The 57,671-nt window shown below is 45.6% G+C and carries 48 protein-coding genes and 1 riboswitch (2 of these 49 only partly in view); of the genes, 35 read left to right on the top strand and 13 right to left on the bottom strand.

Annotated features, from left to right (window positions below):
* Nucleotides 1-11, top strand: the end of a protein-coding gene (locus EPL05_RS05270; RefSeq protein WP_128532800.1) for a glycoside hydrolase family 3 protein. 1,714 nt of this gene lie to the left of the window's left edge; only the last 11 of its 1,725 coding nucleotides appear in the window; its start codon lies beyond the left edge, outside the window; the stop codon is at nucleotides 9-11.
* Here the strand turns inward: EPL05_RS05270 and EPL05_RS05265 are convergent.
* A complete protein-coding gene (locus EPL05_RS05265; protein WP_128532798.1) occupies nucleotides 6-1,592 on the bottom strand; it encodes a S41 family peptidase in 1,587 nt (528 codons plus the stop codon). The two genes, EPL05_RS05270 and EPL05_RS05265, sit on opposite strands and share 6 nt — an antisense overlap.
* Nucleotides 1,593-1,817: 225 nt before the next feature.
* On the opposite strand from EPL05_RS05265, the gene murQ reads away from it, so the two are divergent.
* The 5 genes from murQ (at nucleotide 1,818) to metF (ending at nucleotide 9,786) form a co-directional block, all read left to right on the top strand.
* Nucleotides 1,818-2,627: an N-acetylmuramic acid 6-phosphate etherase gene (murQ, locus tag EPL05_RS05260; protein ID WP_128532796.1), complete on the top strand. Its 810-nt coding sequence runs from the start codon at nucleotides 1,818-1,820 to the stop codon at nucleotides 2,625-2,627.
* A 53-nt stretch (nucleotides 2,628-2,680) separates the two neighbouring features.
* Nucleotides 2,681-3,247: a hypothetical protein gene (locus EPL05_RS05255; protein WP_128532794.1), complete on the top strand. Its 567-nt coding sequence runs from the start codon at nucleotides 2,681-2,683 to the stop codon at nucleotides 3,245-3,247.
* 114 nt (nucleotides 3,248-3,361) lie between these two features.
* Nucleotides 3,362-4,096, top strand: a complete 735-nt coding sequence (locus EPL05_RS05250; protein ID WP_128532792.1) for a Bax inhibitor-1/YccA family protein — start codon at nucleotides 3,362-3,364, stop codon at nucleotides 4,094-4,096.
* A 680-nt stretch (nucleotides 4,097-4,776) separates the two neighbouring features.
* Nucleotides 4,777-4,886: riboswitch (SAM riboswitch) on the top strand.
* A 162-nt stretch (nucleotides 4,887-5,048) separates the two neighbouring features.
* Entirely contained in the window at nucleotides 5,049-8,768 is a 3,720-nt protein-coding gene (metH, locus tag EPL05_RS05245) for a methionine synthase (protein ID WP_128532790.1), read from the top strand.
* 61 nt (nucleotides 8,769-8,829) lie between these two features.
* Complete coding sequence (gene metF, locus EPL05_RS05240) at nucleotides 8,830-9,786, top strand: methylenetetrahydrofolate reductase [NAD(P)H] (protein WP_128532788.1); 957 nt, start codon at nucleotides 8,830-8,832, stop codon at nucleotides 9,784-9,786.
* A gap of 54 nt (nucleotides 9,787-9,840) precedes the next feature.
* On the opposite strand, the gene EPL05_RS05235 is transcribed toward metF, so the two are convergent.
* The 3 genes from EPL05_RS05235 to amaB form a co-directional block, all read right to left on the bottom strand.
* Nucleotides 9,841-12,198 carry a hypothetical protein gene (locus tag EPL05_RS05235; RefSeq protein WP_128532786.1) on the bottom strand — a complete coding sequence of 786 codons (2,358 nt, stop codon included), beginning with the start codon at nucleotides 12,196-12,198 and terminating at the stop codon, nucleotides 9,841-9,843.
* Between the two features lie 114 nt (nucleotides 12,199-12,312).
* The gene (locus EPL05_RS05230; RefSeq protein WP_243837230.1) at nucleotides 12,313-13,959 is read right to left on the bottom strand and encodes a S8 family serine peptidase; all 1,647 of its coding nucleotides are present in this window, start codon (nucleotides 13,957-13,959) and stop codon (nucleotides 12,313-12,315) included.
* Between the two features lie 25 nt (nucleotides 13,960-13,984).
* Nucleotides 13,985-15,526 (bottom strand): L-piperidine-6-carboxylate dehydrogenase, encoded by a 1,542-nt coding sequence (gene amaB, locus EPL05_RS05225; RefSeq protein WP_128532782.1) that lies wholly within the window; start codon nucleotides 15,524-15,526, stop codon nucleotides 13,985-13,987.
* 236 nt (nucleotides 15,527-15,762) lie between these two features.
* Here amaB and EPL05_RS05220 point away from each other — a divergent pair, with 236 nt between their 5' ends.
* Nucleotides 15,763-17,166, top strand: a complete 1,404-nt coding sequence (locus EPL05_RS05220; protein WP_128532781.1) for a tetratricopeptide repeat protein — start codon at nucleotides 15,763-15,765, stop codon at nucleotides 17,164-17,166.
* 135 nt (nucleotides 17,167-17,301) lie between these two features.
* On the opposite strand, the gene EPL05_RS05215 is transcribed toward EPL05_RS05220, so the two are convergent.
* Nucleotides 17,302-18,912 (bottom strand): DUF3943 domain-containing protein, encoded by a 1,611-nt coding sequence (locus EPL05_RS05215; RefSeq protein ID WP_128532780.1) that lies wholly within the window; start codon nucleotides 18,910-18,912, stop codon nucleotides 17,302-17,304.
* A gap of 193 nt (nucleotides 18,913-19,105) precedes the next feature.
* On the opposite strand from EPL05_RS05215, the gene EPL05_RS05210 reads away from it, so the two are divergent.
* The 7 genes from EPL05_RS05210 to EPL05_RS05180 all read left to right on the top strand — a co-directional run bounded on the left by EPL05_RS05210 (nucleotide 19,106) and on the right by EPL05_RS05180 (nucleotide 23,451).
* Nucleotides 19,106-19,864, top strand: coding sequence for a phosphosulfolactate synthase (locus EPL05_RS05210; protein ID WP_128532778.1), 759 nt, complete (start codon nucleotides 19,106-19,108; stop codon nucleotides 19,862-19,864).
* 70 nt (nucleotides 19,865-19,934) lie between these two features.
* Nucleotides 19,935-20,783, top strand: coding sequence for a hypothetical protein (locus EPL05_RS05205; protein ID WP_128532776.1), 849 nt, complete (start codon nucleotides 19,935-19,937; stop codon nucleotides 20,781-20,783).
* A gap of 3 nt (nucleotides 20,784-20,786) precedes the next feature.
* Nucleotides 20,787-20,966 carry a hypothetical protein gene (locus EPL05_RS05200; protein ID WP_128532774.1) on the top strand — a complete coding sequence of 60 codons (180 nt, stop codon included), beginning with the start codon at nucleotides 20,787-20,789 and terminating at the stop codon, nucleotides 20,964-20,966.
* Between the two features lie 42 nt (nucleotides 20,967-21,008).
* On the top strand, nucleotides 21,009-21,257 hold the full coding sequence (locus tag EPL05_RS05195; protein ID WP_128532772.1) for a hypothetical protein: 249 nt from the start codon (nucleotides 21,009-21,011) through the stop codon (nucleotides 21,255-21,257).
* 262 nt (nucleotides 21,258-21,519) lie between these two features.
* Entirely contained in the window at nucleotides 21,520-22,182 is a 663-nt protein-coding gene (locus tag EPL05_RS05190) for a sensor histidine kinase (RefSeq protein WP_166727635.1), read from the top strand.
* A 3-nt stretch (nucleotides 22,183-22,185) separates the two neighbouring features.
* Nucleotides 22,186-22,812, top strand: coding sequence for a response regulator (locus EPL05_RS05185; protein WP_128532768.1), 627 nt, complete (start codon nucleotides 22,186-22,188; stop codon nucleotides 22,810-22,812).
* 114 nt (nucleotides 22,813-22,926) lie between these two features.
* On the top strand, nucleotides 22,927-23,451 hold the full coding sequence (locus tag EPL05_RS05180) for a hypothetical protein (RefSeq protein WP_128532766.1): 525 nt from the start codon (nucleotides 22,927-22,929) through the stop codon (nucleotides 23,449-23,451).
* A gap of 58 nt (nucleotides 23,452-23,509) precedes the next feature.
* Here the strand turns inward: EPL05_RS05180 and EPL05_RS05175 are convergent, their stop codons facing one another.
* The 5 genes from EPL05_RS05175 to EPL05_RS05155 all read right to left on the bottom strand — a co-directional run bounded on the left by EPL05_RS05175 (nucleotide 23,510) and on the right by EPL05_RS05155 (nucleotide 30,091).
* Nucleotides 23,510-24,313: a carboxylesterase family protein gene (locus EPL05_RS05175; protein ID WP_243837218.1), complete on the bottom strand. Its 804-nt coding sequence runs from the start codon at nucleotides 24,311-24,313 to the stop codon at nucleotides 23,510-23,512.
* A gap of 222 nt (nucleotides 24,314-24,535) precedes the next feature.
* A complete protein-coding gene (locus EPL05_RS05170; protein WP_128532764.1) occupies nucleotides 24,536-25,420 on the bottom strand; it encodes a glucoamylase family protein in 885 nt (294 codons plus the stop codon).
* 276 nt (nucleotides 25,421-25,696) lie between these two features.
* Nucleotides 25,697-26,299: a hypothetical protein gene (locus tag EPL05_RS05165; protein WP_128532762.1), complete on the bottom strand. Its 603-nt coding sequence runs from the start codon at nucleotides 26,297-26,299 to the stop codon at nucleotides 25,697-25,699.
* A 16-nt stretch (nucleotides 26,300-26,315) separates the two neighbouring features.
* Complete coding sequence (gene trhO, locus EPL05_RS05160) at nucleotides 26,316-27,278, bottom strand: oxygen-dependent tRNA uridine(34) hydroxylase TrhO (protein ID WP_128532760.1); 963 nt, start codon at nucleotides 27,276-27,278, stop codon at nucleotides 26,316-26,318.
* Between the two features lie 332 nt (nucleotides 27,279-27,610).
* Nucleotides 27,611-30,091 carry a DUF5686 family protein gene (locus tag EPL05_RS05155; protein WP_128532759.1) on the bottom strand — a complete coding sequence of 827 codons (2,481 nt, stop codon included), beginning with the start codon at nucleotides 30,089-30,091 and terminating at the stop codon, nucleotides 27,611-27,613.
* 122 nt (nucleotides 30,092-30,213) lie between these two features.
* On the opposite strand from EPL05_RS05155, the gene kbl reads away from it, so the two are divergent.
* The 9 genes from kbl (at nucleotide 30,214) to rlmD (ending at nucleotide 38,659) form a co-directional block, all read left to right on the top strand.
* Nucleotides 30,214-31,404 carry a glycine C-acetyltransferase gene (kbl, locus tag EPL05_RS05150; RefSeq protein WP_128532757.1) on the top strand — a complete coding sequence of 397 codons (1,191 nt, stop codon included), beginning with the start codon at nucleotides 30,214-30,216 and terminating at the stop codon, nucleotides 31,402-31,404.
* Between the two features lie 46 nt (nucleotides 31,405-31,450).
* A complete protein-coding gene (locus EPL05_RS05145) occupies nucleotides 31,451-31,741 on the top strand; it encodes a DUF6364 family protein (protein WP_128532755.1) in 291 nt (96 codons plus the stop codon).
* Nucleotides 31,731-32,150 carry a type II toxin-antitoxin system VapC family toxin gene (locus tag EPL05_RS05140; protein WP_128532753.1) on the top strand — a complete coding sequence of 140 codons (420 nt, stop codon included), beginning with the start codon at nucleotides 31,731-31,733 and terminating at the stop codon, nucleotides 32,148-32,150. Before EPL05_RS05145 ends, EPL05_RS05140 begins: the two co-directional genes overlap by 11 nt.
* Nucleotides 32,150-33,187 (top strand): phenylalanine--tRNA ligase subunit alpha, encoded by a 1,038-nt coding sequence (pheS, locus tag EPL05_RS05135; RefSeq protein ID WP_208394677.1) that lies wholly within the window; start codon nucleotides 32,150-32,152, stop codon nucleotides 33,185-33,187. Before EPL05_RS05140 ends, pheS begins: the two co-directional genes overlap by 1 nt.
* Nucleotides 33,184-33,597: a Rieske (2Fe-2S) protein gene (locus EPL05_RS05130; protein ID WP_128532751.1), complete on the top strand. Its 414-nt coding sequence runs from the start codon at nucleotides 33,184-33,186 to the stop codon at nucleotides 33,595-33,597. The genes pheS and EPL05_RS05130 overlap by 4 nt, the downstream gene beginning before the upstream one ends.
* A 3-nt stretch (nucleotides 33,598-33,600) precedes the next feature.
* Nucleotides 33,601-34,182 (top strand): TetR/AcrR family transcriptional regulator, encoded by a 582-nt coding sequence (locus tag EPL05_RS05125; protein ID WP_128532749.1) that lies wholly within the window; start codon nucleotides 33,601-33,603, stop codon nucleotides 34,180-34,182.
* Between the two features lie 149 nt (nucleotides 34,183-34,331).
* The gene (gene creD, locus EPL05_RS05120) at nucleotides 34,332-35,648 is read left to right on the top strand and encodes a cell envelope integrity protein CreD (RefSeq protein ID WP_128532747.1); all 1,317 of its coding nucleotides are present in this window, start codon (nucleotides 34,332-34,334) and stop codon (nucleotides 35,646-35,648) included.
* A 77-nt stretch (nucleotides 35,649-35,725) separates the two neighbouring features.
* Nucleotides 35,726-36,463 carry a ferritin-like domain-containing protein gene (locus EPL05_RS05115; RefSeq protein ID WP_128532745.1) on the top strand — a complete coding sequence of 246 codons (738 nt, stop codon included), beginning with the start codon at nucleotides 35,726-35,728 and terminating at the stop codon, nucleotides 36,461-36,463.
* Nucleotides 36,464-37,222: 759 nt separating this feature from the next.
* Nucleotides 37,223-38,659 carry a 23S rRNA (uracil(1939)-C(5))-methyltransferase RlmD gene (gene rlmD / locus EPL05_RS05110; RefSeq protein ID WP_128532743.1) on the top strand — a complete coding sequence of 479 codons (1,437 nt, stop codon included), beginning with the start codon at nucleotides 37,223-37,225 and terminating at the stop codon, nucleotides 38,657-38,659.
* Between the two features lie 186 nt (nucleotides 38,660-38,845).
* On the opposite strand, the gene EPL05_RS05105 is transcribed toward rlmD, so the two are convergent.
* The gene (locus EPL05_RS05105) at nucleotides 38,846-39,814 is read right to left on the bottom strand and encodes an NAD-dependent epimerase/dehydratase family protein (protein WP_128532741.1); all 969 of its coding nucleotides are present in this window, start codon (nucleotides 39,812-39,814) and stop codon (nucleotides 38,846-38,848) included.
* A gap of 260 nt (nucleotides 39,815-40,074) precedes the next feature.
* On the opposite strand from EPL05_RS05105, the gene EPL05_RS05100 reads away from it, so the two are divergent.
* From EPL05_RS05100 to EPL05_RS05090, 3 genes are read left to right on the top strand one after another with little or no spacing between them, the layout of a single operon-like run.
* Nucleotides 40,075-41,256: a formimidoylglutamase gene (locus tag EPL05_RS05100; RefSeq protein WP_128532739.1), complete on the top strand. Its 1,182-nt coding sequence runs from the start codon at nucleotides 40,075-40,077 to the stop codon at nucleotides 41,254-41,256.
* A gap of 51 nt (nucleotides 41,257-41,307) precedes the next feature.
* Nucleotides 41,308-42,483: a TlpA disulfide reductase family protein gene (locus EPL05_RS05095; protein WP_128532737.1), complete on the top strand. Its 1,176-nt coding sequence runs from the start codon at nucleotides 41,308-41,310 to the stop codon at nucleotides 42,481-42,483.
* Nucleotides 42,484-42,520: 37 nt separating this feature from the next.
* Entirely contained in the window at nucleotides 42,521-43,648 is a 1,128-nt protein-coding gene (locus tag EPL05_RS05090) for a TlpA disulfide reductase family protein (RefSeq protein ID WP_128532735.1), read from the top strand.
* Nucleotides 43,649-43,764: 116 nt separating this feature from the next.
* Here EPL05_RS05090 and purD read toward each other — a convergent pair whose 3' ends face one another.
* The gene (gene purD, locus EPL05_RS05085; RefSeq protein ID WP_128532733.1) at nucleotides 43,765-45,039 is read right to left on the bottom strand and encodes a phosphoribosylamine--glycine ligase; all 1,275 of its coding nucleotides are present in this window, start codon (nucleotides 45,037-45,039) and stop codon (nucleotides 43,765-43,767) included.
* Between the two features lie 225 nt (nucleotides 45,040-45,264).
* Between purD and secA the strand changes: the two genes are divergently transcribed.
* The 4 genes from secA to EPL05_RS05065 all read left to right on the top strand — a co-directional run bounded on the left by secA (nucleotide 45,265) and on the right by EPL05_RS05065 (nucleotide 51,434).
* Nucleotides 45,265-48,573 (top strand): preprotein translocase subunit SecA, encoded by a 3,309-nt coding sequence (gene secA / locus EPL05_RS05080; RefSeq protein ID WP_128532731.1) that lies wholly within the window; start codon nucleotides 45,265-45,267, stop codon nucleotides 48,571-48,573.
* Between the two features lie 177 nt (nucleotides 48,574-48,750).
* A complete protein-coding gene (locus EPL05_RS05075; protein WP_128532729.1) occupies nucleotides 48,751-49,227 on the top strand; it encodes an SPOR domain-containing protein in 477 nt (158 codons plus the stop codon).
* Entirely contained in the window at nucleotides 49,220-50,404 is a 1,185-nt protein-coding gene (locus EPL05_RS05070; RefSeq protein WP_128532727.1) for a M20 metallopeptidase family protein, read from the top strand. Before EPL05_RS05075 ends, EPL05_RS05070 begins: the two co-directional genes overlap by 8 nt.
* Before the next feature lie 100 nt (nucleotides 50,405-50,504).
* On the top strand, nucleotides 50,505-51,434 hold the full coding sequence (locus tag EPL05_RS05065) for a hypothetical protein (protein WP_128532725.1): 930 nt from the start codon (nucleotides 50,505-50,507) through the stop codon (nucleotides 51,432-51,434).
* A 133-nt stretch (nucleotides 51,435-51,567) separates the two neighbouring features.
* Here EPL05_RS05065 and asnS read toward each other — a convergent pair whose 3' ends face one another.
* Entirely contained in the window at nucleotides 51,568-53,004 is a 1,437-nt protein-coding gene (asnS, locus tag EPL05_RS05060; RefSeq protein WP_128532723.1) for an asparagine--tRNA ligase, read from the bottom strand.
* Between the two features lie 216 nt (nucleotides 53,005-53,220).
* Between asnS and EPL05_RS05055 the strand changes: the two genes are divergently transcribed.
* The 5 genes from EPL05_RS05055 to EPL05_RS05030 form a co-directional block, all read left to right on the top strand.
* A complete protein-coding gene (locus EPL05_RS05055; RefSeq protein ID WP_128532721.1) occupies nucleotides 53,221-54,093 on the top strand; it encodes a DMT family transporter in 873 nt (290 codons plus the stop codon).
* A 24-nt stretch (nucleotides 54,094-54,117) separates the two neighbouring features.
* Complete coding sequence (gene tnpA, locus EPL05_RS05050; RefSeq protein ID WP_128532719.1) at nucleotides 54,118-54,579, top strand: IS200/IS605 family transposase; 462 nt, start codon at nucleotides 54,118-54,120, stop codon at nucleotides 54,577-54,579.
* Between the two features lie 300 nt (nucleotides 54,580-54,879).
* Nucleotides 54,880-56,811 (top strand): DNA primase, encoded by a 1,932-nt coding sequence (dnaG, locus tag EPL05_RS05045; protein WP_128532717.1) that lies wholly within the window; start codon nucleotides 54,880-54,882, stop codon nucleotides 56,809-56,811.
* A gap of 247 nt (nucleotides 56,812-57,058) precedes the next feature.
* The gene (locus EPL05_RS05035) at nucleotides 57,059-57,427 is read left to right on the top strand and encodes a YraN family protein (RefSeq protein WP_128532714.1); all 369 of its coding nucleotides are present in this window, start codon (nucleotides 57,059-57,061) and stop codon (nucleotides 57,425-57,427) included.
* A 1-nt stretch (nucleotide 57,428) separates the two neighbouring features.
* Nucleotides 57,429-57,671: the 5' end (the start) of a glutaminyl-peptide cyclotransferase gene (locus tag EPL05_RS05030; RefSeq protein ID WP_128532712.1), read on the top strand. It continues 828 nt past the right edge of the window; 243 of the gene's 1,071 nt are visible here — the first part of the coding sequence; it begins with the start codon at nucleotides 57,429-57,431; its stop codon lies beyond the right edge, outside the window.

The raw sequence follows: 57,671 nt of genomic DNA, 5'->3' as shown, positions 1-57,671 counted from the left end.
ACCAGTTATAGTTCCACCGCTTTTTTAAAGGTATTGTCGCCCTCGTTTAACACGCGGTAGTAGGCGTTATTGCCCCATTTAAAACGGGCGGTGTTAGCCTTAAGCAAGGTTTTAATGATGTTGGCAGATAGTTGCAATTCCCTTGGGTCTACCTGTTCCAAACTTTTCGCCGAGTATTGGATAAAGGCGTTAAACTCCGTATCAGTAATGTTATATTGCTTTACAAAGTCGTTCTCGGTGTTGAATTTTTTGAACACCGGTTGCAGCTTATCTATCACATAAGCAGTAAATAATTGCTTATCGGTAAGGTCTTCCAATAACTGTGTATTTCGGGTGGTATCGGCAGGTACAAAAACATCGGGCATAATACCGCCAGAGCTAAATACCTTGCGCCCGTTGGATGTATGGTAGGTAGATGCCCCAACAAAAGCACTATCGGCAAGGCTGTTGCCTGCGGATAATAGTTCTCCTTTACGCACGCGGTTGGCCAGGTCGTTATGGTAACTCTGGATGCCGTTCTTATATGATTTTTGTATCGATCTGCCCGATGGGGTATAATACCTGGCTACGGTAAGGTTTATAGCAGTGCCATCCCCAAACGGAAATTGCTGCTGAACCAAACCCTTGCCAAAGGAACGCCTGCCTACAATAGTGGCCCTGTCAAGGTCCTGCAGCGCGCCCGCCAGTATTTCACTCGCGCTGGCCGAGTATTCGTCTATAATAATGTTGAGCTTTCCCTGCTCGTAACTGCCCGAATCGGTAGCAAAGTAATCTGTACGGGGTTCGTGGGCGCCTTTGGTATAAACGATCAGTTTGTCCTTAAGTAAAAATTCATCGGCCATGGCAGTAGCCGTGTTGAGGTAGCCACCACCGTTACCGCGCAGATCCAGCACCAGTTTTTGCATCCCGTCCAGCTTTAAATTGGTAAGGGCTGCTCTGAAATCCTTATCGGTAGTAGATGCAAATTTGCTTATTTTGATGTAACCTGTAGTGCCCGATATAAAGTAAGCATCGAGGCTGCTAAGCGTTACCCGCCCGCGTTTAATGAGATAATCTTTTTTTAGTCCGTTGCTTTTTTCTACACTGAGGGTTATCTGCGAATCCTTCTCGCCCCTGAAAGTTTTGCTGATGCGAGGTTGGGTAAGTTTAGTGCCCGAGAATGCTGCGCCATCTACTAAGAGCACCCTGTCGCCCGTACTTAACCCTGCCTTTGCCGCCGGGCCGCCGGGGTAAACCTGGGTAACAAACAAGGTATCGCGCAGTATCTGATATTCCAGCCCAATGCCGTTAAAGCCGCCGCCCAATCGCTCGTTGATGGATTGCGCCTGTTGTGCCGGCAGGTAAACCGAATGCGGATCGAGGTTTTGCAGCATATCGTTCACGGTTACGCCGGCAATGCTGTCTACGTCTACCGAGTCTACATAGTTTTGATTTACCAGCGCCAGTACTTTGGAGATCTTATCATCGCTGCGCGAAAAACTAAGGCCAAAGTGGCGGCCTGCAAAATTATTGTTGGTAATGATGGTGCCGATGATTATCCCGATGAGGATGAGAATTATGGTCCGGAAAATAACGCCCGCAGTTTGTTTCATGTAGTGATTGCCTTGCAAATTTAATCAATAAGCTTTATAGCCTATAATTTATATCATCTTCTTTAGTAATGCCTTTGTAAGATATTAATACGTATTTATCGCTTTTGCAGACTTCACCAATCGGTACTATTTGAACCGATTGGGAATTATTTTAAACCGTTCGCACCGCTATCTTCTTTGCTTTGATGTTTTTTATTCAATTTTGTTAAAATTATTTTGCCCGAAATGGAAATAACCACCGAAAAGGATTCTAAATACACAGGACTGGAGAAAATGCCGCTGTTGGACATCCTCCAAAATATCAATAACGAAGATAAAACCGTACCCCTGGCTGTTGAAAAAGCGCTGGAGCAAATAGAAGACCTGGCCACCATCGTAACCGAAAAAATGCGCATTGGCGGGCGCCTGTTTTACATTGGCGCAGGCACCAGCGGCAGGCTGGGCGTGGTAGATGCTTCGGAATGCCCGCCAACGTTTGGCGTGCCCTTCGATTGGGTGGTGGGCATTATTGCCGGCGGAGATACCGCTATTCGCCGTGCAGTTGAATTTGCCGAGGACGACCGCCAGCAAGCCTGGAAGGACCTGATGGAGTTTAACGTTAACGAGAACGATGTGGTGGTAGGGATAGCGGCATCGGGCACAACGCCCTATGTTATCGGCGGCCTGCAAAAGGCCAACGACCATAATATTGCCACTGGCTGCATAGTTTGCAATAGCGGCAGCCCTGTAGCGGCCGAAGCACAATACCCGGTAGAAGTAGTGGTAGGCCCCGAGTTTGTTACCGGCAGCACCCGGATGAAAGCAGGCACCGCGCAAAAGCTGGTTTTAAACATGCTGAGCACAAGTGTGATGATCCAGATGGGCCGTGTAAAGGGTAATAAAATGGTGGATATGCAGTTAAGCAATAACAAACTGGTGGATCGCGGTGCCCGGATGGTGATGAGCGAAACCGGCCTTAGCCACACAGCCGCCGCCGCCCTGTTAAAGCAGCACGGCAGCGTAAGAAAAGCTGTATCGGCACATTCTAAAAGTTAAGATTTCGGTTAAATCCGATTTTGAATTTTAACTTTTGACTTTTGAATTGAACTATGCACGAGATAGAACCATATTATAAATGGCGCGATGATTACGTAGCAGCGGAAGACGAGTATTCGCCTTTTTACGCTACTACGTACAACGAGTTTGAGTTTGATAAGCAGATATACAATTACCTGCTGCACCCGCAATGGGATTCGTTTGGGTCTAACACGCTGTATATGAAGGTGCTTTTTGTTGATTACGACCGGGGCTACAGCATCATCGAATTTATTGGCGAGTGGAACGATGCTATCAACAACGATATTATGCTGCTGAAGCGCGAGATACTGGAGTTGATGATAGATCAGGGCGTTAACAAATTTGTACTGATAGGCGAGAACGTGCTCAACTTCCACCATTCCGACGATAGCTATTACGAAGAATGGTTTCAGGATGTGGAGGATGGCTGGATAGCCGGCATCAACTTCCAGGACCATGTGATCAAAGAATTTAAGAATAGCAACATCGATTACTACATCAACTTTGGCGGCCAGCTCGACGAGTTGAACTGGCGGGCGTTAAAACCCGTGCAGCTGTTTAAAAAAGTGGAAGAACAGCTCACCAAAAGATTAAATTGAGATGATGCAGCATTCGTAACATCAGTGTAAAAACAGCGTTTAAACATTACAACATTTAAACTTTGTTACCTTTCAACAATCATTATATTCGTACAAATAATTTCTCTATAAAAAATGGAAACTAAAACTTCAAATTTTGTTTACGATAATGTTAGCCAGGTAGAAAATGCCGAGGCTTCCCGTAAATTTATAGCAAACGTATTCATGTGGATGTTTGTAGCCCTTGGCGTTTCTGCCTTGTGTACTTACGCGTTCGCTTTTGTGCCCGAGCTTAGCGGCATGCTTCGCAATAATATAACAGGCAGAAATAACCTTTTAGGTACTGTAGTAATGTTTGCGCCACTTGCGTTCGTGCTCATCATCTCTTTCGGGTTTAACAAACTGAGTTATTTTGCCGCGGTGCTTTTATTCTTCGCTTTTTCGGCTGTGATGGGTATAAGCCTCAGCTACATATTTTTGATCTACTCAATCGGTACCATATCAGGCGTTTTTGTAACATCATCTATCGTATTTGGTGTAATGGCAGTGGGCGGGTACATTACCCACCAGGACCTTACCAAGTTCGGTTCTATCATGATCATGCTGTTAGTGGGTATTGTAGTAGCCAGCTTCCTTAATTTCTTTATCGGTAGCAGTGGCCTCGATCTTATAATCAGCTACGTAGGTGTAGCCGTTTTTGTTGGTTTAACCGCTTATGACGTACAAAAACTGAAACGCATTGGCGCAGGTTTAGAGTACGGCGAAGCATCAACCAAGAAGATGGCCATTTTAGGCGCACTTACCTTGTACCTTGATTTTGTGAACTTGTTCCTGATGTTGTTACGCGTATTTGGCGGCAACAGGAGGTAAAAGTATTTTCATACTGATTTTTTGAAAAGCCGCGTGACGCGGCTTTTCCTGTTTTTGGCTAACGCCTCATCTGATCCTCTCCAATAGAGAGGGCTTTAACTTGGTGAATTTAGAACGCTCTCCTCTGGGGAGCAATAGCCCATCAAAGACACTGGTTATTAAATTTATTCACGGGTTCATAATAAAAGACTTGGAATTTATGGTGACACTATTTTCTGGAAAAAAATGTTAACCCTCCGTTTTTTAATTTATTGGTTATTAGATAATTGAAAAATATTTTTTGAAATTGTGTTAACTTTTGTTAACCCTAATCAAACCGAGAAAAGGTGGCCAATGCGCAAAAAGAGCCCAAATGGAAGCGTTTTATAATGGGGCTAATAAACGGATAGGTTGGCGATTCATAAAACGTTCCGATGGAACGTGGTGTGACTTGCTCCTTTTCTACCCATAAAACATCCCGATGGGATGAAAAATGCAGTCGTTCCATCGGAACGTCTCATGGGTAGAAAAATAATAGCGATTTTCACGTTCCAGCGCAACGTTTTATGAATTCTGTCTAATGATAGGTTATTACTTTCCAAAGGAGAGGGTAGGGTGAGGCTGCTAATTGCCCTATGGCAACTTCTTTTCGCCGGCGGCTATCCTGTTGCACATTACAACATTAATATTCATATTTGTAATGCTTATGGAGAAAGGCGGAGGGATTAGACCCTGCGATGTCTTGGCAACCTGTGCTTACAAGGTGCTACATTCTACTTAGCCGGGAGAAATCGGTTAGGAAAGATAAGCGAAAGTCAAACGAGTTATACCCTGACTTTTCGAAATAAGTTTTATTCAGTATCAAGTAATTAGTATCAGGTATCAAGACCTTTTTTGTCTTCTGCCCGGTGATAAAACCAAGTGTTGGAAATTTCCATACTTGCTACTTGCTACTAACTACTTGATACCCCAAATGGATATTAGAAAAGAATTAGAAAAACGCATCCTGGTTATTGATGGCGCAATGGGCACCATGATACAACGGTACGAACTCACCGAGGAGGATTTCCGCGGCGAGCGTTTCCGCGATCATGCATCGGACCTTAAGGGCAATAACGACCTGCTGAATATCACCCGCCCGGATGTGATCAAAGCCATCCATGCCGAATATTTGGATGCCGGGGCGGATATTATTGAGACCAATACTTTTAGTACCCAAAAGATCTCCCTGGCCGATTACCACCTCGAAGAACTTGATTACGAACTAAGCTACGAAGGTGCCCGCATAGCCCGCGAAGTAGCCGATGAATATACTGCCAAAAATCCCAACAAGCCCCGCTTCGTGGCAGGCGCCGTTGGTCCAACAAACCGTACGGCCTCCCTTTCACCAGATGTGAACGACCCGGGTTACCGAGCTGTTACCTTTGATGATTTAGCCGAAGCTTATTACGAGCAGGTGCGTGGTTTGGTAGATGGTGGCTCTGATGTATTACTGGTCGAGACCATCTTCGATACACTAAACGCCAAAGCGGCGCTGTTCGCTATCGACAGGTATAAAAAAGAATGTAAAGAGGCTGGCAAAGATTATCTTGCCTTCCGCGATACCGGCGGTGTGATGATCTCCGGTACCATTACCGATGCCTCGGGCCGTACGCTTTCGGGGCAAACGGTGGAGGCTTTCTGGAATTCCATTAGTCATGCTAACCTGCTTTCGGTAGGCTTGAATTGTGCTTTGGGAGCTAAGGAAATGCGCCCGCACTTAGAGGAACTTTCCGAAAAAGCAGGGGTGTACATTTCTGCTTACCCCAACGCTGGTTTGCCAAATGAATTTGGCGCTTACGACGAAACCCCGCACGAAACCGCCCACCAGGTTGATGATTTTATCAAGGCCGGGCTGGTGAATATTGTTGGTGGTTGTTGTGGCACCACGCCGGACCATATCCGGTGCATTGCCGAAAAAGCCGCGAAGCACAGTCCGCGAAGAAAGCCGGAGATAGCGCCGTTTTTGCGCCTGAGCGGGCTTGAATCGGTTACGCTAACGCCCGAAACGAACTTTGTAAATATAGGCGAGCGTACCAATATCACGGGTTCGCCAAAGTTCTCTAAACTCATTTTGGCCGAAGATTACGAGGCCGCCCTAACCGTTGCCCTGCAGCAGGTTGAAGGCGGCGCGCAAGTGATCGATATTAATATGGATGAGGGGATGATAGATTCGGAAGCCGTAATGGTGAAATTCCTGAACCTCGTTGCCTCTGAGCCCGATATTGCCAAACTGCCCATCATGATCGATTCCAGTAAATGGACGGTTATCGAGGCCGGCTTAAAATGTTTACAAGGCAAGGGTATCGTAAACTCAATCTCGCTGAAAGAAGGCGAAGAAAAGTTTATCGAATATGCCCAAAAGATCCTGAGCTATGGTGCTGCTACAGTTGTAATGGCATTTGATGAAACCGGCCAGGCCGATTCCTTAGAACGGCGTAAAGAAATCTGCGAACGTAGCTACCGCATCCTGGTAGATAAGGTTGGCTTCCCACCGCAGGATATCATTTTCGACCCTAACATCCTGACCGTTGCAACCGGTTTGGAAGAACATAACAACTACGCGGTAGACTTTATTGAGGCTACCCGCTGGATAAAAAACAACCTGCCCTACGCTAAAGTAAGCGGCGGGGTGAGTAATATTTCGTTCTCGTTCCGCGGCAATAACGTGGTGCGCGAGGCTATGCACTCGGCATTCCTGTACCATGCCATTGGTGCCGGTTTGGATATGGGCATTGTAAACGCCGGCATGCTGGAAGTTTACGAACAGATCCCGAAGAATCTGCTGGAACTGGTGGAAGACGTACTGCTGAACCGCCGCGATGACGCAACCGAGCGTTTAGTGGTGTTTGCCGATACGATAAAATCGAAAGGTAAGGAGATCGTCCGTGATGAGGAGTGGCGCAAGAACCCGGTGGAGCAACGCTTATCGCATGCCCTTGTAAAAGGGATCATCGAATACCTGGACGAGGATGTGGAAGAAGCACGCCAAAAATTCGCCAAGCCGCTGGAAGTAATTGAAGGCCCTCTGATGGACGGCATGAATGTGGTGGGTGACTTGTTTGGTGCCGGTAAAATGTTCCTGCCACAGGTGGTAAAATCGGCCCGTGTGATGAAGAAGGCCGTAGCTTACCTGCTGCCCTTTATCGAACTGGAAAAACAACGCGTGATAGATGCCGGGGAAGATAGCAGCGGCAGTCGCGCCAATGCCGGTAAGATATTGATGGCCACTGTGAAGGGTGATGTACACGATATAGGTAAGAACATTGTAGGCGTTGTGCTGGCCTGTAACAACTTCGAGGTGATAGACCTTGGCGTGATGGTGCCTGCCCAGCGTATTATAGAAGAAGCAAAAAAACACGATGTGGATATCATTGGCCTTAGCGGTTTGATTACTCCATCGCTGGATGAGATGGTGCATTTTGCCAAAGAGATGGAGCGCCAGGAATTTACCATTCCGTTGATTATTGGCGGGGCGACAACTTCGCGGATCCACGCGGCTGTGAAGGTTGCACCCCATTATTCGGGTGCGGCTATACATGTGCTGGATGCATCGCGCAGCGTAACCGTTTGCAGTAGTTTGATGAACCGCGATAACCGCGATGCGTACATTAATGGCATAAAAGAGGAATACGCAAAAGCCCGTGAGGCACACGCCAATAAAAAGAACGATAAGCGCTTTATCAGCATAGAAGAAGCACGCGCCGGTAAATTTCAGATCAGCCTGGATGGCGATGTTGCGGTTAAACCAACCCTGCTCGGTACCAAAGTTTTTGAAGCTTACCCGCTGGAGGAGCTGGTGCCTTATATTGATTGGACGCCATTCTTTCACACCTGGGAACTGCGCGGCAGCTATCCAAAGATCTTTAATGATAAATACGTGGGCACCGAAGCTAAAAAGCTTTACGATGACGCGCAGGCATTGTTAAAACGCGTGGTTGATAACAAGCTACTCACCGCCAATGGTGTTATCGGTTTTTGGCCGGCAAACAGCGTTGGCGATGATATTGAGATCTATACTGACGACACGCGCACAACCTTGCTTACCCGCATCCATACGCTGCGGCAGCAGGCAGAAAAGGCGAAGAACGAGCCGTACTATGCGTTGTCGGATTTTATTGCCCCTAAGGAAAGCGGGGTGCCCGATTACTGGGGTGGCTTTGCTGTAACAACCGGCATTGGCTGCGATGAACTGGTTGCCGAATTTGAGGCCGACCACGACGATTATAACAGCATTATGGCAAAAGCCATTGCCGATCGCTTTGCGGAAGCATTCGCCGAAAAAATGCACGAGTTGGTGCGTAAAGAATACTGGGGCTATAGTAAAGGCGAGCACCTGGATACCAACGAATTGATCAAGGAAGAATACCAGGGGATCCGCCCGGCACCGGGTTATCCCGCTTGCCCGGACCACACCGAGAAAACCACGTTGTTTGAGATACTGAAAGCGGAAGATAACGCCCACATGCAACTCACCGAAAGCCTGGCCATGATGCCGGCAGCATCGGTAAGCGGGTTTTATTTCGCGCATCCGCAGGCAAGGTATTTCGGGCTGGGTAAAATTAGTAAGGACCAGGTTGAAGATTACGCTCAGCGCAAAAATATGGATATAGAAACCGTAGAACGCTGGCTTGGCCCTAACATAAATTATTGATACGACGCTAATATCGTTACGTCGTTCCTCGCAACGACGTAACGGAAAGATATAACTTGTAATGAAAATAACTGAGCACATTCAGAACGCCGCAGGCAAAACCTTATTCTCTTTTGAACTCATCCCGCCATTAAAGGGGGAGAGTATCCAGGGTATTTATAACGCTATAGACCCGCTGATGGAGTTTAAGCCGCCGTTTATTGATGTAACATCGCTGCGCGAGGATTACATTTATAAACAGCACGAAACAGGCTTGTTAGAAAAGTTGGCTTACCGTAAGCGCCCGGGTACCATTGCCATCTGCGCGGCCATCATGAATAAGTACAAGGTAGATACCGTTCCGCATTTGCTTTGTGGCGGGTTTACGAAAGATGAAACTGAGAACGGGCTCATCGACCTGCAATTCCTTGGTATAGAGAACGTGCTGGTACTTCGTGGCGATGCACGCCGTGGCGACGCTTCTTTTGTGCCAACGCCAAACGGGCATTGCTACGCTACCGATCTGCTGCAGCAGGTGACCAACATGAACAAAGGCATTTACCTGCATGAGAACCACGAAGGCATCCTGAAATCTGATTTTTGCGTCGGCGTGGCCGGTTACCCCGAGAAGCACTTCGAAGCACCAAACCTGAAGACCGACTTTAAATACCTGAAGCAAAAGGTAGATATGGGTGCAGGTTTCATCGTAACCCAAATGTTTTTTGATAACCAAAAGTATTTTGATTTTGTGAATAGCTGCCGTGCAAGCGGTATTAATGTGCCTATCATCCCGGGACTGAAACCGATCACCACATCCAAGCAATTGGTAAACCTTTCCAAAACATTCCATATCGATATACCGGAGGGACTAAGTGACGCCATCCACGATTGCAAGGAGGAAAAGAACGTGAAGGATATTGGGATAGAATGGATGATAAACCAATGTAAGGAGCTGATGAAATTTGGCGCGCCGGTATTGCATTTTTACACCATGGGTAACCCCGGCCCAACAAAACGGATTGCGGAAGCGATATTTTAGCAAAAAACAACCGTAAGATATATACGGTCGTTTTTGTTTTGAAACGAGTGCTGCTTAAAGGGCCTTCTCCAGGTGTATTAACTTCCCGTCGAAGTTTATGCCTTCCAGTACAATTTTAAATTTTCGGGTAACATCATTGTTGTAAAATTTAATGGTGTACTCGTGGTTTTCCTTATCCATTATGATATTAGGGTTCCAGTACAGCGTGGTGCGCAGGTCGGGTTTGGAGACCATGATGCCGCTGGCATAATCGGGCGAAAAGAACTCCTTAACGGTTGTATAACCGGGCAGGATAATCATTTTTTTGTTTGAGCTATCAAAAACGAATCCCTTTCCATGTTTTGTATAAACAGATATCACCGCGCCCGGTGCACGGAAAGTGCCCCCCATAGATGGGTCGTAGATCTTTACATAGTCAAAATCATTCATGGCTGTGCCTGCAATATCGCTCACATCAACCTGGAAACCGTTGAGGAAAAAGTAAACCGCCTCATTTCGCCACATTACCTGCGGGGTAGTTAGGGGATAGGTGATCACCATTCCTGGTATTTTGCCTTGCAGGTATTGAAAAAATGACGAATAATTTAAAAAGCGCGGGTCGTCACCTACTTTGATCGTGGTAGAGATGCCATCCTTAAACACCCCGGAAGTGTACGTTTTCTCCAGTTTTTGCACCTGCGTTACCTTGGTTGATTTTACCTGTACCTCTTTAAGGCTACGCGTATTTTTCAACTGAAAAAGGTAATCCTGCATTCGTGGCGATAGTGCCGGCGGCGTTGTGGCAGCGGCACTATCGGGCGTAAGTGCTGTAAAAGGGTATGGGAAGCTTTTGATCAGCCCGTTATCAACCGAAAGTTTTACGCTGTTGGCGTTCAGTCGCTTATCTACAAATTTAAAAAACAGCTTGGCGTCGCCATAATAAATAAGCCCGTCCCTAAAAAAGTAGCCGCTTTTGTTAACCACCATGGGCAGCATTACCGAGTTGGTGTCGGTTTGCATAGTTACGGTACCGTAAGCCTCTTTATCCAACTCGCCGAGGCCGTTTAACTTACCTTTAATACTGATAAAGCGATATCCTGTAACGGTATCTGCCGGCACCTTTGCGGTATCGGTGCCCCAGTTATATTTTCGCCAGCCGTGGGTAAGCATCACCAGGTCTAAATTTTTGTCGGCGTTTTCCGTCTTGTCGGTAAAGTAATAATAGGGGTTTACAATTTTGCCATGAAGGTCTGCTGTTAACAGCAGATGCGAAACAATGTTATCCGCATTGGCGGATATGGGGTCCTGTTCGGCATCGGTAACAGCTATTGAAAAATTAGAGCGGATGGTATCTTTTATAGCCAGTTTTACCTGGTTAAGCCCTCGTTTGGCTTTGTTAATAGTAAGGCTGGTATCTATTTGAAAATTATGATCGTGGTTGTTTACAAAGGTGACGCGCTCGGCAACGGGTCGCTTGTTTTTGTTAAAGACGGTTAAATACAATATGCCCGTAGGCAGTTCTTTGGTGGGTATGGTGCCTGTAGACATCGCTCTTGCCGATAGATCTATATTAACCTGGTAAAATATATTACCATTAGCATAAACAATAAGGGTTAGCTGCTTATCGGCATCATTGGCGGTTGGCGAACGAAAGACATAAAACTTTTTACCGGCAGTAATATTCTCCACATGCAGGCTTACCCCGGTTAATTTTGCCTTTGGCAAGGGAGTGTTATGCTCCTGCCCGTTATTGTCTTTCCAAACAGCGGTATACGTTTGGTTTGGCTGCGGCGACATAGCAAAAAAGCCCATCCCATCGTGCGTTGTGGCAAAATCTGCCATAACATCGTTGCCGCTTTTGATCACACCGGAAGCATTCACAGGCATCCCATTTGCATCCGTTACTTTAAAAGCTATTAACCCGGGCACATTCTCTACCCAGTCGCCACCCTCCGGTAAAAAGCTGATTCTGGTAGAACCGGCGTTTACGTTCGCCTGGCTTTTTGACATGTTTATAACCGATAACGCTTTCGTATAAATAAAGCTACTGTCGCTTCGCAGCATGGATTCGGTGTAGGCGCGGCAATAAAAAGCGCTGCTTACGCTATCAATAGGTAATACCAGGTTGCCGGACGCCGTTGACTCGAACACAGGCGCGGTAACGCGGCTCATTACTTTGCCTTTATCATTCAGCAGCTCCAGGTAAAAATTCTTACCCGCTGTGGATCTTTTAGAGCCAGAGAATACGTAAGCCTTAAACCTGAGCGTATCGCCGGTTACGTAGCTGTTTTTATCGTAATGGATGTAAATTTTTTCCTGCGGATTCTTTTGTATTTGGTAATTGACCATCTCATCAATAGTTTGCGCAATACAGAGGTTGGCGAATAAAGATGCTATGACGAAGCAAAACAAGCGTGCTGATAACTGGTTCATTGGACAAGGAATAGGGTATCAAAGTAGGCATTTTTTTACTTTTTATCGCAGAGAATTATTACAAAAAAAAACCGGACCCACAAGGGACCGGTTTTTTATAGCGATGGGTGGAGATTATATCCCCGCTCGTTCGCCTTTTAATTTTGACGCAATAACCAATGCCTTGTAAGCATTCACTATACCGCCGGTTTTAGATAGGGTGGTGAAATCAACTTTCTCTTTTTCGCCCGGTTTAAGCACCATGGTGCCTTGCAATGGTGTGGCCGATTCCAGTATTACTTGCTTTACCTGTTTCGCGCTCAGGGTTGGATAGTACTCCAATACCAGCGCGGCAATACCCGCTGTAATTGGCGAAGAAAAGCTGGTGCCATCGGCGGTGTTAAACTCGGCATCTGTATCAACCATGGTAACTTTTACCCCGGGGGCAAATACATCTACGTTCTTTTTACCGTAGTTGCTGAAGGTGCCTGCCATGTTCTCATCCAGTTTTGCAGCTGATGCGCCTACACTGATCAAGTTATCGGCATCTTTAGCCGAGCCATCCTCAAATATGTCATTCGGAAATTCGGGTTTAGCGTCCATATCCAGGTTGTCGTTACCCGATGCCTGTATCAGCAGCACATCTTTAGATGCCGCGTATTTAAAGGCAGCGTCTACCCAGCCTTTATGTGGCGATAATTTTTTGCCGAAGCTCATGTTGATCACCTGCGCGCCGTTATCAACCGCATAACGTATCGCGTTAGCAATGTCTTTATCGTATTCATCACCATTTGGAACGGCTTTAATAGCCATTATCCGCACGTTATCCGCAACGCCATTTATACCGTAACCATTGTTGCGTACCGCCCCTATTAAGCTGGCTACACCCGTACCGTGCGATGCATCGGCAAATTTTACAATGTTGCTGCCGTATGGTTTGCCATCCTGTACATCCGGGTCATCGCCTACTATGCGTTTGCGGGCATCCAGATCCGGGTTAACATCGTTGTTCAATTTGGCAAGGTACTCGCTCAGGTCTGCAATGATCTTAGCATTGGTAGCGCTCCCGCCTTCCTGGTCAAAAACCGATTGCCAAACGTACTTGCTCTGGTTCAGCGTATCGTTGCTGGCTTTTATCCGCGCCAGGTCCTTAACGGTGAAAGAGGCATCTGTTTTTAAATTCAGCGCGCGTTTAATGTAGCCGCTGGTGGCCATTAAGGCGTTCATGGCAGGCTGCAATTGCGCAATTTCTTCTTTAGATTTTTTTACGGTAGTTTCAAAAGTAAGCTTCACCTTTTCCCAGTAAGCAAATTCTTTTTCGCTGCCCTTTGGCGCGCTTACTATAGTACCATATTTGCCTTTCAGCTTGTTATACTCGCGTACTTCTTCGGTAGTTTCGGTAAAATCGCATTTGCCGCCGGAGCCGCCCAGGAAATTCCAGCCATGAATATCATCTACGTAACCGTTATGGTCATCATCTATCCCATTGCCCGGGATCTCCTTGGCGTTGGTCCAAAGGATAGGTTTCAAATCGTTTTGGGCGGTATCAATGCCGCTATCTATAGTGGCCACTACCACTTGTTTGCTTTTTTTGCCAGCGACAAACAGGTAAGCTTGCTTTGCGCTGATGCCGAAAAAGCCATCGGTTTTAAGGTCCATCAAGTGCCAGGCCTTTGGTGGTTCGGGGGTAGCAACGGGTGCTACCTGCGCGAAGCCGCTATAGCTAAATAATACTGCGCTGCACAGAACCGCGCCCGAAAAAATTTTACCAAATTTGTGCATATTCAAAATACGGGGGTTAAAAATGTTAAAGGTCGAATTTGATCCCTTGTGCTAAAGGCAACGTTTTTGAGTAGTTAATAGTATTAGTTTGGCGCCTCATGTAAACTTTCCATGCATCCGAACCCGATTCGCGGCCGCCGCCGGTTTCTTTTTCCCCACCGAACGCGCCGCCAATTTCTGCCCCGGATGTGCCGATGTTTACGTTGGCAATACCGCAATCAGAACCCGCGTAGGATAAAAATGTTTCCGCTTCGCGCAAGTTGTTGGTCATGATGGCGGATGAAAGGCCCTGCGGAACCCCGTTTTGTAGGTCGATGGCTTCTTCGATGGTTTTGTATTTGATGAGGTATAATATCGGCGCAAAGGTTTCGTGCTGCACTATCTGGTAATGGTTCTCTACCTCGGCAATGCAAGGCTTTACGTAGCAGCCCGATGTGTAGGCATCGCCTTCCAGCTTGCCGCCTTCTACCACAAAATTACCGCCCTCGGCTTTGCATTTTTCTATGGAGGATAAATATAAGGCAACCGCATCCCGATCAATCAGCGGGCCCATGTGGTTGTTCTCGTTCAGCGGGTCGCCAATTTTTATTTGCGCGTAGGCGCTTACCAGTTTTTGTTTAAAAGCCTCGTAAACGTTCTCGTGGATAATTAATCTGCGGGTACTGGTACAACGCTGCCCTGCAGTACCCACCGCGCCAAATACTGCGCCGATGAGCGACATATCCAAGTCGGCATTCTCGGTGATGATGATAGCGTTATTACCACCAAGCTCCAGCAGGCTTTTGCCTAAACGTGCGCCAACGGCTGCGCTCACGGCCTTGCCCATACGGGTAGAACCGGTTGCCGATATTAGCGGTACGCGGGTATCATTAGCCATAGCTTCGCCAATCTCGCGGTCGCCTATTACCAGGCAACTTACGCCTTCTTCAATATTATTTGCTTTGAAAACCGTTTGCGCAATGTGCTGGCAGGCAATGGCCGTTAACGGTGTTTTTTCTGATGGCTTCCAGATGCACACATCGCCGCAAACCCAGGCCAGCATAGCATTCCAGCTCCAAACGGCTACCGGGAAGTTAAAGGCCGATATTACGCCTACAATGCCCAGCGGCTGGTACTGCTCGTACATGCGGTGTTCGGGACGTTCGCTGTGCATGGTAAGCCCGTACAGCTGGCGGCTCAGTCCCACCGCAAAATCGCAGATATCTATCATTTCCTGCACCTCACCGTAGCCTTCCTGCAGGCTTTTGCCCATCTCGTAGGATACCAAAGCACCCAACTCTTTTTTGTTCGCCCGCAGTTGCTCGCCTATCTGCCTAACTATTTCTCCACGCTTGGGGGCGGGGAGTGTGCGCCAGGTTTTAAAGGCCTTTGCGGCGGTCTCTACAACGCGGTCATAATCGGCCGTGGTAGCAAATTTTACCGCGGCGATCTTTTTTCCGTCAGTGGGTGAAAAAATGTCTTTTACCTCAGTATCAGGGCTGCTGCCCCAGTTGCTACCGGTGCTAAAGGCCTCGTTTATGTCGTTTATATGTAAATGATTTAGGATATCAGAAATTACTAAGCTCATAATTGTTACTTTTGTCAAAGGTAAAAATCTTTAGGGCAAATTAAATCAACCCGCAGCCCACCCGCTCAAATGCTTCCTATTTATTATCAGGCACTTGTATAAAAGGGCGTTGAGAATGTGTGTATGTTGAAAACTTATTTGTTTTAAAGCTGCTTATTGTTGTAATTTGAACACATGTTTTAAGCCTTGCGGGATTAAAACTTCCCAGGGGATTGTGTTCTGCAAAGTAAACTTGAATGGAAGAAGAATTTGAATTTGGTTTTACCGAAGATCCAAAGTTTTCGGTAGAACGCTACGAGGAAATGATCCGCAATCATGATCAGTACTTCTTTGATGCGCAGGCTTTTGAAAACATCATCGACTACTACATCGAAAAGAACGATCCGGCGAAAGCCTTGCAGGTATCAGAATATGCACGTAACCAACATCCCTTTGCGGCTGTGTTTTTAATAAAACAGGCGCAGCTGCTGGTGGTAACCAACCGGTCAACCGAGGCATTTGCCGCCCTGGATAAAGCTGCTATGCTGGAAGCCAGCGATGCCGATATTTATATTATCCGCGGTAACCTTTACGAGAGTATGGAACGCAACACCGAGGCTTTGGAGAACTACGAAAAAGCGCTTGACCTTGCCGAGGAAACCGACGAAATTTTACTGCATATTGCATACGTTTACCAAAATATGGGCGATTATGATACGGCTATAACTTACTTGAAACTGTGCCTTAAACAAAACATGGAAAACCAGGATGCTTTGTACGAACTGGCATTTTGTTACGATGTTTTGGATAACCAGCAGGAGAGCGTACAGTTTTACCAGCAGTATATTGATAACGAGCCGTACAGCTACGCCGCATGGTATAACCTCGGCAACGCTTATACCAAACTGAGCCTGTTTGAAAAAGCTATCGACGCTTACGATTACGCCATATTGATCAAAGACAGCTTTGCGTCAGCCTATTTTAACAAGGGTAACGCTTTGGTTAACCTGGAGAAATATGCCGAAGCGATAGATGTTTACCGTGAAACCTTTGAGTACGAACAACCCAATGCCGATACCTATTGCGCTATTGGCGAGTGTTACGAAAAGCTGGAGCAGATGGATGAGGCGCGGTCGTTCTACAAAAAATCGGTTAAGATGGATCCTAAACTGGCTGATGCCTGGTTTGGTATTGGTGTAACGCTCGATTTTGAAGAACGCTATTTTGAGGCCCTGCACTTTTACAAAAAAGCGCTGGATTTGGATATTGCCAATGCCGACTACTGGTTTGCCATTGCCGATGCCGAATACAAGTTGGGCCACATGCCCGAAGCAGAAGCCGCCTACGAAAAAGTAGTGGAGCTGAACCCACTTGATGTGGATGCCTGGCTGGATTATTCGTCGATACTTTACGAGCAGCAACGTTTGGTTACCGCTATAGAGATCATTTCGTCGGCTATAAAAAATAACCCCGAAGCAGCAGAGTTGTACTACCGCATGGTAGCCTATCTGTTTGCCAAAGGCGAATATAACGAGGCGCTTAACTTTTTAGAAATGGCGCTAACCTCTGATCCGGAAAAACATTACATCCTGTTTGATTACCTGCCACAACTGCAGGAGAACAAGGTGATAGTAGATATTATTAATAGGTATACGAAGTAGGTGTGCAGATATGCAAATTTCAGATGTGCAGATGAGAAAATCATCTGCACATTTTTCGTTTAACGGTAAACGAGTATTCCAACATCTGAAATCTGCACATCTTTCCACACATCTTTCCGCATCTGCGGAGATGAATTAATTATACCGGCCTTTACGCTGAGGATCCTCCAGGAATAGGGACAGGAATATCTTTTGTTCGGTTCTTGAGGAGTGGATCCCTGGTAGGTTTTGAAGATACCTGTCGTCGAAGTAGATGAAGTGTTCGAAACCGATGCTTAGGTTCTTCACTATCTGCACCGTTAGTCGGGGTTTTAATATGTTGATATTATTGTTGCCCGGTGTGCCCACAAAAGTGTGTAAAAAGTAATAGTAATAGGCGAAGGATGCGCTGACGTATTTACCTAATGTTAGGGTGCTTTCTATTTTGGTCTCAAATCCGTCGTTAAAAGTATAATCTCTTACCTGGCTCGTATCCGGCCCAAAACGATTGCTGTTACCGGCCAGTGGAACCAGCGCTACATGAGCGCTGGTATACAGGTTAATGTTTTTTGAAAAGGAATACTTGGTTATTGCACCACCACCAAAGCCAAGCGCGCCCAGTTCGAAGGTTTTATTATCCCAAAAATCATCATATTGAAATGCACCGTATAGTACCGAAAGCTTGCCGTAATGGGTATTACTGCCAAACAGTACGCCATAGCCGGTTAAATTATCGAGTAGTTTTCTACCAGATCCGAAACTAAGTTCTGTGCGGAGCCTGAAGAGGTCGAACGGTTTGCGGCTGCGTATCTCAAAAGGGTTGCCGTAATCCAGTTGAATATTAATCAGGGCTTCGGTTGGGCCCTTGCCAAAAACCGTTTGGTTATCCACGTTGATTTTATGAATGCCGGAGAAAAGCGTGATGTTAAGCGGTTCCTTTTGATATACTTCTTTATTGGTGTGCCGGAATGATTTACCTTGCAGCAAGCGGTTAAGCCCGCGCACCGGATCTATCAGGCCGGCTGCTATTTCCCTAAAAACGCGATTGCCGCCCCGGGTGCGATCATCCAATATGTTGGAGCTAAGCCGGTAAAAGATCTCTCCCAAAAAAGCGCCGTTCAGTGTGGTGTTTATAAGGTCGTTGTAAGAGGGGCGGGTAGTTTCGCCAAGATACTCCCACGCCAGGCTGCCGCCCACTGCAAACGGTATGGACTGGAAGTAGCCATACCCTTGCGAACGCGCCGAGTTAAAGTACATGGAACCGGTATATGGATGGCCAATAAAATTGATCCCAAAACGATCCGAATCCCATTCCCAGCCGTTCCTGAAATTGTAACCCCAGCTTGCCGGGCCGATGTGCGAAAATTCTGCATTGAGGATAAACCTATCTAACGACCAGGTGAAAACATTAACCCCTAAAACCTCAACAGCAGGCTTCCAAATAGGATATTTTTTGTTATACTGGATGTCGTCGTTCAGCAGATCGCCGTATTTGTTTTGAATGGTTGTATCAACAAACAGGCTTTTTTTGGGTTCGTTGTTGGTAGAGTCTTTTAGCAAATTGTCCTTAGCGGCTTTAATTTGTTTAAGCTGAAGGTTTGGGTCGCCTTTGCTCTTCTTTATGGTATCGGCCGGCGTTACTTTCTGGGCAAATAAGCCCGACGAAATAAAAGTAAATACACATAGCAGGATAAGGCTTTTGCTACGAACTAAAGCAGCAATAGCCACACGTATCGTAACCAATTGGGGGCAGTAGAGGTTCGACATGGTATTTTATTTAACATTGAACCGTGTAACGTAACAATTGTTTTACATTGAATTAATGAAGCGTAAGGCATCGCTATCGCAAAGTTGTATTAATCACGGGCAATATTAAATGCTTGCACATCTGCTTGCCAATCCCGACATTTGCTGCGTTAATACTTTTAGTTATAAGCTATAACTCAATACGCATCTGTACATGAACTATCATATAAACGATCTCCCGGAACGTACCGCTAAACCCCGCAACAAAGGCCTTACCATGGTGATGGATAAAGGGCTTAGCCTTCGCCAGGTGGAAGATTTTATTGAAATGGGCGCAGGTTATTCTGATCTGATAAAACTGGGCTGGGCAACCTCCTACGTATCGCCAAACCTGGACGCCAAGCTAAAGCTGTATAAAGATGCCGGGCTGCCGGTTTATTTTGGTGGGACACTGTTTGAGGCAATGATCGTTCGCGGTCAATTTGATGATTACTGCCGCATCCTGGATAAATACCAGATGGAGTACTGCGAGGTATCTGATGGCAGCATTACCATTGAGCATGATGAGAAATGCGAATACATCCGCAAGTTGAGCAAACAGATCACCGTAATATCTGAGGTGGGCTCTAAAGACGTTCAAAAGGTATTTGCCCCATACAAGTGGATAAAGCTGATGAATGCCGAGATTGAGGCAGGAAGCTGGAAGGTAATTGCCGAGGCGCGGGAAAGCGGCAACGTAGGCATCTACCGCGACTCGGGCGAAGTAAGGCAGGGACTGGTAGATGAGATCCTCACACAGATCCCCGAAGAAACCATCATTTGGGAGGCTCCCCAAAAAGCGCAGCAGGTATGGTTCATTAAGCTCATAGGTGCCAATGTAAGCTTAGGCAACATCGCCCCGGCAGATATTATCCCGCTGGAAACACTTCGCCTGGGGATCAGAAGCGATACGTTTGAGCACTTTTTGAAGTAGGAAGGTTTTTTTCATAAAACACTGATGGCCTGTGTATTTAACCATGCCTCTTTTATATAATTTAGATGGAATGAAATTTTACTTTACCTTATTCCTTTTCTTGATTGCCCTCAGTGCTCGCGCGCAAAAGTTTAAACCCGTAACAAAAAGGGACTCTATCAATCGCACTATCGGGTACGTAGCCAGTTGGGTTAAGTTGGATAAAACTACCTCGCTGCCAACGCTTATTAGGAAACTTGCCGGTCCCTGGGAATTTGTTGAAACAGGTAAAGGTTACTGGATTGGTTATACCGATGATATGTTTTCCATTGCCAATTATGGAGACGCGGCGGTGGAACCGTTATTAGCATTTTTAGATACCACCAAAAGCAGAATAGGGCGGATCGGTGTGGTGTATTCCCTGCACTTAATTGGAATTAATAGTTGTGTAGCGGGCCGCTTTATAGAAGAATTTCAAAGTACAAAGGCAAGGGCCGCTCTTTTGACGCATTTAAAAGATGATGACTTAGGCGAAACAATTATGCGTCTTTTGATAAGAGATCCGTGGTTATCAGATGTACCAAAACTGTTTGAAACAATGCGAAATGTTAATACTAACAACTGGTATATTGCAGGGGCATTGCCAAGGTATATAGGAACTGAACTTCCAATGCATCAGAAGGTTCTGGATGCAATAGGGCTACTTACAATTAAATTTCCTTTTGCTAATATGAATAATTTTAATGGGCCTTACGGTATTGAGATGCAAACCAGGGAGATGCTCCGTACTATGCAAAGTTTCGCAAATGTTAACGTAGAGGAAAGTTTGTTGAATGCTGAGATTTGGGGCGGTTCTATGTCATCCATCCGGAATTATGCCAGCAAGGATACAACGGGAACGTCAGTTCATGCTTTTTTGAGGACACTAACGAGAACCTGATTTATGGATTTGGGAAATAAAATTGGATATTATACAAGCGACGACAGGTTATATATATGCTCATCGGCTACTGCAAAAGCAAGGTTAAACGCGTGGTGGGATAAACAGTCCGAAAGCTACAAAAACCAATTTAATGATAATAAAGCAAATCCTAATTTAATTGGCGCAGGCTCTTTTTTTTAAACAACCCAATCCACCATGCGTTATTCTTAAAACAACATGACCATGAACGACCCGAAAGATAAAACATCCTCACCCCAACCAACCGACGACCCGAAAGTAGATGCCGCCGAGCAGGCGGTAGTAACCAATACCGAAGAAGGTAATAAAGTAGTAAATCAGGACAGCGCCGTTGCTGATATGGAAGGCACCACCGAAACGCTAAACGAATCTGAACCCACTACAGCCCTCAATGCCGACCGCAACATAACCAACAGCGAAGAAGCAAACGGCGATGAACCGGTTGTAAACTGATCGGATTGCATACCCATAGGTGCTGTGCTACCTACGTATAAATAAATACGTAATACTCGGTATATGCAGCAAGGTGTTATCCCCTACTTTTATAGGGGATAACACTCAATAGATGTATCAAATAATACCCCCCTTATTATTCATCCACCTACAAATAAATTATGGGCTTAGTGCTATCATCATAATTTGCTTTATATTTATTCTCTCCGTCGGGTTTGGGTACCTCTTTTATAATTATTATTTATTAAAACAACTGGTTGTTGTGCAAAATGCGGTTATTAAGCAGCAAATTGCAGCCACAACGGGCATTATACATGCGGAGGAGAACGAACGGCGGCGGATAGCGGGCGATTTGCATGACGGTGTGGGGCAACTGCTTTCGGCCACTAAAATGAACCTGGATGCTTTGCTGGAACGCCTTAGAGTTATAGCGCCGGAAAACCTGGAACTAACTACAAAAACTATTTTTATGGTTGATGAGGGATGCCGGGAAGTACGCGCCATTGCTCACCAGATGATGCCCAATGTATTGCTGAAGGCGGGCCTGGTGCCGGCCCTCCGCGATTTTGTGAATAAAATAGAATCGCGAAGTTTAAAAATTGTGCTGGAAGCGGTGGTTTTGGAAAAACAACTGAATAGTAATACAGAAATAGTACTTTACCGCGTGGTGCAAGAGGCCGTGAACAATGCGGTTAAACACGCCGGGGCGTCATTGCTGGATATTCAGCTAACGATAGACGGTGATGGCGTATCTGTTACGGTTGAAGATAACGGGCAGGGCTTTGACACCAGCAAACGTACAAAATTTGAAGGTCTGGGGCTTAAAAATATTGTCGCCCGGGTAACTTACTTAAAAGGAACTGTAGATATATCATCGTCGCCGGGGATGGGAACACTGGTGGCTATCCTAATACCTTTAACCTAAATTATGAGCGCAAAAAGTATTTTTATTGTAGACGATCACCAGATGGTAATTGATGGGCTAAAACTCATCATCAGCACCATCCCCGGGTTTCAAATTATTGGCGAAAGCACCAGTGCGGTGCGCGCTCTTGATATGCTGGCTACGACGAGCCCGGATATATTGCTTACCGATGTAAGCATGCCAGAAATGAGCGGCATAGAGTTTACCCGGCTGGTGAAAAAGAAGTACCCGCAGATAAAAGTGCTTGCCTTATCTATGTTTAGCGAGAGCCAGGTGGTTGCCGAGATGATTGACGCCGGCATCTCGGGCTACATCCTCAAAAATACAGGCAAGCAGGAATTGATAGAAGCATTGGGTAAGGTATCCATAGGAGAAAATTATTTTGGGCCCGATATTACCTTGCAACTGATGAAATCCTTTAAACGCAGCCAGGAGGAATCGCGCCTTACCGATAGGGAGATAGAGATCATCAGGATGATAGAGCAGGATTTTGGTAACAAGCGAATAGCCGATATGCTCTTCATCAGCGAGCGCACGGTGGAAACCCATCGTAAAAATATCCTCCGTAAAACCAATACGCAATCTGTTGTAGGGCTGCTTAAATACGCCTACGAGCGCAAGATCATTTAATTGCTTATGACCGCCTGCGTGTTACCACGTACTTAAATATGCCCATATAACGGGATTGTGCCGTACCCGTTTCTTCGCCAATTTTGTTTTATACAAACACCAAAACAAAACACGATGAAAAAGCTAAAAGGCGCAATTTTACTGGCAATGATAGTTGCAATTACAGGGATGTCTTCCTGCAAAAAAGATGGTACAAGCAACCCAACTGGCGTAGCCGCAACAGTTAAAGCAAGCAATTTTGGCTTTGACGGCACGGGGGCCACAACCTTTACCAGTACCGCGGCCGGCATGGTAAAAGTGGGCAACTTGTTAACTATTTCGGCTATTAAGGATGGCACCACCCAATCCATTAGTATTGTATTAAGCAACGTTACCGCCCCGGGTACTTTTAGTTTGTTGCAGGATAACGCAGATGGCAACGGCGCTATTATATCAAAAGACTACACCAAGCCTACCGATACCGCTTTAAACTACAGCACCGATAACGCCAGCAGCACCAGCGTAAAAGGCGGCGGCGAAGTGAAAATAACTTCGCTAACCAGCACAACTGCCGAGGGTACTTTTTATATTGTTGCGCACAATGCAGCGGGCAAAGATGCTTTTGCCGAGCAGGGTACGTTCACCGGCAAGCTGAATTAAGAACGTATTGTTAATAGTAATTATGTAAAACGCCCATGAGCTATCAGGGGCGTTTTTTTTATTTCTTGCTGTGCGAGAATAACCAGGGGACCAGCTCCGGTTCGGCGAAGGCATCGTCCCAGCTGTTGTGGCCATCGTTGGAATAAATAGTGTATTTGGGTTCGGCACCGGCTTCTTTGAGGGCGGCAACCATCACGTCCGAGTGGTCTATTGGTACTACGTTATCCTTGCCGCCGTGGAAGATCCACATTGGCACCTTTTTGGCGTAGATGCTGGCATTGTTGGTATTATCGCCGCCGCAAATGCTAAAGGCCGCCGCAAATACTTTTGGCTTGCGCCGTAATATCTCAAATGTGCCCATGCCACCCATAGACAGGCCGCCAATGTAAACCTGTTTTTTGTTGATGTAAGGTTTATCCAGCATTTGGTCTACCAGTGCAACCAACGCGCTCATGGCCCTGGTAGGCTCTCCGCCTTCCTGGAAATGGAACTGCCGTTTGCCGGTGACACTGGTATCCATTTTTACGTTGCTCCAATAGCTATTGGCCGGGCATTGCGGGTAAACAACAATGGCCGGGTATTTTTGGCGGATCGTATCGTTCAGGAATAATTTAGGGCCGTAGGCCAGCTGTGCATCATTATTATTGCCGCGTTCCCCTGCGCCACGCAGCACAAATATAAGCGCGTACTTTTGTGCGGGGTTAAACTTTTTGGGGAACAGAATGCGGTAGGGCAGGGTATCGGCTTTGTTGATGAACGAGCCCCTGTCGAACGAGGAATTTACCTGCGCCTGTGTAAAAAAAGGAAATGCCAGGTACAAAGCACCCAGCATTCCTGTTAGTAGTATTTTTTTAAGCTTCATCTGTTCTGTTTAAGGTAAGCGTTGTATTTTGGGTTACTATGTAAACGTAAATAAATTAAATTCTATTTACGCTTCCCAAAATATTTTGCATCGCGATGCCTTAAACTTTGGCAAAAAGCCTTGCGCGTACTGTCATGGTGAGCTTGTAGAACCATAGCGGTTAGGCCAGCCGCGCAGCCTTCGACAAGCTCAGGACGCCCTAGGCTCTTTGTTGCTAACAAATTAATTTTTGCGGATATACGGGCTCTTGAAATCCAGTTTCTTTAAACCTTGTTGCACTTCGGGGCAACTCATAAATAAGTTCCAGAGCAGGCCGCTGCGGTAGTTCTCTATCATTACTACCTGGGGCCCCTGGTCAATGGCGAGGTACGATTTGCCATACCAATCTTTCGATTCGCTGAAGGCATCGGTAAAACCGTATTCGCCCCAGATCTTATCGCCCAGATCATAATAAAAATGGCGCAGTGCCTGCATCGAATATTTTGGCGTATACGGGAAAGCTGATATAGCAGCCGTTGGTGTAATTACCCCCAGATCGTTAGTTGGCGAGTGGGCATTATAACCTTCAAAGTTATCACTGGCGGTTAATCCCCAGCTGTTTTCACCGTAACCCTTGAATTTTTTAGGATTATCAATACAGTATGCGCGGTTGATAAGGGTATGGTTCAAATTCTGCTCCCAGTAATCGGCATAGCGGTCTTTTAACCCTGTTGGGTTTAGGCCGAGGAAGGAGTATTGCGAAAAGAACAGCGGGCCGCCATAGTCAAAACCCAGGGGCAATTTATAACCATAAAAGGTTTGCCCGTTTTTAAAGAAATCGCTTTGTGCCCAGCCGCGGTGGTAAACGTCGGCGCTAACGGGGTAACGGTCAGCCGACGCGGCCAATATATAGGTGATCAAACACTCGTTAAAGCCACGGATAGGGAAATTCATTACCCAGCCGTTGTTGGGGCTCCAGTGCCAGTACAGGTTATCGCGCCCGCCCTGGGTATACCAGCTCCATTCCACTTCGCCCCAAAGCCAGCTGATCACATCGCGTATGCGGCGTTCTTTTTGGGTATCGGCAGTAAAATATTGTTTGGCGTACAGCGGAACGTATTTACGCATAGGATGATGGATAGCGATAGGTAGCCGCCAAATATGGTACGAAAATACAGTTTTGGGATTGAATAAAAAGAAATTAGCTTACAGAGTGGGGTTTGGCTAAAGCCAATATCTTTGCGCCGTGTTCCGTCGGTTGAAACCGACGGCAATGATTGGGGGAGCCTTTCCAAATAGGCTACCTAATTCTTTCAGATATTGAGCGATATGCAACTTTATTGCCGCCCCATTTATGGGACGAATAACAGGCGATAGACCCGGCTTTAGCCGAAACAAGCCGTACTATCCTTTTAGCTCAGATTTGATGGCGCTGAGCAAGTAATCAATCTGCGTTTTATATTTCGGATATAACTGCTTCATCTGTGGGTTGACCCGATAAAATACAGCGTTATAATTTTTGATGTTTAATCTGGAACTACCGGGCCCTGCATTGTAATGGTTGTTTACAAAGCCCCATACCAAATGTTTCATTAAACGGTTATCAGTTCCGATAACAGAAAGTACATCTGCCGGTTGTTGAACAAACAACTGTTCAAAAGAAAAAGAGAGTTGTTCTTCGGCGGACCCGGTATGCCTGTTTAAATAAGTTACATATTCATTTATAGCCCTGCGGCTATTAGCCTTTAGGCAGATATCGCCGAAAATCCTGGTAAGCGATGCAATTACCGAATCTGGATGCTTAACGTTTTTCGTGGTGTAGTCGTGGCATTTGCCGGCCTCCAATTTCTTGAAAATCTTCAGCCCGGCTGTAAACGTCGAATCTGCTACGGAAGCCTGGTTTGATAATGCAAAAAGTTTTTTAAAATCTTTGGAGTTGCAATTGTTTTGCCCTAATGCCATCGAGCCAAACAGCAAACATACCATTAGCGTAAGCGTATTTCTCATGAAATGAAGATAGCTATTAATCAGTCAACTGCAGCTTATCGCCCTTTTTAGCCATATTTACCGGCTGTGGTACTTTTACGTAATAGCCTGTGCCATCATAAATACGTTTGCGCGGATGCTCGTTACAGGCATCACTGCAGCAGCCATTCATGCCGGTGCCGCATTCTTCGCACTGGGTAAAGTGTTCGTTGCACTCGGGGTTGGCGCAATTGATCATCTTCGGCGTGGTTTTGCCACAGTTTAGGCAGGTAGATATCACTACCGGGTTCACGCTGTTAACATCCACCGAAAGGCGATTATCAAACACATAACATTTGCCTTCAAAATCTTCGCCGCCGGTTTCTTTGCCATATTTAATGATGCCGCCATGTAATTGGTACACATCGCTAAAGCCTTCGTGCAGTAACAGGGCGGATGCTTTTTCGCATTTTATGCCGCCGGTACAATAGGTGAGGATCTTTTTATCTTTATACTGCGCCAGTTCGTTTATCATGGCCGGGAAATCGCGGAAGTTCTCGATATCCAGCGTAACCGCATTTTTAAATTTGCCGAGGTTGTGCTCGTAGTTGGAGCGTACATCAAGCACCACCACATCGTCGCGGTCTTTCATCGCCAAAAACTCCGCAGGCTCCAGGTGTTTGCCGGTTTGTTTTTGGGGGTTGATCATATGAGGGTCGCGCAGGCCCGAGTGTACGATCTCCGATTTATACCGGCAGTGCATTTTCACAAACGACGGCTCGTCCACCGCATCAATTTTAAAATCGATACCGGCGAATCGCTCATCAGCGTGCAGGGTATCCATATAGGTTCTGCAAGATTCGGCAGAGCCTGAAACGGTACCGTTCAAACCCTCTTCGGCAACAATAATGCGGCCTGTTAACGCTAAACTTTTACAGAATTTTAAGTGATCGGCAGCAAATTGCTCCGCATCGGCTATTGTGGAATAACAATAGTATAGTAGTGTGTTGTATTTTGCCATAAACCATTGATACTGCTGCAAACAGTGTTAAATGAGGTGCAAAGATACGGATTTGGGCGGAAAGGGAAAAGGTTAAGGAGTAGCATCTACATTTATACTGTCGCGAACATTGCTACAATGGTGCCGGAAGCTTTAATCGCAAAACAAAGTGTTTTACAAGTGGTGTTCCACAATATTTTACGATTTTTAATAAATAATTGATGGCAAATAATTTACAAGTGTTATCTAAAGAACGGGGGTGTTCCAAAGTGTTTCATGAAAAAATGTAAAATGCTGACAGTCAATGGTAAATTAAAAATAAGTGTTCCACGTGCAAAAGTGGAACACTTGGGTTACCTTATACCATAAAATATCCTGAATCCCTGCAGGTACTTTTTGTTGCCGGCGTAGGAGATACCATAATCCACCCGGAAGATGAGGCGCTGCACGCCTACATAAAATTCGTGGTAATTGGGGTTGCCTTTGGTGGTTAAAAAGTTGGCACCTATTACTTCTTCCAGTTTTAAACGGCGCAGGTAAGGGACTTTATTTAACAACGAACCTGCAAAGTTATGCTGGTAGTGAGCCTCTAAAAAGCCGCCGTTGGTGCTATAAGTATAAAACGGAAGGAAGTGGAAACTGCCAATGTAGGTAGGATCGAAAGTGGTACCCTGGTTACCTAAATAGTGGTAGTAATCCATAAAGTACAGTTTCTTATTATTGAAGTAACCGCCGCCGGTAAGCTTAAATGAAGAATAACCAGACAGGCCGATACGAATATTGTATTGCGAAATATCCGCGGATGCAAAATCATAATTCACATCAGAGCCCAGTATGTTATTGAATCCCTTTTTGTAAGTAACTGTAAGCGTTGGGTACTGGGATGGCAGGTTGAACTTACCGGTTGGGCGTGTAATATATTGCTGATCGAACGTAAATGTTGCAGCAGTTGTAAACGATAACGCCTGATGTGTTGGGAATAAAAAGGACTGGTCGTTGGGCGGGGTGCCGGCCGGGGCCAATGGGTTATTGGAGGTAAACTCCTTGTCTTTTACATCAACTAAATGCCCTAAGTTGGTATTGTAAAGCTGGCGGCGGCCCGAATAGCTTAGGCTTGCGCTCCACAATACGCCGTTGGCAACTTCGCGCTGGTAACCAAAGCCTCCGTATTGCGACCGGTAATATTTTACATAGTTGTTTTCGCTAAGGATAGTACTCAGCGTATTAAAATAGAGTGAACGGGTGCCTACATTGTTCAGGTCGAGCACATCGCTGCCAAAATTCACCCAAAACTTGGCATTGTGGAAAGGGTCGTTTTTGTACTCGGTAAGTATATTGGCGCTGAATAATTTATTGGAGAAACCATACCGCACAGCGGGCGTAATAGCCAGCGAATGGAAATCATCAATAATGCGAGTGTAACGCACTTTGGCATTTATACCAAAACCTTCTACCGTGTTGTAATAAAAAGTCTGTAAAAAAGGGAAGATATACAGCGAGTCCTTCTCAGTCCGGTCGCTTGCGCTGTACCCAAAGATCAAATACCCAGGGTAATTTATCCCGTTTTTCCTATGCTGCAAAGTATCCAGGTATGCCTCGGTTTTGTGGTAGGCGGCAACGCTGTCTTTTTTCTGATAGTCGCGCGTTTCCAGAGGGGTTAGTGGCACGGGGCGGTTAGCAGCCCAATAATTTGACGTTTTAATATTCGCGGCGGTGTCTACCCGTAGTATTTCACCGGTGAAGTAGTTAGCTGGAAAGCTTGGGTTTAATTTGTAATTGTTATATATACCTTGGTAATATCCCCCAAATTTAAAGCCTAAAACAGAGCCCTTGAAGTTGAACAGTACAGAAACCGGCATCCAAACGCTATCGGTAATAGGGATATATTGCTGCCGCACCTGCAAGGTATCAACCAGGTTAAGCGAATTGGATTTACCTTTAAGCATCAGGTCTACACTGTAAATTCGCCATTCGCCCTCCACAATATAAATGCTGCCGGTAAAATATTGCCCGTATTCACGTTTAGGAATAACCTGTATTTTGTATATGGTTTGCCCGTTCTGAACGGTGCTGCCCACAAGCTGATAACGGTAGAAAGTAAAAGCGTTTGATGCCACGGGTGACACATAACCACGCGTACTTAAACCTGGGATAGTGAAAACATTATTGTAAAAATTAACCTGCAGGTCTGATGCTTTATTGTAGCCAAATGCCGTATTAATACCCGCGCTTTTTGAGGCGATGGTGATCTCGCGAACTTTATCGGGCGATTGGTAGTTAAAGGTTGATAACGATTCGGACTGATACAATATGCCGCGCCCCAGCGAGTCGAGGTCAAGCGCGCGGGTAACCGCTTCGCTGCGTAAAGATTTTGGGGTGCTTAACAGCTTTTGCACGCCTTTAATATAAACCGCGCAGGAGTAGCTCTTAAGCTCTTTTAAATGCGCTTCGCGTTTTTGGAGCAGCATGCGCATGATGGTATCGCCGGGGTCTTGGTTTCGCCTCCACTTGTCGGATACCTGGCTAAACTTAAACTCTTCGTCTACTAATTGGATATTGTGAACCTCATCATGATCAACGATGGTAATGGTTTCTGATAGAACCGTATAGCCTGCCAAGCGGTAAACCACATTGTAGGTGCCAGGGCTAAGTTTAAAATGGTAAATACCTTCCTCGTTAGCCGTGGTGCCATACGTAGAACTGCGGATATAAACAGACGCAAAAGGCACAGGCTCGTTTTTTTGCCCGGTAATTTTACCCGACAGGATATATTGCTGTGCAGAGGCGCCAATTGTAGTGAGTAAAAAAACAAGGAGGGGTAAATATCTTTTCATGGTTTTACAATTAATATTAATTATGCCAAAATGTTTGTTTACTGCTGTAATATATTAAAAATGTTGCAGGTAAGCGTTCATTTGGGGTTAATGTTTAATTTTGCAGCCTTAATAGCTATATTATGTATAAAACATTGCAGCCCGTTTTACAGCAGGAACTTGCCGGTATAGAAGAAGCCGGGCTATATAAACGAGAAAGAATAATTACATCGCCGCAGGGCGCGGATATTACCGTGCAGGGTGGTAAAGAGGTGATAAACTTTTGCGCCAATAATTACCTGGGCCTGTCTGGCAACCAAAAAGTGATTGATGCAGCCAAGGCTGCTATGGATACCCATGGTTATGGCTTGTCGTCTGTTAGGTTTATTTGCGGTACGCAGGATATACATAAAGAACTTGAGCAAAAAATAGCCGATTTTTTAGGCACCGAAGATACCATCCTTTACGCGGCAGCTTTTGATGCCAATGGCGGCGTATTCGAGCCCTTATTTAATGATCAGGATGCTATTATTTCGGATGAACTGAACCACGCTTCCATTATTGACGGTGTGCGTTTATGCAAGGCCCAGCGCCAGCGCTATAAGCACGATGATATGGCCGATCTGGAAGAAAAGCTGAAAGCTACACAAGATCTTCGCCACCGTATCATCGTTACTGATGGGGCATTCTCCATGGATGGAACCATAGCCCAGCTTGATAAAATTTGCGTTTTAGCCGAGCGATACAACGCTTTGGTAATGATAGATGAGAGCCATTGCAGTGGTTTTATGGGCAAAACCGGCCGCGGTACGCACGAGCACCATAACGTAATGGGTAAGATAGATATCATTACCGGTACATTAGGTAAAGCATTGGGTGGTGCGTCGGGCGGGTTTACATCTGGCCGTAAAGAGATCATTGATATGCTGCGCCAGCGTTCGCGCCCATATTTGTTTAGCAACACACTTGCACCGGCCATTACCGGAGCTTCAATAGCCGTATTGGATATGCTGAGCGAAACCACCGACCTGCGTGATAAACTGGAAACCAACACCCAATACTTCCGCGAGAAAATGACCGCTGCAGGGTTCGATATTAAACCGGGCGTGCATCCTATAGTCCCCGTAATGCTTTACGATGCCAAGCTTGCACAGGAATTTGCCGCTAAGATGTTGGAAGAAGGTATTTACGTAATTGGCTTTTACTACCCGGTAGTACCACAAGGTAAAGCACGCATCCGCGTACAGATCTCTGCCGCTCACGATAAAGGGCATTTGGATAAAGCCATCGCTGCCTTTACCAAGGTTGGTAAGGGATTAGCGGTGATTAAATAAATGTTACGTATAAGTTTTTTACATTTGTACGTATAAATAAAATGTTATGGCAACAACGAAATTAACATTAAGCATCGAACCGGAAGTCATATCTAAGGCCAGGCATTATGCGTCTAAACGTCGCAAAAGTTTATCTAAAATATTTGCCGAATTACTAAGTAAAGCCATTGAGGAAGATGAAGCTATACCCGAAGATCCGTTTTTAAAAAGGTTAAAAGAAATGGAGGTTTCGGCTGAAATTCAGGCTTTAACAGGTATTTTAAAAGGAAAATATCCTGATGATGTGAATATTTGGGATGTAAAATATGAGTATCTGAAAGAAAAGCATGGGCTATAAAAAAGTATTTATTGATAGCGACATATTCCTCGATGTTCTATTAACCCGGGAACCGTTTTTGAAAAGTGCACAGGTGTTATTAGGCCTTGGTTCTGAAAAACCCAAAGAGCTATGTACGTCGTCTTTAATAATGGCGAATGTTCATTACATGGTGACAAAAACATTCTCGAAAACAATTGCAAAGCAACAAGTGACAGTTTTAGCACAAATTATAACGGTTTTGCCATTTGATGAACAAGATATTGTTTCGGCATTAAAGACCGAGCATATAGATTTTGAGGATACAGTTCAATATCAGATAGCAAAAAAAACCGAATGCGATTTGATCATCAGCCGCAATATCAAACATTACAAGAAATTCGATATCCCGGTATTAACTGCCGAACAATTTTTAAGAACAATACTATAATGCAATCAAAAATAGACCAATATACCGACGAGATAAAGGCATTTACTGCTGCCAAGGCCGATGAACTGGAAGCATTTCGTATAAAATTTTTAGGTACAAAGGGTATTATTAAAGACCTTTTTGAGCAATTCAAAACCGTTAGTGCCGACGAGAAACGCACCTTTGGTAAAGTGCTGAACCAGTTTAAGCAACTCACAGAAGCGCGTTACGAAGAAATAAAGGAATCTCTCACTTCCGAAATTGCAAATCCGAAATCCGAAATCGATTTAACCCTTCCCGGCGATGGGCTGGAAATAGGTTCGCGCCACCCCTTATCGCTGGTACGTAACGAGATCATCGATATATTTAAACGTTTAGGTTTCGTGGTTGCCGAAGGCCCGGAGATTGAAGACGACTGGCATAACTTCTCGGCACTGAACTTCCCTGAGGAGCACCCGGCGCGCGATATGCAGGACACCTTCTTTATCCGCAAAGGTGATAAAGAGCAGGGCGATATTGCTTTGCGTACGCATACTTCATCGGTACAGGTACGGATGATGGAGAACGGTAAACCCCCGTTCCGCGCCATTATGCCGGGCCGTGTTTATCGCAACGAGGCCATCTCTGCCCGCGCGCATTGCTTTTTTCACCAGGTAGAAGGTTTATATGTTGATGAGAATGTGAGCTTCTCAGATTTGAAGCAAACACTTTACCACTTTGTGCAGGAGCTTTACGGCGAGGGTACCAAGGTTAGGTTCCGTCCTTCATATTTCCCCTTCACTGAACCATCTGCAGAGATGGATATTTCTTGTACCATTTGTAAGGGCAGTGGCTGTAACATGTGCAAGTACAGCGGTTGGGTAGAGATATTGGGCTGCGGTATGGTTGACCCGAACGTTTTGGAAAATTGCGGCATCGACAGCAAAAAATATACGGGCTTTGCCTTTGGTATGGGGATGGAAAGAATTGCCAACCTGAAATATGTGATACGCGATCTGCGTTTATTCTCTGAGAACGACGTTCGTTTCTTAAAACAGTTTCAATCAGAGATTATATGAGGAATGCACTTATCATCATTTTTGCTGTATTAACATTTATGTCATGCGGGAAAATTGAAGGTGTAGTGCCCAGTGTGCCTGTAAATTTCAGGGCATCTAAAACCGATCCGCGGTTGGCGGCACTCAATAGCGCGGGCGGTTCGGTAGTTATTTCGGGTTACGGTGTGGCCGGGTTATTGCTTTATCGCCAGGCCGATGGTACCTACTCCTGTTACGACAGGTGCAGCAGCTATCAGCCCGAAAAACTATGCGCGATTAGCCCCGATGCAACAGGCTTTACCGCTACCGACCCATGCAGCGGTGCAAAGTTCTCGCTATCAGACGGTAGCCCCGTAAAGGCACCTGCCGTAAAATCGCTGAGGGCTTATACCGTAAATGTGAGTAATTTTGAGATATTTGTGTCAAACTGATGAATGGAAGCCGATAAAATTAAAGATAGTATTAAGCGGGCAGCGCAGGATCTGTTCCGCAAATTCGGTTACCATAAAACAAGCGTAAACGAAATAGCCAAGCGCGCCAAGATAGCCAAGGCCACTATTTATAAGTATTTTGAGAGTAAAGAAGCCATTTTGCACGTACTGCTGATGGACTATATTAAGTTGAGTGTTGACGAACTGATAAACACCAACGTACCCGAACTGGATGAAGAGGCCCACCTCAATAACCTCATCATGAAAACCTGCCGCCTCTCTTACACCGTTTGCAACGAATTTATAGGCTGGGATTTTATCCGTGAAAGCACCAACTCCCAGGATTTTTTAAAGAACCTTTCTAACGAACTGGAGGAACTGCTGGTAATGAGTTTTACCCAACTGGCAGGCATCCGCAAGCACGAAACCTACCAGCAACGCCTGCGTTTTTTAATTAAGTGCAGCAAAAGCATCGTATTTAGCTTTGCCTTTACCTCGGTAAGTGATGCCGACGTACGCAAGAATTTTGTATCTTTCCAAAAAGAGATCCTGCCTTATTTGGTGAAGGCCGCGATACTCGTTTGATTTTTTTAGCGAAATATTTGGAATGATGAATTCTATTTGTTTACTTTGTTATTCAAAGTACTTTATATATTAATATGACCGCTTCAAATCCAAAGCGGTTTATTTAAGTGTATTAACTTTGAAATACAAAGAACTTTTAAATAAAAAATATGATAGACCAAATCCCACAACAACCTAAAAAATGGTACCAGGGTTCCATTTTAGTAAAATTAACCGTAATCACCTTAATTATCCTGGCGCTGCTTGTTCCATCGTCATGGATCCAGGGACTGATAGACGAACGCCAGGAAAGCCAGTCGAAGATAGGCACACAGGTGTCTGATAGCTGGTCGGGCAGCCAGTTAATACAGGGGCCGGTGTTGATGATACCTTATCACAAACAGCCGATGGCGGCTAACAGCACGGTAGGGTATATTTATCTGCTGCCCGATGACGTACACATTAAAGCAAACCTAAAAACGCAATTGTTCAAACAAGGGGTTTTTGATGTTACGGTGTACACTTCTAAGGTAGGTGTGCAAGGCAATTTTGCCCAGCCCAACCTGGTTAAATTGGGAATAGCGCCCGGGCAGGTGATGTACGATAAGGCGCGCCTGTTATTCAGCATATCTGATATTAAAGGGCTTCTGAACAACCCTTCAGTGAAAATACAAGGACAAAATTATACCCCGGAGCCGGCGTCTGGAGACATAAACCCTTTTGAACAATCGCTTCAGGTAAATTTTGCTTTGCCTGCTACCGGGATTATAGCATTTAATTATGATCTCGACCTGAAGGGGAGTAACGACATTAATTTCCTACACATTGGTAAAACTACCGACGTGCAGTTTATAAGCGACTGGAAAACCCCGCGGTATAATGGACGCTACCTGCCGGATACGCGAGACACTACGGCAGATGGTTCTGGTGCAAAATGGCACATGCTTTACTATAACAGGCCGTTTCCGCAGCAATGGCTAAACGATAATACCATACTGAGCAACTCAAAGGCTATAGCCGAAGCAACCTTTGGTGTACGGTTGCAACAGCCTGTAGACGAATACCGAAAAGTGACGCGCACTAACAAGTACGCTACGCTCATTATTCTGCTTACTTTTGTCTCCCTGTTTTTAACAGAGTTGATACGCAGGCAACCCATTCACCTGTTTAATTATACGCTGATAGGCGCGGCCATGATTGTGTACTACACCCTTTTGCTTTCTTTTGCAGAGCAGGTTGGTTACAATTATGCTTACCTCATTTCATCAACGGCGACTATAGCGCTCATCTCTTTTTTCACGGCTTCATTGTTGCATAATAAAGCTGCAGCAGCTCTGTTTGCCTTTATCCTCACAATATTTTACGGCTTCATTTTCATTATCATACAGTTAGAAGAATACTCTTTGTTAGTAGGTGGTATTGCCTTGTTTATTATTGTGGCAGCGCTGATGTATTTCTCCAGGAAGATCAATTGGGATAGCCACTAAAATATTCACCTAAACCTGTTCACTTCATACTCCGTCGCATGTCAGTATGCATGCGGCGGATTTAAGACTAAATCAACATGCACACAAGCAATTATTGGATAAAGCATTTCAAGGCAAATGCCCGCGAAATACGCATCGACTGGAATTTATTTCCCTCGCTAACCGCCGATGAAGTGAAAATTATATTACAATCGCTACAGGCCTGGCAGTTGGGCGAAACCTCGGAAGGGGCGCATTTAATAGCCGCATCAACCAAATACGCCAACAAAATAGGCGACCCGGACTACGTGGAAGCTGTTGAGCTTTTTATAAAGGAAGAGCAAAAACACGGAAACAACCTGGGCCGGTATATTGATGGCATCGGGCAAACGCGTATTAAAAAGGACTGGGGCGACACCCTGTTCAGAAAAGTAAGGTACTACAATACCAATATGGAAATATGGACGGTGGCTGTAATTGTGGTAGAAAGCACTGCGCAAATTTTTTATCAGGCATTGAAAGATGCCACGGATTGCGAACTTTTACAAGCCATCTGCACCGATATATTGATCGACGAAGCCTATCACATTACATTCCAAACCGAGCGGCTGGCGATGATCTACGAGGGCAAGTCCGACTCCGCTAAAGCCTGCCGAAACTTTGTTTATAAGGCGTTCTTCTTTTTAACATCCTGCCTGGTATGGTTTGCACACCGCACGCTATTTAAAGCCGGAGGCAATACCTTTAATTCCTTTACCAGAAAGATGATATATAAGTACCGTAAAACCATAAAAATGATAACCGAAAAAGAGCAAAAGCACGTATCATGGGAATGAAGATAAGATAAAAACAAAATACCGTTTTGGTTTTTGGTATAATAATACTATGTTTGCATAGTAAAATTTACCGCCATGAGTGAGGAATTAATTGAATTTTCGGAACTTATTGATGAGCAATTTGAGATAGAGGACATCACTATCGAGGTTTACTTTGATAAGTTATTGAGCATATTTTTGTAGGGAAAGCTGTAAAAAGGCAATTTCCGGTTCTTGTTTCGGGCAGAAGATTGTATTCGGCAGCCCCTAAAAATCATTATGAAAAATTTTTGCTTGGCATTAGCAGTTGTTTTGCTGCTATTATTTTGCGGGTACCGCAGTTGTAGTCCCTGGAGCAGGTCGCGTCATCTTTTAACAGTCAGCGTTAATCATTACAATGGCGATAAAGGCTGCCCTGTACGGTTATATCGGGAGTATTACCTTGTTTTACAAAGTTTTATGGCTACAGACCTTAACTCGGTTTACCTTACAGACTCTACTAACTTTAGAAAATTCCTCGGGACTTACGACACTGAAGGCGAATCCATTATTACCAAATGCAGAGGCGATAGTGTATATCTTGCGCTGATAGTTCCTGTTTGCGAAAATCCTCAATTTAACTTTAAAAGGAAAACGAAAGAAAGGGCCTATAGCTTGCAAGACCTGAGAGAAACCATTTTTTTCTGATTAAATATTAAAGCCAACGGCAATACTAAAGCGTCATTTGTACTTGCGAAGCTTAATTCGTAAAATAATTATTTCGTTTACCTTTGCATCCTTATGGGCAGATCTGGTAAACCACGGGTAAATAAAGTTTTTGAGAACGTAACGGTAATTGATATAGCCGAAGAAGGCAAAGGTGTAGGCAAAGCAGATGATTTTGTTTTGTTTATCGAAAAAGCCGTCCCGGGCGATATTGCCGATATCGAGGTTTACCGCAGCAAAAAGAATTTTGGCGAAGGCAAGATCACCCGCCTAATCCAGCCATCAGAACACCGCACCGAAGCCTTCTGCGAGCATTTTGGCACCTGCGGGGGCTGTAAATGGCAGCACATGACCTACGATGCACAGCTAAAATTCAAGCAGAAAGCCGTACATGATGCGCTTACCCGCATTGCCAAAATAGAGGTGGAGCACATGGATGCTATTGTGCCATCGCCTGCCGATCGCTACTATCGCAACAAACTGGAGTATACTTTTTCTAACAAACGCTGGCTGTACGATGGCGAGAATCGCGAGGACGAAACACTGGATATGAACGCCCTCGGTTTCCACATCCCCGGCAGGTTTGATAAGATCCTGAATATTAACCATTGCTATTTACAGGCAGGGCCATCAAACGATCTGCGCAACAGCATTAATCAATACGCCAAAGAGCAGGGCATCAGTTATTACGATGTACGCCAGCATACCGGCGCTTTGCGTAACCTCATCATCCGTACCTCCTCTACCGGCGAAATTATGGTGATCGTGGTTTTCGCTCACGCGGATGAAGAGCAGGTGAATAAGCTAATGAGTTTTGTGGATGCCAACTTCCCACAGGTAACCTCACTACTGTATATCCTCAATACCAAAATGAACGATACCATTTTCGACCAGGAAGTAATGAGCTGGAGAGGCCCGGAATACATCCACGAGGAAATGGCAAACGGGCATGGGAAAGTGATCCGTTTTAGGGTTGGCCCAAAATCCTTTTATCAAACCAATTCGATCCAAGCGTTAAAACTTTACGAGATAACCCGCGATTTCGCCCAATTTAAAGGCGATGAACTGGTTTACGATCTATACACCGGCGCAGGCACCATCGCTAACTTTATTGCCGACCAGGTGCGCCAAGTTGTAGGGGTGGAGTATGTACCAACTGCCATAGACGATGCCAAGGTGAATTCGCAGATCAACAATATTACCAATACCAAATTCTTTGCAGGCGATATGAAAGATGTGCTGGTAGCCGATTTTATGGCCGAGCATGGCAAACCCGATGTGATCATCACCGACCCGCCACGCGCCGGCATGCACGCTGATGTAGTTGCCCGCCTGATGGAAATTGAAGCGCCAAAGATTGTTTATGTAAGCTGCAACGCCGCCACACAGGCCCGCGACCTGCTGGTATTAAAGGAGAAATACGACACGGTGAAAATTCAGCCGGTGGATATGTTCCCACATACCCAGCATGTGGAGAATGTGGTATTGCTGAAGTTGAGAGAGGATTTGTAGCTGATTCATAGCAAGGGAAGTTTTTTGGCTAAAGCCGGAAGGCTTCTTTTCCCGTCCGTCCCTTAAAGGAAAGGCAATAATAGCTGCGCGAGGTTGGTCCCATTTATTGCCGTTGGCTTAGCCAACGGATTAGCTAGTCAATACTGGCTTTAGCCGAAAATTTAAAAGCCATTCTGACCATAAGGTTTACTGCGTCAGCACTTGGCACACCTCTGCAATCGTTTCGCTCAACGGCCTAAATTCAAAACCAATAGCTTTTTTTATTTTGCTGTTATCAAACTCGCGAATTACTGATGCGGCACGGGCGCTGGTTTTATCAATGGCCGGGCTGTTGCCGGTTAAAGTGCTCCATACAGATGCGCCGCGCCAGGCCAGTTCCATCATCCAGGGTTGTGCCAGCTTTGCAGGAGCGGGTTTGCCAAGCTTATCGGCTATCTCGGTAAATATTTGTTGGTAAGGCCGGTTTTCTGCATTAATGATGTAGCGTTCGGCGCTGATGCCGCTTTCCATTAAAGCGATCATGCATTTGGCAACGTCCTGCACATCTACAAAACCGATGGTGCCTTTGGTGTAGAATTTTAGGCCTTTGCGCACGGTCTCGAAGATCTGCCCGCTGCCTTCAACACCCGCGCTGGGGCCAATGATGATGGTAGGGTTCACAATAACGGCATCGAGGCCCTCGGCAATACCGCGCCAAACTTCCATTTCACTCTCCAGTTTTGATATGGCGTAACCGTCGCTTTCCAGAGATGGATCCAGATGATTGTTTTCGGTAATCAGTTCGCCGGGTTTCGCTTCCCCAACAGCCGCTACCGAACTGGTATGCACCATGCGGATACCTTTTTCAGTACACAGGTCAACCAGGTAGCCGGTGCCGGTTACATTGGTACGGATCATCGGGGCTTTATCAGCGGCTTTTAAAGATACCCATGCTGCGCAGTTATAAACTTGTGTAACACCATCCAGTGCTGCTTCCAAAGCAAAGCTGTCCATCAGGTCGGCATCTACCCATTCTATTTTTGCCGGGTAGGGCAGCAAAATTTCGGGAATAGTGGATGTATCGCGCTTAGTGCAACGGATAGTATTGCCACGCAGGATAAGCTCCTTCGCCAGTTCGGCCCCTAAAAAACCTGTTGCACCAGTAACAAGAATCATTTTAATTTGAAAATTTGAATATGAGCTGATTTGAAAATGTAAAAGTGCGAAAAAGTAATTTGAAAATTTGAAGATGAGTTAATTTGAAAATGTAAATGAGCGGAAAAACAGCTTCCGATTTGAAAATTTGAAGATGAAAAAGTGTGCAAGAGTATTTGCAGATGAGTTATATTTGCATTTTGAGTATTAACATTTTCAAATCAGTTAAACTTCAAATTGAATTTTCAAATCTTCAAATCAGCCCATTTTCAAATTAAACAATGTCTTTAGCCGATTTTTTTACCCCTATCGATCTTAAAAAAATAATACCTAAAGATGGGTTTTATACCAGCCAGCTGGGCGACAGGATAGACCATCACTCGGTTGCCTTTCCAGATCTGGAACAAAAGATCGATATCGCCATCATCGGTGTGATGGAAGACCGTAACGCCATTAACAACCCGGGCTGCGCTTTAGGGCCAGATTACGTGCGCGAGAAATTATACCAGCTAAACGAGGGTGGTTACGCCACCAAAATAGTAGACCTCGGCAACATTAAACGCGGCGACAAAGTTACCGACACTTACTTCGCGCTAAAAACCGTGGTAGAGGAACTGATAAAAAAGGACATTGTGCCTGTTATCATCGGCGGCGGGCAGGACCTTAGCTACGCCCAGTACCTGGGGTACGAAAACCTGGAGCAAAAGGTAGATGTGCTGGTGGTTGATTCACATTTCGACCTGGATGATGATGGCTTTGGCGACAGTATCGAAACCAATTCGATAGCCTATCTAAACAAGATCTTCCTGCACGAACCTAATTACCTGTTCAACTTTAGCAACCTGGGCTACCAAACCTATTTTACCAGCCAGGAGAGTTTACGGGTGATGAATAAGCTTTATTTTGATGTGCACCGCCTTGGCGAACTTACCGGCAATATAGCCGTTACCGAGCCGGTGATCCGTAATGCTAATATGGTGAGCTTTGATATGGGTGCTATCCGCTCGTCAGACGCGGTGGGCAACGCTAACGCCAAGCCAAATGGGTTTTATGGCGAGGATGCCTGCCAGGTATGCCGCTATGCCGGCATGAACGATAAGCTTACCTCCATAGGCTTTTACGAATTTAACCCGGCGTACGATAATAACGGGCAAACCGCCATGCTGCTGTCGCAAATGATCTGGTGTTTTGTTGATGGTTTTTACAACCGCAAAAAAGATTTTCCGCTCAATCCAAAATCGCAATACCTTATTTATAAAACCAGCCTGAAGCATGAAGAGCACGAACTGGTGTTTGTGAAAAGCAAAAAAAGCGATCGCTGGTGGATGCAGGTACCCTACCCAACAGGTGGCTCTAAGAACGAGCGCTACCATTTAGTGCCCTGCAGGTACGAGGATTATAAGACCGCCCGCTCCGGCGAAATGCCCGACCTTTGGTGGCGTACTTTCCAAAAATTGAATTGATTGGCAATTCATTACCCTTTTTGCCGTTATGTAAACTTACTATTGTAATAAATGAAGAGATCTTTTTTATACCTGCTGGCCTTTTTACCAGCGCTGGCATTTGCACAAAATGCACAACCATTTACCATAAAAGCAAAGGTTGGCAAGTATGATAAACCTGCGCAAGCATTTTTGGCCTACCGTTTAGGCGCTAACACGGTTACCGATTCGGCCGCTATTGTAAACGGCGAGTTTACTTTTACCGGTACCATCACGAACCCAGTTAATGCAACCCTGTTTATCGATTCGAAAGGTGTTGGGTTTAATAAATTTGTATCGCAAAACTTTAACGAAAGCACGGGGCCATCAAAAGCAACCGACTACCTGGGTTTGTATGTTGAAAAAGGAACCGTTAACATAACATCTGCCGATTCGCTTAAACAGGCAAAAATTACAGGTTCCAAAGTAAACGACGATGATGCCAGGTTAAAAGCTGCGCTAAAACCCATCGTTGAAAAAGCGCGGGCCATATCAATGGAAGCGCAGGCAGCAACGCCGGTGCAGCAGCAATCAGCCGCGTTTCAAAACAGCATGACGGCCAAGTACAAGGCCCTGCAAGATGAGCAACGGTCCATGCTGAAGACCTTTATATCCTCCAACCCGGATAGCTACCTGAGCTTATTGGCTTTAACCAGCGTAAGCGGTCCCTCACCGGATGTGGCAGAGGTGGAACCTATATTTAATTCCCTATCCGAAGAGTTGAAAAACTCCGACCAGGGCAGGCAACTGCGTTATTCGCTTGATAATTTGAAGATAACCGCTATCGGTTCCATAGCGCCCGATTTTATACAGAACGATGTGAACGGCAAGGCTGTGCAGTTATCATCTTTTAGAGGTAAGTATGTACTGATTGATTTTTGGGCATCGTGGTGTGGTCCTTGTCGCCAGGAAAACCCTAACGTGGTGCGTACTTATCAGAAGTACAAAGGCAAAAACTTTACCATATTAGGCGTTTCGCTCGATAAGGAAACCGCTAAAGATGCCTGGCTCGCAGCCATTAAAAGCGATGGCCTGGAGTGGACGCAAGTATCCGACCTTAAATTCTGGAACAACATGGCAGCTACCTTATACGGGGTACACGCCATCCCTCAAAACTTCCTGATAGACCCACAAGGGAAAATAGTAGCAAAAAACCTGAGAGGCGACGCACTGGATGATAAACTGCAAGAGTTGCTGGGGAAAATATAAGTGATACGAATTTTTAGAAGGTACGTTTAACATCATCATGAAAAAAATAGCACTGAGTGCAATCGCATTTTTCCCGGCATTGCTTTTTGCACAGGATACTAAATATACCATACAAGGCAACGTGGGCATGCTAAATAATCCGGCCAAGGTTTATTTGCAATACAAAAGAGACGGCAAAACCATCAGCGACTCGGTTACCTTAAAAGACGGAAAATTCACTTTTAAAGGCGATGCCGGCACCAGCCCAACCAGCGCAAGGCTTTGGTTTAACCCTAAAGCCTCAGGCATAGATGCAGCCGAAGATTCCCATTCGATTTACCTCGAACCGGGTGTGATAAAGGTTACAACAGGCGATCTTTTGAAGAACGCCAAAGTTGACGGGCCGAAAACCAACCAGGAGAACAATTTATTTCAGGCGGCTTTTAAAGCCGTGGATGATGGTTACGATGCCATGGACGCCAAAGAAAAAGCAGCCGGCGATTCGGCAAAATCGGAGGCTTTTATTAAACAGGCCAAAGTGCAGGAGAAGTTGTTGGGCAACCAATGGAAGGCCATTAATAAGCAATTTATACAGGATCATCCGGATTCGTACGTAAGCCTGACTGCTTTGAGATCATACGCATACGGTGCAGATTATGCAGATATCTCGCCCTTGTATCAGTCGCTTACCGCACCTGTTAAAGCATCTGAAGGCGGTAAGGCCTTTGCCGATCTGTTGCCAAAGTTGCAAGCTGTTGCCCTTGGCGCCACTGCACCAGAGTTTGCCGAAGCAGATACTGCCGGTAAAGTGGTAGCCCTGTCGTCGTTTAGGGGCAAGTATGTGCTGATAGATTTTTGGGCATCGTGGTGTGGACCTTGCCGTGCCGAAAACCCTAATGTGGTAAAAGCATACAACCAATATAAAGGCAAGAATTTCACCATCGTAGGTGTGTCGTTAGATAAACCGACCGCGAAAAAAGCCTGGCTGGCAGCTATCCATAAAGATGGCCTGGCCTGGACACAAGTATCCGACCTTAAATTTTGGGCCGGCAAAGCAGCCGTGATGTATGGCGTAAAAGGCATCCCCCAAAACTTTTTGATAGACCCCAACGGTAAGATCATCGCTAAAAACCTAAGAGGGGACGATTTGAATGATAAACTGGCGGAGCTGTTTTCTGTTCAGTAGTTCATTGGGCTTGTATAACAATAAAGCCATCTCTTGCGGGATGGCTTTATTTATTTCCGGGAATTTGGATACCTAACTATCCCACCAATGAACTAATGAACAACTGAACCAGTTAACTATAAAAGGTCAAACCCGATATCTTTCCTGAAGTACACGCCATCGTAGTAGATTCGTGCGGCATCGGCAGTGGCTTGCTGCAGGGCGGTGAACATATCGTCTTGTAAAGTGGTGATGGCTAAAACGCGCCCGCCGGTAGCCAATACTTCTTCGCCGTTTAAGGTGGTGCCGGCGTGGAACACATGCGAGCCGCGAACATTCTCGATTCCGCTGATTGCTTTGTTCTTTAAATATTCGCCGGGGTAACCGCCTGCAACGCAAACTACGGTTACTGCTGTTTTATCGGAGATGGTGATGTTTTTCTCGTTTAGGTTACCTTCGGCTACACCTTCCAACAAGTCTACAAAATCCGATTCGATGCGTGGCATAACGCTTTCGGTTTCGGGGTCGCCCATACGGCAATTGTATTCAATTACCCAGGGTTCGCCGTGGGTATTCATCAGGCCGATGAAAATAAAACCTTTATAAGGAATGCCTTCTTTTTTTAATCCTTCCACCGTTGGGATGATGACGCGTTGCTCCACCTTCGCCATAAATTCGGCATCGGCAAAATGCACCGGGGAAACAGAGCCCATGCCACCGGTATTGAGGCCGGTATCGCCTTCGCCAATGCGTTTGTAATCTTTAGCTTCGGGCAGTATTTTATAGTTGGTGCCATCGGTCATTACAAAAACCGAAAGCTCGATACCTGTTAAAAATTGTTCAATCACCACCTTGGAGCTGGCATCGCCAAATTTGGCTTCGGTAAGCATTTCTGCCAATTCCAGTTTGGCCTCTTCTAAAGTAAGGCATATCAATACGCCTTTTCCGGCTGCAAGGCCGTCGGCTTTTAAAACTACAGGCAAGCCTGCTGTAGCGAGGTAATCAAAACCTTCCTGTAAAGTGTCTTTAGTGAATGTTTTTGAAGCAGCGGTAGGGATGTTATTGCGCTGCATAAATTCCTTGCTGAAATCTTTGCTGCCTTCCAGTTGGGCGGCTTCCTGCTGCGGACCTATTACCGGGATATGCTGTATTTCAGCATCCGCCAAAAAGAAATCGTGAATACCTTTTACCAAAGGTTCCTCGGGGCCAACCAATACCATATCTATTGCGTTAGCTAAGGCAAACGCTTTGATGCCGGCAAAATCGGTCACTTTAAGGTCTACATTGGTGCCATATTGCCCGGTACCGGCATTGCCGGGAGCAATAAAAAGATTTTCGCATTTGGGGCTTTGGGCAATTTTCCAGGCGAAGGCACTTTCCCTTCCGCCCGAACCAAGGATCAGGATATTCATGGCGGCAAAGATAGTTTTTTGGTATCAAGTACTTAGTATCAAGTATCAAGATTGATTATCGCCCGTAAAAAAGCGCTTTGTGTGCTGCAAAAATGACCTCTCCATGCCTGATACTTGCTACTTGATACCTGCTACTTGTTACTATTTTCTTACCTTTGCCTGTCAAAATGACTTTGAAATTGCACTGGCGCAATTGTTGAGTCCGGTGTACTATATATAAACAACATGTTAGACTTTTTTAGTAAGCTTTTCGGAAGCAAATCAGAACGGGATGTAAAAAGCATACAGCCTATAGTTGAAAAAATTAAAGCTGAATTTGCCAAACTTGGTCAGTTGAGCAACGACGAGCTTAGGGCTAAAACCATAGAATTTAAAGAAACCATTGCCACCGGCCTTTCCGGCATCGACAGCGAGATACAGGCCATTAAGGACCGTACCGAAAACGAGCTGGATATGGAAGTAAGCGAAAAGGTTGAGCTTTATACTCAATTAGATAAGCTGGAGAAAGACCGCAATAAGGAACTGGAAGACATCCTGATAAACATATTGCCTACCGCGTTTGCAGTAGTTAAAGAAACCGCTAAACGCTTAGCGGAGAATCCAAGCATAGAGGTTACAGCAACCCCGTTTGACCGCGAACTGGCCGCCAAAAAAACCAACGTGGTTATCAAGGGCGATAAAGCTACCCACAGCAGCACCTGGCTTGCAGCAGGTAATGAAGTTACCTGGAACATGGTACATTACGATGTACAGCTGATAGGCGGTATTGTATTGCACCAGGGGAAGATTTCGGAGATGGCAACAGGTGAAGGTAAAACGCTGGTAGCCACGCTGCCTGCTTATCTTAACGCGCTTGCCGGGCAAGGTGTGCATATTGTAACCGTGAATGATTACCTGGCACGCCGCGATAGCGAGTGGATGGGTCCGTTGTACGAGTTCCACGGCCTGTCGGTTGATTGTATTGATAAACACGAGCCAAATTCGGAAGAACGCCGCAAGGCTTACCTGGCCGATATCACCTTTGGCACAAATAACGAGTTTGGTTTTGACTACCTGCGTGACAATATGACACGTAGCCCAGAAGAGCTGGTTCAGCGCAAGCTACACTACGCAATGGTTGATGAGGTGGATTCGGTATTAATTGATGATGCGCGTACACCGTTGATCATCTCCGGCCCGATACCGCGTGGCGATGAGCATGAGTTTTATGAATTGAAACCACGCATAGAGCGTTTAGTTAACGCCCAGAAAGCTTATGTGAACACTGTATTGAACGAAGCTAAGAAAGCGATGAATGACGGCAAAACCGGCGTTGATGAAGGCGGTTTAGCTTTATTTCGGGCGCACCGTGCCTTGCCCAAAAGCAAAGCCTTAATAAAATTCCTGAGCGAAGGCGGCAATAAGTCTGTATTGCTGAAAACAGAGAACCATTACATGCAGGACCAGGGTAAGGATATGCCGAAGGTAGATTCTGAACTGTTCTTCATCATTGACGAGAAAAACAACTCGGTTGAATTATCTGAAAAAGGTATCGAACTGATCACCGCTTCGGGCGAGGATGCAAGTTTCTTTGTGATGCCTGATGTAGGGACCGAGATAGCTCATATCGAAAAATCTGACCTGCCTGCCGACGAAAAAATTGCTAAGAAGGATGAGCTGATGCGCGATTTTTCTATTAAATCGGAGCGTATCCACTCGGTTAATCAGTTACTTAAAGCTTATACCTTATTTGAAAAGGATACCGAATACATCCTGGACGACGGCAAGGTGAAAATTGTGGATGAGCAAACCGGCCGTGTTTTAGATGGCCGCCGCTACAGCGATGGTTTACACCAGGCGATAGAGGCAAAAGAGAACGTGAAGGTGGAAGATGCTACCCAAACGTTTGCTACCATTACCCTGCAAAACTATTTCAGGATGTACCACAAGCTTTGCGGTATGACGGGTACTGCCGTTACCGAAGCTGGTGAGTTTTGGGAAATATACAAGCTGGATGTAATAGAGATCCCAACAAATACGCCAGCCAGCCGTGCAGATATGCAGGATCTGGTTTACCGTACCATCCGCGAAAAATATAATGCTGTTGCCGAAGAAATAGAAAAACTTACAAAGGCCGGCCGCCCGGTACTGGTGGGTACCACATCGGTAGAAATTTCTGAATTACTGAGCCGTATGCTCAAGCTGCGCGGCATTAAACATAATGTACTGAACGCCAAAATGCACCAGAAAGAAGCCGATATTGTGGCTGAAGCCGGGCAGGCTGGTACTGTTACCATAGCTACCAACATGGCTGGCCGTGGTACGGATATAAAATTAGGTGCGGGTGTACAGGCATCCGGCGGTTTAGCCATTGTAGGTACCGAGCGCCATGAAAGCCGCCGTGTAGACAGGCAGTTGCGTGGTCGTGCCGGTCGCCAGGGTGACCCGGGTTCTTCTCAGTTCTTTGTGTCGTTAGAAGATAACCTGATGCGTTTATTCGGTTCAGAACGGATCTCTAACCTGATGGTGCGTATGGGTATCGAAGAAGGTGAAGTGATCCAGCACTCGATGATCTCTAAATCTATCGAGCGTGCGCAGAAGAAAGTAGAAGAGAACAACTTTGGTATCCGTAAGCGTTTGCTGGAGTATGATGATGTGATGAACTCGCAACGTACCGTTATCTACGCTAAACGTAAGAACGCTTTGTTTGGCGAGCGCCTTGAGGTTGATTTGAATAACACCATTTTTGATGTAATTGAAGATGTGGTTACCGAATACAAAGAAGCCAATAACTTTGATGGTTTCCAGCTGGAGATCATCCGTTTATTCTCTGTTGATCCGGATACTACAAAAGATCAATTTACTGCTACATCACTAAATGCCTTGGTTGATAAAACCTTTAACGAGGTGATAGAATTTTACAAACGCAAATCTGAGCAGGTAGCCCAGCAGGCTTACCCGGTATTAAAGGATGTATTTGATACCCGTGGCCAATATGTAGAGAACATTGTAGTGCCATTTAGCGATGGCGTGCATGGCTTACAGGTTGCTGTGCCGTTGAAAAAAGCGGTAGAAAATAAAGGTGCCGAGGTGTTTAAATCTTTCGAGAAGAACGTTACCCTTTACCTGATAGATGATGCCTGGAAAGAGCACCTGCGCGAAATGGATGAGCTGAAACAATCGGTACAAAATGCCGTTTACGAACAAAAGGACCCGCTGTTGGTTTATAAGTTCGAAGCTTTTAATTTGTTCCGCCAGATGTTATCGAACGTGAACAAAGAGCTGGTGAGCTTCCTGTTCCGCGGTGGTATAGCTGTGCAGCAGGAGCCGGAGGAGGTTCGCGAAGCGAAGCCCGAGCCTAAGCTCGATCTGAAGAAAATGCGTACCTCTAAACCGGAACTGGTTGGCGAAGCTAACGGTATGCCGATGGAAGATACCCGCGAAGTGCAAAAAGCAACACCTGTAAAGGTAGAGCAGAAAATAGGCAGGAATGACCCATGCCCATGCGGAAGCGGCAAAAAGTTTAAAAATTGCCACGGCGTAGGGCAGAATTAAGGCCCCGCCCAAACCCTCCCCTGAAATGGAGGGCTTAAGAAAAAACCTCAGGGTTATTGCGAGGGACGAAGCAATCTCCGATAAGCGTACTGGCCGGATGTGTCAGTCTGAGCTTGTCGAAGACTTAAACGCTAATGCTTCGACAAGCTCAGCACGACAAGTGATATAAAACACAATATGAAAAGAGCAATATTTGATCATAAAGCTAAGTTAAGCCTCATCAAATTTTGCTCTTTTTTTGTGCTGATACTTTTATCAGCAGCGGCTTCGGCACAAAGCAAAGGCAAGGTAGTAGTGATACGCGACGCGTTGTTTGATACGCTGTTAGCCAAACGCGCTATGCTCAACAGGGGCGGAGGAGGCTCTGCTACTGGAAGCAGAGTGTACACATCTAACTATGGCTACCGGCTACAGATCTACAGCGGCTCAAACCGAAATGCGGCCTATGCGGCGCAGGCAAGGTTTAACGGTGAGTTTCCCGAAATGCGTACCTATATCAGCTACCACGAACCCAATTTTAAGGTAAAGGCGGGCGACTTCCGGTCGAGACTGGAAGCGGAGAAGATGAAAGCACAACTGCAATTTACTTTCTCGGCCATGTTCATCGTATCAGAAAGAATTAATCCCCCTAAAACAGTCATCAATAATGATTAAGGAAAAGATCCAGCAACTCTCAGCAGCTATTTTTAACGATGTGGTAGCCAATCGCCGCCACCTGCACTCGCATCCCGAGCTTTCCTTTCATGAAGTACAAACTTCTGTTTTTGTTGCTAACAAACTGGAAGAACTGGGATTGGAGTACCACAAAATGGCTGATACCGGTTTGGTTGCACTGATAAAAGGCGATAAGCCCTCAGATAGAGTTGTAGCCCTGCGTGCCGATATGGACGCTTTACCCATACTGGAAGCAAACGATGTGTCTTATAAATCACAAAACCCCGGTGTGATGCACGCCTGCGGGCACGATGCACATACCTCATCCTTATTAGGTACTGCAAAGATCTTAACCGAACTGAAAAGCGAGTTCGGCGGAACGATAAAGCTGATCTTTCAGCCTGCTGAAGAAAAACTGCCGGGCGGTGCCAGCCTGATGATCAAAGAAGGCGTATTGGAAAACCCGAAACCGCAGGCCGTGTTGGGCCAGCACGTAATGCCGCTGATAGATGCCGGTAAGGTAGGTTTCCGCGCGGGAAAATACATGGCCTCTACAGATGAATTGTATGTTACCGTACGCGGTAAAGGCGGCCACGGTGCCCAGCCGCAGCAAAATGTTGACCCGGTAATTATCACCGCTCATATATTAACCGCGCTGCAAACTATTATAAGCCGGTCTGCCGATCCTAAAAGCCCATCCGTACTATCCTTTGGTAAGGTAATCGCCAATGGCGCTACCAATGTAATACCAAACGAGGTGTACCTCGAAGGCACCTTCCGCACAATGGACGAGAAATGGCGCAGCGAGGCCCATATCAAGATCAAGAAAATGGCAGAGGGCATTGCCGAAGCGATGGGTGGTAGCTGCGAATTTAATATTATGCGCGGTTACCCATTCCTCATTAACGAGGAAGTGCTTACCGCCGCAACCCGCGGCCATGCCGAAGATTACTTAGGCAAAGAGAACGTACTCGATCTGGATATCTGGATGGCGGCGGAAGATTTTGCCTACTACTCGCAAGCCGCGGATGCCTGTTTTTACCGCTTAGGTACCCGTAACGAGGCGCGCGGCATCACTTCATCGGTACATACCCCAACCTTTGATGTGGAAGAGGATGCCTTTAAAATAAGCACCGGGCTGATGGCGTATTTGGCCGTTAAGCAACTGGGGAATTAATTTAGTCCATAGTCGATGGTCCACGGTCAATGGCCGGACGACTTTGTAACATAATCTTTTTATCCATGGTCTATGGACTATCGACCATGGACTAATAACTATGAAAAAACTTCTTCTCGCTTTTTGCTTTTTCCTTTCCGCTTTCTGCTCCCAAGCTCAGCAGATAAATCGCTTTAACCCCGATACGCTGCGAACTATTGTTATAGATTCGCCGGTAAATATCCGTTCGCACCGTTTGCGTGCGCAGGATTTTATTGATGCAGTAATGCAGGACACCAGTTTTTACCTCGCTTTCCGTAACATGAAAGGCTATGGTTTTACTGCCGAGAACCGCATTTTTACGTATAACAAAAAGAACAAGGTAGAGGGCAAGATCTACCGGAAAATACTTCACAGCAATGTTGCCGGCGCGCATAAACTACAGTATATGGCTAAAGCAGACAGCGGCAATGTTTTTAAAAAGGACGGTAAGTACCAGTTGTATACTGTAGAAATGTTCGATTACATTTTTATGAACGCCTATAATTCCGATTTTGTAAAAGGTCCGCCGCTGCCTGGCGAAGCCAAAGGCAAAAACGAAGGTTATAAAGCAAAACTAAAAACGCTCATTTTTACACCGGGGCGCAAGGTTAGCGGCATCCCGTTCATCAGCAGTAAAACAGAAATATTTAGCCCGGAATTGCGGCAGTTTTACAATTATGAATTTGCGAGGGGCAAGTACCTCGATACGATCCCCGTGTATCGCTTTAAGGTGGTCCGTAAGCCCAGCAGTACGGTGGATGATGTGATGATACAGGAGATGACCACCATTTTTGACGAACGCACCTTCCAGATCCTTGGCCGCTATATCGACATGAAATACAGCAATATGTTCTTCGATTTTGATGTGCAGATGAACATCGAACTAAACAAATTCGACGGCGAACTGCTCCCCACCAAAATCACCTACCAGGGCAACTGGGATATTCCCTTCCACAAAGAAGAACGGGCGAGTTTTTTGATTGTGCATAAAGATTATAAAAAGGAGTAGTGGCGAGCCCCCCAGCCCCCTGAAGGGGGAGCAGAAGTTGCATAACGATAAAAGCCATCCTTTGAGATGGCTTTTATCGTTATCGAGTATTTCGTTATGCTAATCGAAAACTCCCCCTTCAGGGGGTGGGGGGCTAAAATTCCGCATTCTTAGGGAACCTTGGGAAGGGAATCACATCCCGTATATTGCCCATGCCGGTAACAAACAGTACCAAACGCTCGAAACCAAGGCCGAAGCCCGAATGCGGACAAGCACCGAAACGGCGGGTATCTAAATACCACCAAAGCTCATCTTTAGGGATGCCCAGTTCGTCCATGCGGGTTTCCAGTTTATCCAAACGTTCTTCGCGCTGCGAGCCACCGATGATCTCGCCGATGCCCGGGAACAGGATGTCCATAGCGGCAACGGTTTTACCGTCGTCGTTCTGGCGCATGTAGAATGATTTTATCTCTTTAGGGTAATCCGTCAGGATCACCGGTTTTTTAAAGTGTTTCTCTACCAGGTAACGCTCGTGTTCCGATTGCAGATCGGTACCCCAGCCTTCTACCGGGTAAACAAACTTCTTCTTTTTATTAGGGGTAGAATCCCTTAATATCTGTATCGCTTCGGTATAAGTTAAGCGCTCAAAATCGTTGTTGAGGCAAAACTGCAGCTTGTCCAATAAGGATAGTTCTGAACGCTCGTTCTGCGGTTTCTGTTTTTCTTCTTCCAACAGGCGCTGGGTTAAAAACTCCAGGTCTTCTTTGTTTTTATCCAAAGCGTAGCTGATCACATATTTCAGTAACTCCTCGGCCAGGTTAGCGTTATCGTGGATGTCATAAAAAGCCATCTCCGGCTCAATCATCCAAAACTCCGCTAAGTGGCGGGTAGTATTTGAGTTCTCTGCACGGAAGGTTGGCCCGAAGGTGTAGATATCACTCAAAGCCATAGCGCCCAGCTCACCTTCCAGCTGACCGGAAACGGTAAGGTTGGTAGATTTGCCAAAGAAATCCTGCTTATAATCTACTTCGCCGGTATCGGTACGTGGTACGTTGTTCAGATCGAAATTGGTTACGTGGAAAGCCTCGCCCGCGCCTTCCGCGTCGGACTGCGTAATTACCGGGGTGTGCAGGTAAACAAAGCCTTTCTCCTGGAAAAACTGATGCACCGCAAAGGATAATGTGTTGCGCACCCTGAATATCGCGCCGAAAGTATTGGTACGGAAACGCAGGTGAGCGTTCTCGCGCAAAAACTCAAGGGTTTGTTTTTTAGGTTGTAACGGAAACTCATCCGGGTTGCAATCGCCCAATATTTCAATTTCGCTTGCAATAACCTCTACCGATTGGCCCTGGCCTAATGAAGGTGCCAGTTTGCCGGTGATACTTACTGCAGCACCAAAAGTGATGCGTTTAAGCAATGCAGGGTCGGTGTTTTCAAAATCAACTACAATTTGCAGGTTGCCATTAGTTGAGCCATCATTTAAAGCAATAAAACGATTGGAGCGGAATGCCCGTACCCATCCTTTTACCGTTACCTCTGTACCGGTTTCCCCGCTTTGCAGTAATGCTTTGATCTTAATTCGCTGACTCATATAAAATATTTTGAGCGGCAAAAATACAATTATTTGTCTGAATCAGAATTTACAGGGTTTAACAATGTGCAGAATGCGGAGCAGCGTCCTATTAATTTATTTTTTTTCTGATCCTGTAAATCCTGATTCAGACAACATGCTTGCCTCATGCCAATTAATTCTGTGAATCCTTCAATTCTGTAAATTCTGATTCTGACAAATCCGTAGTTTTACAGCATGAATCCAAGGGTAAGTCTCGTAGTCGGTATCTTATGTATTTCGTTCTCACCTATATTTGTAAAGCTGGCGGGCGTTTCTCCGCTTGGGGCCGCATTTTATAGAGTAGCCGTTGCATGGGTTTGCCTGCTACCTTACTGCATCATCAAAAACAAGCTGAAGGTAGAGCGGAAACAACTTCTTATTTCCATTGCGGCGGGTATCGTCTTCGCGTCTGATGTTGCGGTTTGGAACGTGTCACTATTAAAAATAAGCGCAACGGTATCCACCCTCATTGCTAACCTTGCACCTGTTTGGGTTGGGCTCATCGGCTATTTGCTTTTTAAGGCAAAATCGGGCAAGCTATTTTGGATAGGTACTTTCATCGCTATCATTGGTATGGTGGTACTGGTAGGTTACCAGCATATTATACACCTCGAATTTAATGCAGGCATCCTGCTGGCCTTACTGGCAAGTTTTTTATACGCCAGCTATATCCTTATCACCAAAAACGTTATGGCGGGTATAGATGTGTTCACTTTTATGTTTTACAGCATGCTAAGCGCAGGTGTTTTTCTGCTGGTGATCAACACATTTATCGGTGGTAATTTGATCGATTTTCCGGTGAGGGTGTGGCTTTGTTTTATCGGCATGGGATTGATTTGCCAGCTTGTCGGCTGGCTTACCATCAACTATTCCCTGCGGTATATGGAATCTACCAGGGTAGCCATCGCCCTGCTCAGCCAAACTGTTTTTGCAGGCATATTGGCGGCGTTTTTACTGGATGAGCATTTATCGGTGACTGAAATTATTGGTAGTGTAATAGTTTTGGCGGGGATAGCGGTAACGTTTTTGAAGCCGAAGAACAGTTTAGCGCCCAATGGACAAAAATAATTAAATTGCAGCAAGCAATTAATTATGCCGAATACCTATACCCAAGTCCATATCCAATTTGTTTTTGCCGTAAAATATCAGGCTGCACTCATTGGCGACAGTTGGAAAGATGGATTGATGAAATTTATTACGGGTATTTTTCAGGAGAATAATCATAAAATGCTCCAGATAAATACCATGCCCGATCATATTCATATTTTCATTGGAATGCGCCCGCATCAATCCATATCGTCATTAATTCAAAACGTGAAGACAGAAAGCAGTAAATGGGTTAAGGCGCAAAATGTTTGTTCGGTGCCTTTTGCATGGCAGGAAGGTTATGGTGCATTTTCGTATGCAAAGAGCCAGGTGCCAAATGTAATCTCGTATATCCAAAACCAGGAGAAGCATCATAGGAAAAGGACCTTTTTAGAGGAATACCGCGATTTTTTAACCAAGTTTGAGATTGAATGGGACGAGCAATATATCTTTAAGGAATTGGAATAGCATGGTGATGACCATAAGATGTTCCGATGGAACATGCATATTTCTAATCTTTTTTCTACCCATAAGGCGTTCCTCTGGAACGCGGGACAAAAAGGTGCTTCCCGATGTTCCGATAGGAACATTTTATGGGTAGGAAAAGGAATTCGTATTTGCTATGTTCCATCGGAACATTTATGGGTAGCCAGCATGCCGTTGCCACAGTTTAAGCCTAAGACTAATTATTGAACGATAATTTTCTACCTTTAAAGAAGAACTAAAGCCCATAACCCTTACTTTTGCAGGCTCACGCTTTTTTAAAATATGATCACCAAGCCCACCATCGACCGTATAATGGAAGCCACAGATATTGTGGAGGTGATTGGTGAATTTGTGCAATTAAAAAAGCGCGGTGCAAATTACGTGGGGCTTTCGCCCTTCGCTAATGAGCGTACGCCATCGTTCACGGTATCGCCGGCCAAGGGCATTTTTAAAGATTTTTCAACAGGTAAAGGTGGTAGCGCCATTACCTTTTTAATGGAACTGGAAAAGTTCACCTATCCTGAAGCGCTTAAATGGCTGGCCAAAAAATACGGAATAGAGGTTGAAGAAACGGAGATGTCGGCGGAAGATAAAGCCGAAGATAACCGCCGCGAAAGCCTCATGATCGTATCCGGTTACGCAGCCAAATATTTCCACGAAAGTTTGCTGGATACCGACGAGGGGCAAAGCATCGGCCTCAGCTATTTTAAAGAGCGCGGTTTCACTAACGATACCATTAAGAAATTCGAGTTGGGTTACTCGCCCGATCAATGGGAGGCGTTTTCTGCCAGCGCCATTCGCAACGGCTACCAGGAGGAGTTTTTGGTAGAAAGCGGCCTGTCTGTAAAGCGCGACAACGGCACCCTGTACGACCGTTACCGAGGGCGCGTAATGTTCCCTATCCATAGCTTCACCGGCAGGGTGATAGCCTTTGGCGGGCGTACGCTGAAGACGGATAAGGCTGTACCCAAGTACGTAAACTCCCCCGAATCGGAGATCTATCATAAATCAAACATCCTTTACGGACTTTACTTCGCCAAAAAATCTATCCGCGAGGAAGATAATTGCTACCTGGTAGAAGGCTATGCCGACGTGCTGTCGGTTTCGCAGGCAGGGATAGAGAATGTGGTTGCCTCATCAGGCACATCGCTTACCGTGGAGCAGATCAAGCTCATCAACCGGTTCACTAAAAACATTACTATTTTATACGATGGTGATGCAGCGGGGATCAAAGCATCACTGCGTGGGCTTGATATGATATTGGAGCAGGGGCTCAACGTAAAAGTTGTTTCCTTCCCCGATGGGCACGACCCGGACTCTTACGTGCGCAAGCTTGGTACCAATGCTTTTAAAAAGCATATCGAGGAAAATAAGAAGGACTTTATCCTGTACAAAACCAGCCTGCTATTGAAAGATGCAGGCGGCGACCCTATAAAAAAGGCGGATGTGATCCGCGAGGTGGTTGAAAGTATCGCCAAGATCCCCGATTCCATAAAGGCATCCGTATTCATTAAGGAATGTAGCCACATCATGCAGATCGATGAGCGCGCGTTGCTCTCCGAATTGAATAAAATGCGGATGGCTAAGGCCAAAAAGGATCATCAGCAAAATGCCAACCGCCAGCAGCCGCAGGAAATGCCGGACGAACCGCATTTTTTTGATGAACCGGTAGAAGAAAAGAAAAAAGAGATTGATACGCAGGAGAAGGAAATCATTCGCCTGCTGTTGCTGTATGGTAACAAAATGATTGATTGGGATGGCATCGCCAATACCTACATCGGCCCCTTCATGATTGTAGAATTGAACGATGTGGAGTTCGAGGAACCCTCGTGCAGGCAATTTGTAGAGATCTATCAGAAGGAAATGGAGAACGGTGCCTTACCTGATGAACAGCATTTCATCCATCACCCCGATAAGGCAATTGTCGACCTGGTGGTAACCCTGCTGGCCACCAAGTACACGTTGAGTGAGAACTGGTACGAGATGCACAAAATCCTTGTACCCGATGAACAGGCCAACATGAAGGCTACTATCCTCGGCGCTATCTTTCACCTTAAAATGCACAAGGTTGGCAAGATATTGGAAAACCTGCGTAACGAACTGCAAAAAGCAACCAGCGATGCCGACCAGGATATTCTGCTGAACCAGTATATGCACATGAAAAAGGTGGAGAAAAGTATATCGGATTACTTAGGTTCGGTAATATTGAAATAGCAATGAAATATCTCTACTTAATATTAACATTGGCGTTTCATTATTTTATACATTTTTTTTTATCCCGTTTTTTTTCTAATCCCGGATTCCTGTTGTCCATTTTCGGATTCGTATTGATAATCGGACTGGTCATTCAGGCTAATCCGGCTGTTAAAAATATGCAGATAAAGCAGGCAGGCTGGGGATTATTTTATGGGAGCCTTTTTGTAATGGCACTTTTTTTTGGAATTTTTATCGTGCTTGCTTAATGGCAACTCACAACGATCTCGGCCGCCAGGGCGAAGCAATAGCCAAAGCCCACCTCGAAGCTACCGGCTACGAGATAATGGATGAGAACTGGGTATTTGGTAAAGCCGAGATTGACCTCATCGTCTATAAAAACAAAACTATTATATTCGCCGAAGTGAAAACCCGGACAAGCAACGGCTTTGGTGAGCCCGAGGATTTTGTAGATGCCCGCAAGCAGCGTTTAATGGCTGAAGCGGCCGATGAGTACATATATTTGATGAACCACCAGGGTGAAGTTCGCTTTGATATAATATCTATCCTTTTCAACCGTACTAACAATTATAATTTAAAACATATTGAAGATGCCTTTTGGCCTTCTGCCATTTAAAATGAATAAAAGAATACTCTACTTTGCCGTTATAGCCCTGTTGGCCTGCGGTTGCAATGGCTGTAAAGATAATAAGGACAGTAGCGAATATATTACCGTAAGCCCCGATGCAGGTACCACCTACAAATCCGGCGATCCGGTAAGTTTCAGTGTAAAATACCCTGCGGATGTTAAGCCAGATTCGGTAGTGTATGTGATGGATGGTAAGCGGGTAGGGTCGTCTAACGATTCGACCGCGGTAACG

It is taken from the genome of Mucilaginibacter gilvus, from assembly GCF_004054195.1.
GTDB classification, from domain to species: Bacteria; Bacteroidota; Bacteroidia; order Sphingobacteriales; family Sphingobacteriaceae; genus Mucilaginibacter; species Mucilaginibacter gilvus.
The sequence above is the reverse complement of the archived record's forward strand: the minus strand, read 5'-3'. Positions and strand labels throughout refer to the sequence as shown.

What these genes read in the sequence shown, in the direction of transcription:
- EPL05_RS05265 (WP_128532798.1), bottom strand. Translation starts at nt 1,592, where the DNA reads ATGAAACAAACTGCGGGCGTTATTTTCCGGACCATAATTCTCATCCTC.
- murQ (WP_128532796.1), top strand. Translation starts at nt 1,818, where the DNA reads ATGGAAATAACCACCGAAAAGGATTCTAAATACACAGGACTGGAGAAA.
- EPL05_RS05255 (WP_128532794.1), top strand. Translation starts at nt 2,681, where the DNA reads ATGCACGAGATAGAACCATATTATAAATGGCGCGATGATTACGTAGCA.
- EPL05_RS05250 (WP_128532792.1), top strand. Translation starts at nt 3,362, where the DNA reads ATGGAAACTAAAACTTCAAATTTTGTTTACGATAATGTTAGCCAGGTA.
- metH (WP_128532790.1), top strand. Translation starts at nt 5,049, where the DNA reads ATGGATATTAGAAAAGAATTAGAAAAACGCATCCTGGTTATTGATGGC.
- metF (WP_128532788.1), top strand. Translation starts at nt 8,830, where the DNA reads ATGAAAATAACTGAGCACATTCAGAACGCCGCAGGCAAAACCTTATTC.
- EPL05_RS05235 (WP_128532786.1), bottom strand. Translation starts at nt 12,198, where the DNA reads ATGAACCAGTTATCAGCACGCTTGTTTTGCTTCGTCATAGCATCTTTA.
- EPL05_RS05230 (WP_243837230.1), bottom strand. Translation starts at nt 13,959, where the DNA reads ATGCACAAATTTGGTAAAATTTTTTCGGGCGCGGTTCTGTGCAGCGCA.
- amaB (WP_128532782.1), bottom strand. Translation starts at nt 15,526, where the DNA reads ATGAGCTTAGTAATTTCTGATATCCTAAATCATTTACATATAAACGAC.
- EPL05_RS05220 (WP_128532781.1), top strand. Translation starts at nt 15,763, where the DNA reads ATGGAAGAAGAATTTGAATTTGGTTTTACCGAAGATCCAAAGTTTTCG.
- EPL05_RS05215 (WP_128532780.1), bottom strand. Translation starts at nt 18,912, where the DNA reads ATGTCGAACCTCTACTGCCCCCAATTGGTTACGATACGTGTGGCTATT.
- EPL05_RS05210 (WP_128532778.1), top strand. Translation starts at nt 19,106, where the DNA reads ATGAACTATCATATAAACGATCTCCCGGAACGTACCGCTAAACCCCGC.
- EPL05_RS05205 (WP_128532776.1), top strand. Translation starts at nt 19,935, where the DNA reads ATGAAATTTTACTTTACCTTATTCCTTTTCTTGATTGCCCTCAGTGCT.
- EPL05_RS05200 (WP_128532774.1), top strand. Translation starts at nt 20,787, where the DNA reads ATGGATTTGGGAAATAAAATTGGATATTATACAAGCGACGACAGGTTA.
- EPL05_RS05195 (WP_128532772.1), top strand. Translation starts at nt 21,009, where the DNA reads ATGAACGACCCGAAAGATAAAACATCCTCACCCCAACCAACCGACGAC.
- EPL05_RS05185 (WP_128532768.1), top strand. Translation starts at nt 22,186, where the DNA reads ATGAGCGCAAAAAGTATTTTTATTGTAGACGATCACCAGATGGTAATT.
- EPL05_RS05180 (WP_128532766.1), top strand. Translation starts at nt 22,927, where the DNA reads ATGAAAAAGCTAAAAGGCGCAATTTTACTGGCAATGATAGTTGCAATT.
- EPL05_RS05175 (WP_243837218.1), bottom strand. Translation starts at nt 24,313, where the DNA reads ATGAAGCTTAAAAAAATACTACTAACAGGAATGCTGGGTGCTTTGTAC.
- EPL05_RS05170 (WP_128532764.1), bottom strand. Translation starts at nt 25,420, where the DNA reads ATGCGTAAATACGTTCCGCTGTACGCCAAACAATATTTTACTGCCGAT.
- EPL05_RS05165 (WP_128532762.1), bottom strand. Translation starts at nt 26,299, where the DNA reads ATGAGAAATACGCTTACGCTAATGGTATGTTTGCTGTTTGGCTCGATG.
- trhO (WP_128532760.1), bottom strand. Translation starts at nt 27,278, where the DNA reads ATGGCAAAATACAACACACTACTATACTATTGTTATTCCACAATAGCC.
- EPL05_RS05155 (WP_128532759.1), bottom strand. Translation starts at nt 30,091, where the DNA reads ATGAAAAGATATTTACCCCTCCTTGTTTTTTTACTCACTACAATTGGC.
- kbl (WP_128532757.1), top strand. Translation starts at nt 30,214, where the DNA reads ATGTATAAAACATTGCAGCCCGTTTTACAGCAGGAACTTGCCGGTATA.
- EPL05_RS05145 (WP_128532755.1), top strand. Translation starts at nt 31,451, where the DNA reads ATGGCAACAACGAAATTAACATTAAGCATCGAACCGGAAGTCATATCT.
- EPL05_RS05140 (WP_128532753.1), top strand. Translation starts at nt 31,731, where the DNA reads ATGGGCTATAAAAAAGTATTTATTGATAGCGACATATTCCTCGATGTT.
- pheS (WP_208394677.1), top strand. Translation starts at nt 32,150, where the DNA reads ATGCAATCAAAAATAGACCAATATACCGACGAGATAAAGGCATTTACT.
- EPL05_RS05130 (WP_128532751.1), top strand. Translation starts at nt 33,184, where the DNA reads ATGAGGAATGCACTTATCATCATTTTTGCTGTATTAACATTTATGTCA.
- EPL05_RS05125 (WP_128532749.1), top strand. Translation starts at nt 33,601, where the DNA reads ATGGAAGCCGATAAAATTAAAGATAGTATTAAGCGGGCAGCGCAGGAT.
- creD (WP_128532747.1), top strand. Translation starts at nt 34,332, where the DNA reads ATGATAGACCAAATCCCACAACAACCTAAAAAATGGTACCAGGGTTCC.
- EPL05_RS05115 (WP_128532745.1), top strand. Translation starts at nt 35,726, where the DNA reads ATGCACACAAGCAATTATTGGATAAAGCATTTCAAGGCAAATGCCCGC.
- rlmD (WP_128532743.1), top strand. Translation starts at nt 37,223, where the DNA reads ATGGGCAGATCTGGTAAACCACGGGTAAATAAAGTTTTTGAGAACGTA.
- EPL05_RS05105 (WP_128532741.1), bottom strand. Translation starts at nt 39,814, where the DNA reads ATGATTCTTGTTACTGGTGCAACAGGTTTTTTAGGGGCCGAACTGGCG.
- EPL05_RS05100 (WP_128532739.1), top strand. Translation starts at nt 40,075, where the DNA reads ATGTCTTTAGCCGATTTTTTTACCCCTATCGATCTTAAAAAAATAATA.
- EPL05_RS05095 (WP_128532737.1), top strand. Translation starts at nt 41,308, where the DNA reads ATGAAGAGATCTTTTTTATACCTGCTGGCCTTTTTACCAGCGCTGGCA.
- EPL05_RS05090 (WP_128532735.1), top strand. Translation starts at nt 42,521, where the DNA reads ATGAAAAAAATAGCACTGAGTGCAATCGCATTTTTCCCGGCATTGCTT.
- purD (WP_128532733.1), bottom strand. Translation starts at nt 45,039, where the DNA reads ATGAATATCCTGATCCTTGGTTCGGGCGGAAGGGAAAGTGCCTTCGCC.
- secA (WP_128532731.1), top strand. Translation starts at nt 45,265, where the DNA reads ATGTTAGACTTTTTTAGTAAGCTTTTCGGAAGCAAATCAGAACGGGAT.
- EPL05_RS05075 (WP_128532729.1), top strand. Translation starts at nt 48,751, where the DNA reads ATGAAAAGAGCAATATTTGATCATAAAGCTAAGTTAAGCCTCATCAAA.
- EPL05_RS05070 (WP_128532727.1), top strand. Translation starts at nt 49,220, where the DNA reads ATGATTAAGGAAAAGATCCAGCAACTCTCAGCAGCTATTTTTAACGAT.
- EPL05_RS05065 (WP_128532725.1), top strand. Translation starts at nt 50,505, where the DNA reads ATGAAAAAACTTCTTCTCGCTTTTTGCTTTTTCCTTTCCGCTTTCTGC.
- asnS (WP_128532723.1), bottom strand. Translation starts at nt 53,004, where the DNA reads ATGAGTCAGCGAATTAAGATCAAAGCATTACTGCAAAGCGGGGAAACC.
- EPL05_RS05055 (WP_128532721.1), top strand. Translation starts at nt 53,221, where the DNA reads ATGAATCCAAGGGTAAGTCTCGTAGTCGGTATCTTATGTATTTCGTTC.
- tnpA (WP_128532719.1), top strand. Translation starts at nt 54,118, where the DNA reads ATGCCGAATACCTATACCCAAGTCCATATCCAATTTGTTTTTGCCGTA.
- dnaG (WP_128532717.1), top strand. Translation starts at nt 54,880, where the DNA reads ATGATCACCAAGCCCACCATCGACCGTATAATGGAAGCCACAGATATT.
- EPL05_RS05035 (WP_128532714.1), top strand. Translation starts at nt 57,059, where the DNA reads ATGGCAACTCACAACGATCTCGGCCGCCAGGGCGAAGCAATAGCCAAA.